Genomic DNA, 53721 nt, shown 5'->3' with positions numbered 1-53721 from the left:
CACGACTTGCGGAAGCGCTTGACCTCCTGATTGCCCAAGATTTCCTTGGCCATTTCGGCGTTCTTGGCGTTTGCCGCCGCCAGGATGACGTAGTTACGGAAGCACGACAGCAGCGTGTCCGCGTCGTCCCGGCCATAACTTGCGTTGAGCTGGGACCAGTCTTGCAGACTGCCGACCATGCGCAGGCCATGTTTCCGACCCTTGGTCGCAGCGGGAACGAAACTCTCCAATTTACCGAGCGATTGCAGCTCATCGAGAAACAGCCACAGACGTTTACCGGTCATTGGCTCGGAGCTGAGGATGGTTGCGCAGATGGTATCGATCCAGGTGGCCACCAGCGGGCGCATGGTGTCGCGCATATCCTCACGCCAGGTAATGAACAGGTTGCCGGCGTCGGGATCATTCACCCAGCGATAGATCGAAAAGTCACCTTTACCCATGTAGCGAAGAGGGCGGATGTACTTGTTCATCATGAACTGGATGCTTGCGATGGCTTTCTCCGCGTTGTCACGGAAATAGCCTTCGGAGTCGGTGTTCGCCAAGAACGCCCGGATGGTGTCGCCATCTTCGCGAACCAGAAGGTTGACCAGCGTATCTTGGTTGGCGTTGTTCGTTTCCATCAGCTTGCGCATGGTGTCGGACAGTACGTCCCGAGCGTAGGCACACCATTGCTCGTCGCTGGGGTCTACCTGCGGCGGGATGATCGACTTGGCCATGCGGTTGAAATCGTGAACGCCACGGATCTCGTTGAAGATGGTCCAGCCTGCAGATCGCGCATCAAAAGGATTGAGGATGTAGTCGCCCTTGAAACTGAACTTGGAGTAGAAGGTCCCGTTGGGATCGACCACGGCCATGCGGTCGTTGCGCCGTAATGCCGAAGCGATCATGCCTTCCATGGTCACGGACTTACCCGCACCGATGGACGCGCAGATCATGGTGTTGCGGTCTTCCAGGTGCAGGGGCATCGGCAGCTTGCCGACCATGATTGGCTTGGCATTCTCCAGCCCCTTTTTGCGGCGCTCCCGGTTGGTCTTGGCATTGCGAGCGTTGACCTTGCGCTCCACGAAATGCCAGTTACGAATCCGTGAACCACGCAGCCATTGCTGGAACCGTTCGCCTCTGAACCCGTCGTCGCAGTATTCGTACAGGTAGTAACACAAGCCTGCAGCAACAACCGAGGTGGCAATGGTGGCACCCAGCACTAGAGGTTCGTGCCAGCCGTTGTGCAGTGTTTCTTTGAACGCTGCAGGGAACGGCGCCAGTGGCAGCTGAGCCAGCTGGGTGCCGGCCAACCAGCCAGCGATCGGCAAACCAAAGCCCGCTGTCATAGCGGCGGAATCAACCTCTTGTTTGTGCATCAGTCCTCTCCTGATAGACGTTCAATATCCTCGGCCAGGTCAGGCAAAAGTGCTGCGAGTGCATCTTCGCTGTTGACCAGGTGCTTGAGTTGCGCACGCAACTCATTGACCTTGCCCTGTGCCGTTCCTTGACGCAGCAGATAGACCACGATGGCCTGAATGGTTCTGCTCCGGGCCTGTTCCTGGGTGATGGTTTCGAGCAACCCTAAGATCTGTTGCTGCTCGGCCCAGCTGTCCATATCCATCTGCCGGCCACCTTTGTCTGTGGCCAGCACCCGGTCGCGGATGTAGCTCGAAAGGTGCTTATAGCCAGCGAGTGCTGCCGCTTCTTCAACTCTGGACAGCTGCTCGTCGTTGAATCGAATGGGTACTGTTTTGCCCACGTTGCTCCCTCAAATGCACCTTGAAATTGGGGTTCTACACGCCCAAAGGTAACGCACATTTGCTGTAATGCAAACGTATCACATAAAATCCTTGATTTATGTGAGTCCTAAGCATACTTTGTAATACAAACGTATCACAGCGACAATTTCTGAAAAGCGGCTCAGGCCCAAGGCTGACGCGGCTTCCACCTCCCGCCAGGGAGGTGCGTGTTGTGTATTGAGATTTTGACCCTGTTAAGGGTCGAAATTGATGCTCTTGTTAAGGGCGTTTTTAGTGCCTAGGCCGAAGGCCGTAGCGAGCGGAGGACAAGGGGTAGGCAGAAAGGGTGCTGTATGGCTGTAGATTGAGTGCAGAAGGGGTAAAGCTTGACTACAGGTAGGGGGTGAGTAGGATACAGAGTAAATGCAATATGGGTGCAGGTAGGGTGCAAAATGGCAGGCAAGGATATTGAGAAGGCACTAATGGCGGTAGAGCCAGTGACCAAGGCAGCGAAAATACGCCAGGTCATGCCAGTGATCGAGAAGCAGCTGAGGGCAGGTGTACGACGCCAGGCGATTTTGGATGTGCTCAAGGAGCAAGGTATCGAGGTCAGCATGGATACGCTCAAGAGCTACCTGTACCGATACCGCAAGGCCCAACGTGGAAACCAGGCGAACACTGCAAGCCCTGCACCAGCTCCACAACATTTCGAGGAACCAGCGCGGCAGGTCGAGCCGGAACAAGAAGGAGGTGTATCGTACGATACAGAACCGAGCCATGACGCGGACGAACGGCCCCATTTGGGGCCGGCTGAGTTGAGCAGGCTCATGAATCCCGGGGACGATCAAAACGCCTCGGACTTGGATCGATATGAAAGCGCAGCGCGCAGCAGAAGGAAACGCACATGAGAACCGTCACCGTGAATTTCACCGGCAACTCCGGTAAAACCACACTCTCCGATAACCTGCTTTGGCCCCGTATCGGCGGTCTGCGGTTTGCAATTGAAACCATCAACGCCGGTGCGTCGGACACCGCAGCCGAAATTGAACGCCTCAAGGGCAAGCAGTTTGGCGAACTGTCCGAGGTACTGCTGACCGAGGACAAGGTTGTGGTCGACGTTGGCGCATCCAACGTTGAAGACTTCTTCAAGTTCATGGGCCAGTACGACGGCTCCCACGAAGATATCGATTACTTCCTGGTACCGGCAGTACCGGAGAAAAAGCAGCAGGTCGATACCATCAACACCATCAAGACCCTGGCCGCGCTCGGCGTGCCGGCGAAAAAGATCCTGGTCGTCTTCAACAAGGTCCAGATCGATGATGCCGACGATATCCCGCAGACGTTCGCAGCGCTGTTCGGCTTCCACGAAGTCGAGAAGAAATTCACCCTCAAGCGCGATGCTGTGGTGTACGCGAACGAGATTTTCGAGCGCCTGCGCCCGCTGAAAATGAATGTCACGCAGGTACTGGAGGACTCCACGGACTATCGCGCCCAGTTGCGCGATGCCAAGGACGAAACCGAGAAGGATCACGCGCTTCGCATGATCTCCGCGCAGCGCCTGGCCAAGTCGGCATCGCGCAACCTTGACCAGGTGTATGCCTCGCTGTTCGGCAAGGGGAAGTGACCGATGGCCAAGGACCCGACCACGGCCCGCGAAGCGATGGTCGCGCAAATGATGGAGGATTTTGACGCCATCGTGCGGCGCCTGGAACAGGTCGACGCCGACCTGGCGGCTAAAACGTCCGAGGCCGTACGCGATGCAGCAGGCAAAGTCCTGCTGCAAACGCAGCTGAACTTTGAGTCGATGATGGAGGAACAGCGCAACGCCCTGGTGCAGGCAGGCCGTGAAGCGGCGGCACGGATCGGTAACGAGATCAACCGCAGTACCGCGAACCTGATTAGCGCACAGGCGGAACGCCGGGCCATCCGGTATACGGCGCTGTTGCTGCTGGTCGGCGCGGCGCTCGGCGCCGCTGCTGTGCTTGCCGCTGTTGGAGCCGGCTTTTTGATTGGACGGTGAGGGGGCGTGCCCCCTTTTTTTGATGTGTAACCTGTATCGTACGATACAGGTTACAATGCCTGTAACGTTCACCCCCCTGACGTTGAGCGATCAGCATGGGGGATTCTCGCGTGCGAGAAATGGAGGCCGCATGTCCGCAACCCCAAGCCAGCTGCTCTATGACGAAATCGAAGGCGCGTACGACTGGTTCAATGATCGGTTGTACGGTGGCCAGCTTCCTGGCTGCATCTTCACCCTACAGCGCAAGGCCAACACTTTCGGCTACTACTCGCCATCGCGCTTCCTGCGCCGGAATGGCTCGGGTAAGAGCGATGAAATCGCGCTGAACTGCGCCTACTTCGCGCATCGCAGCATCAAGCAAACGCTGTCCACGCTGGTGCATGAACAGGCGCACCAGTGGCAGGACTGCTTCGGGAAGAAGTCTCGCGGCGGGTATCACAACCGTGAGTGGGCCGACAAAATGGAGGCCATCGGGCTGATGCCTTCGCACACGGGTGAGCCTGGCGGGCGCCGGTGCGGGCAGCAGATGACGCACTACATCATCGAGGGCGGTCCCTTCGATGTGGCATGCGAAGAATTGCTCGCAACCGGCGCCATGATTTCCTGGATCGATATCGTCACCCAGCGGGTACCTATGTCCGCAACGCAGTTATACGGGCCAGGTGGGGAGCCTTTACCCCAGCCCGAGGATCCGACCATCGATATACCGGCGCTGACTGTCGCGGGTCTGATTCAGCCGGCAACGCCGGCTGAGGATCCGAAGAACAAGCGCAAGTACACCTGCCCCAGCTGCAAGTTGAACGTGTGGGGCAAGCCAGGCCTGAGCGGGCGGTTGCTCTGTGTGGACTGCGACGTACGTTTCCTTGAGGCCGGCGAGCTGGTGGAAGTGCCGCACGACCCTGATGCCCAGCCGGGCGGGGACGACTGAGAACCGAAGGGCGTCAGTTGCCCCCGCCTGGCCGCTGCCGGCGAGGCGACTTGCTGCCGGTGAGGCCCTAACGTATATATGCGTTAGGACTACGATCCAGCAGGAGATCACCTCCCATGTACATACCGTCACGCGACGACTTGCTGCAGCTGTACGAGAGCGACGTTAAATCGGCGTACGCCGACCGCCTCGATGGTTACCGTCGATACCTGGAAAATCGGGAAGGCAGCCTGCGCCAGATGGCCAGCCACTGCGGCGCGGAACTCGGTGCAGCGCACAAGCGCTGCAAGCGCGACCTGGTGTTTTCTTTCCTGCAGGTGGAGCGGCTGAACGGGCTGGATATAACCCCAACCCTGGCTGAAAATCTCTGCGCTAAGCTGCTCGGGAGAGGGGTGGACGTACGGATTGCACTGGAGAAGTTCGCAACGCAGGGGCGCACAGCAGCCAACAAATCAAAGGTCGGTCCTGAGATCCTGGATCAGCTGGAGGCGACTCTGGAGCCGATGGTGCAAGCCCTGGTCATGGCCATGACAGAGATCCGTGTCCGTTACCGGGATGACTTCGATGACTGCGTAGCACATCGCCGGTTTAAGCCTTAACACATATATGCGGTAGGCCTTGATTCGGAGGCCGGCACTTCGGGCTTGCGGATCCAAGGGCGCAGCCCTTGGTCGCCGAAGGCCGCTCTCTGCGCTGTTGCCCAGCCCACACACAAAATCGTCCAGTGAGCGGGGCCCCAACAAGGGCCAGAGCGAACGGTGCAGTTGTCCACGGACCAGGTGCGCAACATCGCCTGGGCGGTGGGCAACTGCAGGGCGATTTCCCGAGCCGTGCCCGGTTCTGACTGGGCTGGGCGGCAGCGCCCGGCCTCCAGGCCGGCCCCCCAGCGCTCTGCCGTAGCCGATCCAGGCGTAACGCCCGCCTGCCTGGGCAGATCAGGAGTCTAGTTCAATACCCTAACACATATATGTCTTAGGGCCTCTCCGCGCTTTTGGTTTGCGGATCCAAGGGCGCAGCTCTTGGTCACCGAAGGTGCTTCTGCGCTGCAGGGGGCGAATAGAGAAAACGGAAAAAATCGTACGCTAAGGTTTTCCGGGCATCCGTAAGGGCCGAAACTTCCCGTCTTCCAGTCTGCGGCTCTGCCGCCAGACGTAATCGCCGGTTAGGTTGATGTGCTCCCAGCCCAGCGGCGACAGGAATTGCAGCAGCTCGCCGTCCACCGGCTTGCCGGCCTCGACCAACCCCTGGGTGGCGCGTTCCAGGTACACCGTGTTCCACAGCACGATAGCCGCCGTCACCAGGTTGAGGCCGCTGGCCCGGTAGCGCTGCTGCTCGAAGCTCCGATCCCTGATTTCCCCAAGGCGGTTGAAGAACACCGCCCTGGCCAGCGAGTTGCGCGCCTCACCTTTGTTCAGGCCGGCATGCACGCGGCGGCGCAGTTCAACACTTTGCAGCCAGTCCAGGATGAACAGCGTGCGCTCGATCCGGCCCAGCTCGCGCAGGGCCACGGCCAGTCCGTTCTGGCGCGGGTAGCTGCCGAGCTTGCGCAGCATCAGCGAGGCGGTGACGGTGCCCTGCTTGATCGAGCTGGCCAGGCGCAGGATGTCGTCCCAGTGGGCACGCACGTGCTTGATGTTCAGGGTGCCGCCGATCAGCGGGCGCAACGTCGGGTAGGCTTGCACGCCCTGCGGCACGTACAGCTTGGTTTCGCCGAGGTCGCGGATGCGCGGCGCGAAGCGGAAGCCTAGCAGGTGCATCAGGGCAAAGACGTGATCGGTGAAGCCGGCCGTGTCGGTGTAGTGCTCCTCGATCCGCAGGTCGGACTCGTGGTACAGCAGGCCGTCGAGCACATAGGTGGAATCGCGGACGCCGACATTCACCACGCGGGTGCTGAACGGCGCGTACTGGTCGGAGATATGGGTATAGAACAGCCGTCCCGGCTCGCTACCGTACTTCGGGTTGACGTGCCCGGTGCTCTCGCCCCGGCCACCCGCGCGGAAGCGCTGGCCATCGGAGGATGAGGTCGTGCCGTCGCCCCAGTGGGCGGCAAAGGCGTGGCGATACTGGTGGTTGACCAGCTCGGCCAAGGCCGCCGAATAGGTTTCGTCGCGGATGTGCCAGGCTTGCAGCCAGGACAGCTTGGCGTAGGTCAGGCCGGGGCTCGACTCGGCCATCTTGGTCAGCCCGAGGTTGATCGCATCACCGAGGATTGCGGACAGCAGCAACGTCCTGTCTTTGGCCTCGGCCCCGTCCTTCAAGTGGGTGAAGTGGCGGCTGAAGCCCGTCCAGTCGTCCACGTCCATCAGCAGTTCGGTGATCTTGATGCGCGGCAGTAACTGGCTGGTTTGGTCGATCAGCGCCTGCGCCCGATCCGGCACCGCCGCATCCAGCGGGGTGATTTTCAGCCCTGACTCGGTGAGGATGGCATCGGGCAGCTCGTTGTCCTTGGCCAGGCGGGTGACGGTGGCCAACTGCTCGTCCAGCAGCTGCAAACGCTCTTCCAGGTACTGGTCGCTGTTCGGGTTGATCGCCAGGGGCAGGGCCTGCTCGCGCTTGAGTGCGGCGAACTTCTCGGCCGGCAGCAGGTAGTCGTCGAAGTCGCGGAACTGCCGCGAGCCCTTGACCCAGATGTCGCCGGAGCGCAGGGCGTTCTTCAGCTCGGACAGGGCGCAGATTTCGTAGAATTTCCGGTCGAGGCCTTCCGGGGTGATCACCAGCGGCTTCCAGCGCGGCTTGATGAAGGCCGTGGGTGCATCGGCCGGCACCTTGCGCAGGTTGTCGGCGTTCATCTCACGCAGGGTCTGCACGGCTGCCAGCACGCCTTGCGCGGCCGGCCCGTGCTGTTCCCCAACTTTTCGCTCGGCGAAGAGTATGAACATGCGCCGCCGGCGACGAATCGCCAAATCTCACCGTATCTCCCGAGCGGACGATTTCGCACCGGTCTGCCCGTCGAAGGGCTTGCGATCGAACGGGGCGACCTTTTCTATGCATGTCCGCGAGCCAGCGTCTTTTATGGCACGGCGCTCGACGCCGACCTTCGGACGCGCGGCGTAAGCACGCTTGTCATGGCCGGGATAAGCACCACCGGCGTTGTTCTTTCAAGCGTCGCCTGGGCTAGTGATGCGGACTACGACGTGCGTTTGGTCCAGGACTGCTGCTACGACCCGGATCGGGATGCCCACGAAGCTCTGTTGCGTTCCGGGTTCGGCGGACGTGTACAGGTCGTGTAATTTTCGGGCCTCGCATGATCGCGGCCATAGCCGCAGGTGGATTGGTGCGAGGCAGGGCCAGTCCAAGTCAGGGTGCGGTCATCGCGGCGCCTGCAACTCTCAAAAACCCATCGCCGTAGCGGAGGTCTTGTAATCGCATGTCATTACGCACGCCCGATTTATTGTTCACAGCGATAGCACCTGCCATTTGGGGCAGCACCTACATTGTCACCACCCAATACCTGCCGAACTTCTCACCGATGACGGTCGCGATGCTGCGGGCGTTGCCGGCGGGTTTATTGCTCGTGATGATCGTCCGACAGATTCCAACGGGAATCTGGTGGATGCGCATCTTCATCCTCGGCGCACTTAATATTTCGCTATTCTGGAGCTTGTTGTTTATTTCGGTCTACCGCCTGCCGGGCGGGGTCGCGGCGACGGTAGGCGCTGTGCAGCCGCTGATGGTCGTGTTCATCTCTGCCGCTCTGCTAGGTAGCCCGATACGATTGATGGCGGTCCTGGGGGCTATTTGCGGAACTGCGGGCGTGGCGCTGTTGGTGTTGACACCAAACGCAGCGCTAGATCCTGTCGGCGTCGCAGCGGGCCTGGCGGGGGCGGTTTCCATGGCGTTCGGAACCGTGCTGACCCGCAAGTGGCAACCTCCCGTGCCTCTGCTCACCTTTACCGCCTGGCAACTGGCGGCCGGAGGACTTCTGCTCGTTCCAGTAGCTTTAGTGTTTGATCCGCCAATCCCGATGCCTACAGGAACCAATGTTCTCGGCCTGGCGTGGCTCGGCCTGATCGGAGCGGGTTTAACCTACTTCCTTTGGTTCCGGGGGATCTCGCGACTCGAACCTACAGTTGTTTCCTTACTGGGCTTTCTCAGCCCGGGGACCGCCGTGTTGCTAGGATGGTTGTTCTTGGATCAGACGCTGAGTGCGCTTCAAATCATCGGCGTCCTGCTCGTGATCGGGAGTATCTGGCTGGGCCAACGTTCCAACCGCACTCCTAGGGCGCGTATAGCTTGCCGGAAGTCGCCTTGACCCGCATGGCATAGGCCTATCGTTTCCACGATCAGCGATCGGCTCGTTGCCCTGCGCCGCTCCAAAGCCCGCGACGCAGCGCCGGCAGGCAGAGCAAGTAGAGGGCAGCGCCTGCAATCCATGCCCACCCGTTCCACGTTGTTATAGAAGCCGCATAGATCGCCGTGAAGAGGAGGGGTCCGACGATCGAGGTCAGGCTGGTGAGCGCCGCCAGTGAGCCTTGCAGCTGCCCCTGACGTTCCTCATCCACCTGCCTGGACAACATTGCTTGCAGCGCCGGCATTCCGATGCCACCCGAAGCAAGCAGGACCATGATCGGGAACGCCATCCATCCCCGTGTCGCGAAGGCAAGCAGGATGTAGCCTGTGCCGTCGGCAATCATTCCGAGCATGAGTGCCCGCCTTTCGCCGAGCCGGGCGGCTACAGGGCCGGTGATCATTGCCTGGGCGAGTGAATGCAGAATGCCAAATGCGGCAAGCGAAATGCCGATCGTGGTCGCGTCCCAGTGAAAGCGATCCTCGCCGAAAATGACCCAAAGCGCGGCCGGCACCTGTCCGACAAGTTGCATGATGAAGAAGACCGCCATCAGGGCGGCGACGACGGTCATGCCCCGGGCCCACCGGAACGAAGCGAGCGGGTTGAGAGCCTCCCGGCGTAACGGCCGGCGTTCGCCTTTGTGCGACTCCGGCAAAAGGAAACAGCCCGTCAGGAAATTGAGGCCGTTCAAGGCTGCCGCGGCGAAGAACGGAGCGTGGGGGGAGAAACCGCCCATCAGCCCACCGAGCACAGGTCCCGCGACCATCCCGAACCCGAAACAGGCGCTCATGAAGCCGAAGTGCCGCGCGCGCTCATCGCCATCAGTGATATCGGCAATATAAGCGCCGGCTACCGCCCCAGTCGCCCCGGTGATGCCGGCCACGATCCGCCCGATATAGAGAACCCAAAGGAAAGGCGCCGTCGCCATGATGGCGTAGTCGACAGCAGCGCCGGCCAGCGAGACGAGCAAGACCGGCCGCCGCCCGAAACGATCCGACAGCGCGCCCAGCACAGGTGCGCAGGCAAATTGCATCAACGCATACAGCGCCAGCAGAATGCCATAGTGGGCGGTGACGTCGTTCGAGTGAACCAGATCGCGCAGGAGGCCCGGCAGCACCGGCATAATCAGGCCGATGCCGACAGCGTCGAGCGCGACAGTGCTCAGAATTACGATCAGGGGTCTGTTGGGTTTCACGTCTGGCCTCCGGACCAGCCTCCGCTGGTCCGATTGAACGCGCGGATTCTTTATCACTGATAAGTTGGTGGACATATTATGTTTATCAGTGATAAAGTGTCAAGCATGACAAAGTTGCAGCCGAATACAGTGATCCGTGCCGCCCTGGACCTGTTGAACGAGGTCGGCGTAGACGGTCTGACGACACGCAAACTGGCGGAACGGTTGGGGGTTCAGCAGCCGGCGCTTTACTGGCACTTCAGGAACAAGCGGGCGCTGCTCGACGCACTGGCCGAAGCCATGCTGGCGGAGAATCATACGCATTCGGTGCCGAGAGCCGACGACGACTGGCGCTCATTTCTGATCGGGAATGCCCGCAGCTTCAGGCAGGCGCTGCTCGCCTACCGCGATGGCGCGCGCATCCATGCCGGCACGCGACCGGGCGCACCGCAGATGGAAACGGCCGACGCGCAGCTTCGCTTCCTCTGCGAGGCGGGTTTTTCGGCCGGGGACGCCGTCAATGCGCTGATGACAATCAGCTACTTCACTGTTGGGGCCGTGCTTGAGGAGCAGGCCGGCGACAGCGATGCCGGCGAGCGCGGCGGCACCGTTGAACAGGCTCCGCTCTCGCCGCTGTTGCGGGCCGCGATAGACGCCTTCGACGAAGCCGGTCCGGACGCAGCGTTCGAGCAGGGACTCGCGGTGATTGTCGATGGATTGGCGAAAAGGAGGCTCGTTGTCAGGAACGTTGAAGGACCGAGAAAGGGTGACGATTGATCAGGACCGCTGCCGGAGCGCAACCCACTCACTACAGCAGAGCCATGTAGACAACATCCCCTCCCCCTTTCCACCGCGTCAGACGCCCGTAGCAGCCCGCTACGGGCTTTTTCATGCCCTGCCCTAGCGTCCAAGCCTCACGGCCGCGCTCGGCCTCTCTGGCGGCCTTCTGGCGCTCCTGCTGCGGCGTCCGCTCGTGGGCCGTGGCGCGGGTCCGCGCGCCGGCCTCGTGCGCCTGGCGCTCGCGGGCGAGGTCCAGGGCGGCCGTCTTCACGTTCTGCCTTGCGCAGATGAGATAGGGGAGCCCGCAGAATTCGGAAAAAATCGTACGCTAAGGTTTTCCGGGCATCCGTAAGGGCCGAAACTTCCCGTCTTCCAGTCTGCGGCTCTGCCGCCAGACGTAATCGCCGGTTAGGTTGATGTGCTCCCACCCCAGCGGCGACAGGTATTGCAGCAGCTCACCATCCACCGACTTCCCCGCATCGCCCATCGCCTGGGTGGCGCGCTCCAAGTACACCGTGTTCCACAACACGATGGCGGCCGTCACCAGGTTGAGGCCACTGGCCCGGTAGCGCTGCTGCTCGAAGCTCCGATCCCTGATCTCGCCGAGGCGGTTGAAGAACACCGCCCTGGCCAGGGAGTTGCGGGCTTCGCCCTTGTTCAGTCCAGCATGCACGCGCCGGCGCAGCTCGACGCTTTGCAACCAATCGAGGATGAAAAGCGTGCGCTCGATCCGGCCCAGCTCGCGCAGGGCCACGGCCAGGCCGTTCTGGCGCGGATAGCTGCCGAGCTTGCGCAGCATCAGCGAGGCGGTGACCGTGCCCTGCTTGATCGAGCTGGCCAGGCGCAGGATGTCGTCCCAATGGGCGCGGACGTGCTTGATGTTCAGGGTGCCGCCAACCATTGGGCGCAATGTCGGGTAGTCCTGGACGCTATTCGGAACATACAGCTTGGTTTCTCCGAGGTCGCGGATGCGCGGTGCGAAGCGGAAGCCCAGCAGGTGCATCAGGGCGAAGACATGATCGGTGAAGCCAGCCGTGTCAGTGTAGTGCTCCTCGATCCGCAAGTCGGACTCGTGGTACAGCAGACCGTCGAGCACATAGGTAGAGTCGCGCACGCCGACATTCACCACGCGGGTGCTGAACGGTGCGTACTGGTCGGAGATGTGGGTGTAGAACAGCCGCCCCGGCTCGCTGCCGTACTTCGGGTTGACGTGGCCGGTGCTTTCGCCTCGACCACCCGCCCGGAAGCGCTGGCCATCGGAAGAAGAGGTCGTGCCGTCGCCCCAGTGAGCGGCGAAGGTATGACGGTACTGGTGGTTGACCAGCTCGGCCAGGGCCGCCGAGTAGGTTTCGTCTCGGATGTGCCAGGCTTGCAGCCAGGACAGCTTGGCGTAGGTCAGGCCGGGGCTCGACTCGGCCATCTTGGTCAGCCCGAGGTTGATTGCATCGCCCAGGATCGCTGACAGCAGCAATGTCCGGTCTTTGGCCTCGGCACCGTCCTTCAGGTGTGTGAAGTGGCGGCTGAAGCCCGTCCAGTCGTCCACGTCCATCAGCAGTTCGGTGATCTTGATGCGCGGCAGCAAATGGCTGGTCTGGTCGATCAGCGCCTGCGCGGTATTGGGCACCGCGGAATCCAGCGGGGTGATCTTCAGCCCGGACTCGGTGAGGATGGCATCGGGCAGCTCGTTGTCCTTGGCCAGGCGGGTGACGGTGGCCAGCTGCTCGTCCAGCAGCTGCAAGCGCTCTTCCAGGTACTGGTTGCTGTTCGGGTTGATCGCCAGGGGCAGAGCCTGCGCATGCTTGAGCGCGGCGAACCTCTCTGCCGGCAGCAGGTAGTCGTCGAAGTCGCGGAACTGCCGCGAGCCCTTGACCCAGATGTCACCGGAGCGCAGCGCGTTCTTCAGCTCGGACAGGGCGCAGATTTCGTAGAAGCGCCGGTCGAGGCCTTCCGGGGTTATCACTAGCGGCTTCCAGCGCGGCTTGATGAAGGCGGTGGGCGCATCGGCCGGCACCTTGCGCAGGTTGTAGGCGTTCATCTCGCTCAGGGTCTGCACGGCTGCCAGCACGCCTTGCGCAGCCGGGGCAGCGCGCAGTTCCAGCACCTCCAGCAAGGCCGGCGTGTAACGGCGCAGAGTGGCGAAGTTCTCGCCGACCAGGTGCAGATGGTCGAAGCCTTCCGGCCGGGCCAGCAGCTCGGCCTCGCTGACGCTCTCGGTGAACTCGTCCCAGGGAATCACCGCCTCAATGGCGGCATAGGGATCGCTACCGCTTTCCTTGGCTTCCAGCAGAGCCTGGCCGATCTTCGAGTACAGGCGCACCTTGTCGTTGATCGCCTTGCCCTGCTTCTGGAACTGCTGCTGATGCTTGTGCTTCGCGCTGCTGAACAGCTTGACCAGGATACGGTCGTGCAGATCGACCAACTCATCAATCACCGTCGCGGTGCTCTCCAGCACCACGGCGGCCAGGGTCGCGTAGCGTCGCTGCGGCTCGAACTTGCCGAGGTCTTTGGGCGTCATCTGCCCACCCTCGCGGGCCAGCTTGAGCAGGCGGTTCTGGTGGATGTGTCGGCCCAGGCCTTCGGGCAAGTCCACCAGCTGAAATGTCTTCAGCCGCTCGATGTGGGGTCGTCTCAGAAAACGGAAAATAAAGCACGCTAAGGCATAGCCGAACCTGCCAAGCTTGCTCCACCCTGTAGTGACGCGATCAGCGGGCAGGAAACGTTCCCCCTTCGCGCATGGCAGGCGCACACCAACTCAGACAGCACGGCCTCCATGCGCGCCAGGTCAGCCATTTTCTCGCGCACGTCCTTGAGCTTGTGCTCGGCCAGACTGCTGGCTTCCTCGCAATGGGTGCCATCCTCCAGCCGCAGCAGCTCGGCGATCTCATCCAGGCTGAAGCCCAGCCGCTGGGCTGATTTCACGAAGCGCACCCGCGTTACATCCGCCTCGCCATAGCGGCGGATGCTGCCATAGGGCTTGTCAGGCTCCAGCAACAAGCCCTTGCGCTGATAGAAACGGATGGTCTCCACATTGACCCCGGCCGCCTTGGCGAAAACGCCAATGGTCAGGTTCTCCAAATTGTTTTCCATATCGCTTGACTCCGTACATGAGTACGGAAGTAAGGTTACGCTATCCAATTTCAATTCGAAAGGACAAGCGCATGTCTGAACCAAAAACCGGGCGCGGCGCGCTCTTCACTGGAGGGCTTGCCGCCATCCTCGCCTCGGCTTGCTGCCTCGGGCCGTTGGTTCTGATCGCCTTGGGGTTCAGCGGCGCTTGGATCGGCAACTTGGCGGTGTTGGAACCCTATCGCCCCATCTTTATCGGCGTGGCGCTGGTGGCGTTGTTCTTCGCCTGGCGGCGCATCTACCGGCAGGCAGCGGCCTGCAAACCGGGTGAGGTCTGCGCGATTCCCCAAGTGCGAGCTACTTACAAGCTCATTTTCTGGATCGTGGCCGCGCTGGTTCTGGTCGCGCTCGGATTTCCCTACGTCATGCCATTTTTCTACTGATCGGAGTTCACCATGAAGAAACTGTTTGCCTCCCTCGCCCTCGCCGCCGTTGTTGCCCCCGTCTGGGCCGCCACCCAGACCGTCACGCTGTCCGTACCGGGCATGACCTGCTCCGCCTGCCCGATCACTGTCAAGAAGGCGATTTCCAAGGTCGAAGGCGTCAGCAAAGTTGACGTGACTTTCGAGACACGCCAAGCGGTCGTCACCTTCGACGATGCCAAGACCAGCGTGCAGAAGCTGACCAAGGCAACCGCAGACGCGGGCTATCCGTCCAGCGTCAAGCAGTGAGTCACTGAAAACGGCACCGCAGCACAACGGACGTCATTGTCTGGCGCCACAAACGATAAAGGATCTGTTGCATGACCCATCTAAAAATCACCGGCATGACTTGCGACTCGTGCGCGGCGCACGTCAAGGAAGCGCTGGAAAAAGTGCCAGGCGTGCAGTCGGCGCTGGTGTCCTATCCGAAGGGCACAGCGCAACTCGCCATCGTGCCGGGCACATCGCCGGACGCGCTGACTGCCGCTGTGGCCGGACTGGGCTACAAGGCAACGCTAGCCGATGCGCCACTGGCGGACAACCGCGTCGGACTGCTCGACAAGGTGCGGGGATGGATGGCCGCCGCCGAAAAGCACAGTGGCAACGAGCCCCCGGTGCAGGTAGCGGTCATTGGCAGCGGTGGAGCCGCGATGGCGGCGGCGCTGAAGGCCGTCGAGCAAGGCGCGCAGGTCACGCTGATCGAGCGCGGCACCATCGGCGGCACCTGCGTCAATGTCGGCTGTGTGCCGTCCAAGATCATGATCCGCGCCGCCCACATCGCCCATCTGCGCCGGGAAAGCCCGTTCGATGGCGGTATTGCGGCAACTGTGCCTACGATTGACCGCAGTAAGCTGCTGGCCCAGCAGCAGGCCCGCGTCGACGAACTGCGGCACGCCAAGTACGAAGGCATCCTGGGCGGTAATCCGGCCATCACCGTTGTGCACGGTGAGGCGCGCTTCAAGGACGACCAGAGCCTTACCGTCCGTTTGAACGAGGGTGGCGAGCGCGTCGTGATGTTCGACCGCTGCCTGGTCGCCACGGGTGCCAGCCCGGCGGTCCCGCCGATTCCGGGCTTGAAAGAGTCACCCTACTGGACTTCCACCGAGGCCCTGGCGAGCGACACCATTCCCGAACGCCTTGCCGTAATCGGCTCGTCGGTGGTGGCGCTGGAGCTGGCGCAAGCCTTTGCCCGGCTGGGCAGCAAGGTCACGGTCCTGGCGCGCAATACCTTGTTCTTCCGTGAAGACCCGGCCATCGGCGAGGCGGTGACAGCCGCTTTCCGTGCCGAGGGCATCGAGGTGCTGGAGCACACGCAAGCCAGCCAGGTCGCCCATATGGACGGTGAATTCGTGCTGACCACCACGCACGGTGAATTGCGCGCCGACAAACTGCTGGTTGCCACCGGTCGGACACCGAACACGCGCAGCCTCGCGCTGGACGCAGCGGGGGTCACTGTCAATGCGCAAGGTGCCATCGTCATCGACCAAGGCATGCGCACGAGCAACCCGAACATCTACGCGGCCGGCGACTGCACCGACCAGCCGCAGTTCGTCTATGTGGCGGCAGCGGCCGGCACCCGTGCCGCGATCAACATGACCGGCGGCGATGCGGCGCTCGACCTGACCGCAATGCCGGCCGTGGTGTTCACCGATCCGCAAGTGGCGACCGTGGGCTACAGCGAGGCGGAAGCCCACCACGACGGGATCGAGACCGACAGCCGCACCTTGACCTTGGACAACGTGCCGCGTGCGCTCGCCAACTTCGACACACGCGGCTTCATCAAGTTGGTTATCGAGGAAGGCAGCCATCGGCTGATCGGCGTACAGGCGGTCGCGCCGGAAGCGGGTGAACTGATCCAGACGGCGGCTCTGGCCATTCGCAACCGCATGACGGTGCAGGAACTGGCCGACCAGTTGTTCCCCTACCTGACGATGGTCGAGGGGTTGAAGCTCGCGGCGCAGACCTTCAACAAGGATGTGAAGCAGCTTTCCTGCTGCGCCGGGTGAGAAAAAGGAGGTGTTCAATGAACGCCTACACGGTGTCCCGGCTGGCTCTTGATGCCGGGGTGAGCGTGCATATCGTGCGCGACTACCTGCTGCGCGGATTGCTGCGCCCGGTGGCGTGCACACCAGGCGGCTACGGCTTGTTCGATGACGCCGCCTTGCAACGGCTGTGCTTCGTGCGGGCGGCCTTCGAGGCGGGCATCGGCCTCGACGCGCTGGCGCGGCTGTGCCGGGCGCTGGATGCGGCGGACGGCGACGAAGCGGCCGCGCAGCTTGCCCTGCTGCGTCAGTTCGTCGAGCGTCGGCGCGAAGCGTTGGCCGATCTGGAAGTGCAGTTGGCCACCCTGCCGACCGAGCCGGCACAGCACGCGGAGAGTCTGCCATGAACAACCCCGAGCGCTTGCCGTCCGAGACGCACAAACCGATCACCGGCTACCTGTGGGGCGGACTGGCTGTGCTGACTTGCCCCTGCCACCTGCCCATCCTCGCTGTCGTGCTGGCCGGCACAACCGCCGGTGCTTTCCTCGGCGAGCATTGGGTCATCGCGGCGCTCGGTTTGACCGGCCTGTTCCTTCTGTCCCTGTCGCGGGCGTTGCGGGCATTCAGGGAAAGAGAATGAGCGCTTTCCGGCCGGATGGATGGACGACGCCGGAACTGGCCCAAGCGGTCGAGCGCGGGCAGCTTGGGGTCGTTTGCGGGAGGGGGCGGAATCCTACGCTAAGGCTTTGGCCAGCGATATTCTCCGGTGAGATTGATGTGTTCCCATCCGAGCGGCGAAACATGGGCCAAGAGATCGGGCGATAGCAGCTTTCCATCGCGTTTCTGGTTTGCAACGACCTCGCCGAGCTTCATGGTGTTCCAGAAGATGATGATGGCGGCGAGCAGATTCATGCCGGCGATGCGGTAATGCTGGCCTTCGGCGGAACGGTCGCGGATTTCACCGCGGCGGTGGAAGCTGATTGCCCGCTTCAGCGCATGATGAGCTTCGCCTTTGTTGAGCCCGATCTAGGCACGCCGTTGGAGTTCGGCATCCAGAATCCAGTCGATCATGAACAGGGTGCGCTCGACGCGACCGACTTCCCGCAGGGCTGTCGCGAGCTCGTTCTGCCGCGGATAGGAGGCGAGTTTCCGCAGAATCTGGCTTGGCGCGACGGTCCCGGCAGCAATGGTGGCGGCGATGCGCAGGGTGTCGGGCCAATTGCGCTCGATCATGGCTTGGTTGACCTTTCCGCCGATCAACGCTCGCAGGTGCGCCGGGGCGGCCGACGGATTGAACGCGTAGAGCCGTTTGGATGGCAGGTCGCGGATGCGCGGAGCGAACCGGTAGCCGAGAATGGCACATGCGGCAAAGACGTGATCGGTGAAGCCGCCCGTGTCGGTGAACTGCTCGCGGATATGGCGTCCAGCATCGTTCATCAGCAGGCCATCGAGGATGTAAGGCGCTTCGCTTGCCGTTGCAGGAATCACCTGGGTTGCGAACGGCGCATATTGGTCGGAGACGTGGCTATAGGCTTTCAGGCCCGGGGTATTGCCATATTTCGCGTTGACCAGGTTCATGGCCTCACCTTGCTCTGTAGCGACGAAGAACTGTCCGTCGCTCGAAGCCGACGTGCCCATGCCCCAGAACCGGGCCATGGGTAACGCTGCCTGTGCCTCGACCACCATGGCCAGCGCCCGGTCATAGGCTTCGCCCTCGACATGCCACCGTCCAATGCGGATCAATTCCCAGAAGGTGTGGGTGTTTGTCGCATCCGCCATTTTGCGCAAGCCGAGGTTGATCCCTTCCGCCAAGATAACGTTCATTAGCCCGATCCGGTCAGCGCAGGGTGCTCCTGTGCGCAGATGGGTGAACGCTTCGGTGAAGCCGGTCGCCGCATCCACCTCCAGCAGGAGATCGGTGATGCGCGTGGGCGGGATCTGCTTGTAGAGATCGAGCACCAGATCTTCGGCGCCTGTCGGCGCGGCGGCTTCGAGTTTCTCGATATGCAGAACGCCGTTTTCAATCGACCCGCCCGGGATCGTGCCTGCGCGAGCGGCACGGCCAAGCTCGCGCAACCGCATGTCGAGGCGAGCTTGCCGGTCTGCCAGCCATTCCTCCGGCCGCAATGGCACAGCGAGACGACCGCCTTCCGCGATGGCTTGTGCCGGAACGAGTGCGTGTTTCAGATCGCCATAGCGCCGGGACCTAGTAAGCCAGACATCTCCGGAGCGGAACGCATCGCGCAGATGGAACAGCACCGCGATCTCCCATAGGCGAGCGTCGCCAGCCCTCTGGGCCCGAAGGTGGCGATGCCATTTCGAGCTGGGCCGCAAGAAGCTGGTCATCGCGGCATCGTTCAAACCGGTACGAAGGGCCGTCACCGCTTCCAGAAGCGGCAGTGCAACGGGCGCAGCTCGCAGATCGAGCAGGCGCAACATGCGTGGAGCGTATCGGCGGAAGCGGTGATAACCGTCGAGCACATGGTTGAGCGGATCGTCGGCCATGGTGGCGGTGAGCCTGGTTGCCATTGCAACAAGGGTTTTGAAGCCGTCCCACCCTGATCCGCTCGCGATGACGTCGCCCAGCGGCTGGCCATCATCCTGTGCATCGACCAGGGCGCCCCCGATCTCGGCGAAGGATTTCAGGGTGTCACGCACCACCCCCGCTTCGTCTGCGACCTTTGCATGGCAAATACGCTCCGAAGCACGGTAGAGACGGCCGACGATCCGGTCGTGGGTTTCGACCACTGCGTCGGCCAACATCGCCTGCCATTCCGAGACGCAAACAGCCAAGATCGCAAGCCGCCTGTCCTCCGGGAGATCGCGCATGCCGTCGGCATAATACCGTTCACCCTGCCTGCGCAGACGAGTCACCCGATGGGCAGGAACGCCGGCAAGCAGATCCTCGGGGAGATCGACGCGTTGCAGATATTCGAGCCGGTCGAGCAGCCGGTTGGCCGACGAAGAGTTCGAGCCAGGCTCGAACTGGCGCAGCCACACAAAACGGGTCACCCGATCATCAGCCGTCTCCTCGAGCAATGCCAGCAACTGTTCTCGGATCGACATAGGCAGACGAATGGCGATCCTCGTCTCGATGCGTCGCTCGGCATCGACGAGAGCCGCGGCACAAAGCCGCTCGATCGTGGATGTCGCGGGAAGGACAGTGCGGGTGCGTCGGCACTCGGCTACGAAGCGACGGGCGATATCCTCGTTCGACACCGCCATCTCGGCTTCTCGGAACAACCATTCCTTCAGCTCGCTCGCACCACGTCCGGAGAAGGTGCGGAAGCCGTAGAGCCCCCGTAACTCGGCAAGATGCTCGTGCCGTGTTTCCTCGCGGGCAGCATAGTCTACGAGATCGTCGGCACCCAGGCCAAGCTGCGCTCCGATAAATTCGATGACCTCTGCAGGGATCAGTTCGCCTGGAGCCAGCACCCGGCCGGGATAGCGCAGGACACACAATTGCAGGGCGAAGCCGAACCTGTTGTGAGCGCGCCGACGCAGCCTGATATGCCCAAGGTCTTCATCACTCAGCGTATAGTGCTTGAGCAAATCCGTCTGTGAAGTCGGCAAGCGCAACAGCGCGTCTTTCTGCCGATCGGTTAGAGTGACGCGACGCGGCATACATGTTCCTTTTTCAAAATCTGATAGCGTTCAAGACGCTTTGTTTATGAAGCTGGTTGAGATACATTTCCAGAGGTCAATGCAATCGTGGCCGAAGCGCCGCCTCAAACCAACGTTTGTGATACATGCTGATCGGATATGCCCGCGTCTCCAAAGCCGATGGCTCGCAGTCTCTCGACCTGCAGCACGACACCTTGCGCGCCGCAGGTGTCGAACGGGACAATATCTATGATGATCTTGCTTCCGGCGGTCGTGATGATCGCCCTGGCTTGACTGCCTGCCTCAAGTCATTGCGTGACGGCGATGTGCTGGTGGTCTGGAAGCTCGATCGCCTCGGACGATCGCTTGCCCATCTGGTCAACACGGTGAAGGAGCTGTCAGACCGCAAGATCGGCCTGCGGGTTCTGACTGGAAAGGGCGCTCAGATCGACACCACGACTGCGTCCGGTCGCATGGTGTTCGGAATCTTCGCCACCTTGGCCGAGTTCGAGCGGGATCTGATCCGAGAGCGCACCATGGCGGGTCTCGCCTCCGCGAGAGCGCGCGGTCGCAAGGGCGGACGAAAATTCGCGCTCACCAAAGCTCAGGTGCGTCTCGCGCAAGCCGCCATGGCCCAGCGCGATACTTCAGTTTCCGATCTCTGCAAGGAACTCGGCATCGAGCGCGTCACTCTCTACCGATATGTCGGTCCCAAAGGCGAGCTCAGAGACCATGGAAAGCATGTTCTCGGACTTACGTCGCAACTCGTTTCTTTTCGCAAGTTGAGCCACCTCCGCGCTTCATCAGAAAACTGAAGGAACCTCCATTGAATCGAACTAATATTTTTTTTGGTGAATCGCATTCTGACTGGTTGCCTGTCAGAGGCGGAGAATCTGGTGATTTTGTTTTTCGACGTGGTGACGGGCATGCCTTCGCGAAAATCGCACCTGCTTCCCGCCGCGGTGAGCTCGCTGGAGAGCGTGACCGCCTCATTTGGCTCAAAGGTCGAGGTGTGGCTTGCCCCGAGGTCATCAACTGGCAGGAGGAACAGGAGGGTGCATGCTTGGTGATAACGGCAATTCCGGGAGTACCGGCGGCTGATCTGTCTGGAGCGGATTTGCTCAAAGCGTGGCCGTCAATGGGGCAGCAACTTGGCGCTGTTCACAGCCTATCGGTTGATCAATGTCCGTTTGAGCGCAGGCTGTCGCGAATGTTCGGACGCGCCGTTGATGTGGTGTCCCGCAATGCCGTCAATCCCGACTTCTTACCGGACGAGGACAAGAGTACGCCGCAGCTCGATCTTTTGGCTCGTGTCGAACGAGAGCTACCGGTGCGGCTCGACCAAGAGCGCACCGATATGGTTGTTTGCCATGGTGATCCCTGCATGCCGAACTTCATGGTGGACCCTAAAACTCTTCAATGCACGGGTCTGATCGACCTTGGGCGGCTCGGAACAGCAGATCGCTATGCCGATTTGGCACTCATGATTGCTAACGCCGAAGAGAACTGGGCAGCGCCAGATGAAGCAGAGCGCGCCTTCGCTGTCCTATTCAATGTATTGGGGATCGAAGCCCCCGACCGCGAACGCCTTGCCTTCTATCTGCGATTGGACCCTCTGACTTGGGGTTGATGTTCATGCCGCCTGTTTTTCCTGCTCATTGGCACGTTTCGCAACCTGTTCTCATTGCGGACACCTTTTCCAGCCTCGTTTGGAAAGTTTCATTGCCAGACGGGACTCCTGCAATCGTCAAGGGATTGAAACCTATAGAAGACATTGCTGATGAACTGCGCGGGGCCGACTATCTGGTATGGCGCAATGGGAGGGGAGCAGTCCGGTTGCTCGGTCGTGAGAACAATCTGATGTTGCTCGAATATGCCGGGGAGCGAATGCTCTCTCACATCGTTGCCGAGCACGGCGACTACCAGGCGACCGAAATTGCAGCGGAACTAATGGCGAAGCTGTATGCCGCATCTGAGGAACCCCTGCCTTCTGCCCTTCTCCCGATCCGGGATCGCTTTGCAGCTTTGTTTCAGCGGGCGCGCGATGATCAAAACGCAGGTTGTCAAACTGACTACGTCCACGCGGCGATTATAGCCGATCAAATGATGAGCAATGCCTCGGAACTGCGTGGGCTACATGGCGATCTGCATCATGAAAACATCATGTTCTCCAGTCGCGGCTGGCTGGTGATAGATCCCGTCGGTCTGGTCGGTGAAGTGGGCTTTGGCGCCGCCAATATGTTCTACGATCCGGCTGACAGAGACGACCTTTGTCTCGATCCTAGACGCATTGCACAGATGGCGGACGCATTCTCTCGTGCGCTGGACGTCGATCCGCGTCGCCTGCTCGACCAGGCGTACGCTTATGGGTGCCTTTCCGCAGCTTGGAACGCGGATGGAGAAGAGGAGCAACGCGATCTAGCTATCGCGGCCGCGATCAAGCAGGTGCGACAGACGTCATACTAGATATCAAGCGACTTCTCCTATCCCCTGGGAACACATCAATCTCACCGGAGAATATCGCTGGCCAAAGCCTTAGCGTAGGATTCCGCCCCTTCCCGCAAACGACCCCAGGGTGGCGAAGTTCTCGCCGACCAGGTGCAGATGATCGAAGCCCTCCGGCCGGGCCAGCAGCTCGGCCTCGCTGACGCTCTCGGTGAACTCATCCCAGGGAATCACCGCCTCGATGGCCGCGTAGGGATCGCTGCCGCTTTCCTTGGCTTCCAGCAGAGCCTGGCCGATTTTTGAGTACAGGCGCACCTTGTCGTTGATCGCCTTGCCCTGCTTCTGGAACTGCTGCTGATGCTTGTGCTTCGCGCTGCTGAACAGCTTGACCAGGATACGGTCATGCAAATCGACCAGTTCATCAATCACGGTCGCGGTGCTCTCCAGCACCACGGCGGCCAGGGTCGCGTAACGTCGCTGCGGCTCGAACTTGCCGAGGTCTTTGGGCGTCATCTGCCCACCCTCGCGGGCCAGCTTGAGCAGGCGGTTCTGGTGGATGTGCCGGCCCAGGCCTTCGGGCAAGTCCACCAGCTGAAATGTCTTCAGCCGCTCGATGTGTTCAAGCATGTGCCGGGAGTTGGGTTTCAGCGGTGCCTGTCGCAGCCAGGTCAACCAGGTGATGCTGCTGCCGGCCTTGAGCTTCAACAGCTCGTCCAGCTTGGCCCGATGCGAGTCCGTGAGTGGTTCGACCAGGGCGCGGTAGACCCGCCGATTGGCCCGCGCAATGGCCTCCGAGCAGGCCCGGTCGATCACGCTCAGCGCCGGCAGGATGCGCCGCTTCTGCCGCAGGCTCTCCAGCGCCTGACCGGCCAGCAGCAAGCTCTTGTCGGTTTGCTGGGCCAGCTCGGTCAATTCGCGCACCAGGACGCGGAAGTCCGACAGGCCGAATGGAGCCAGTTGCAGGTAGGTGCGCAGTTCCTGGGCGTGCTCGCGGCGAGTCACGTCCCGCTCGCCGTACTTCGCCCAGCTCGCCGGCTCGGCCTGAACCTGCTTGGCCACCCACAGGATGACCGGCTCGGGCAGCTCGCTGTCGGTGCCCAGCGCATAGCCGGGGTAGCGCAGCAGGCAGAGCTGCACCGCGAAGCCCAGGCGGTTGGCGTCGCCGCGCCGCTGACGGATCAGCGACAGGTCGGAATCGTTGAAGGTGTAGTAGCGGATCAGGTCATCCTGGCTTTCCGGCAACGCAAGCAGGGTGTCCCGCTCCGTGGCCGAGAGGATCAAGCGACGCGGCATGTATCAGTCGTCCGTGCGGAGGTACTGGTAGAGGGTTTCCCGGCTGATGTTGAACTCGCGGGCAAGCTGCGCCTTGGGCTCGCCGGCAGCCGCCCGCTGCCGCAGGGTAGCAGCCTGCTCGTCGGACAGGGCCTTCTTGCGGCCCCGGTACGCGCCGCGCTGCTTGGCCAGGGCGATGCCTTCGCGCTGCCGCTCACGGATCAGGGCGCGCTCGAACTCGGCGAAGGCCCCCATGACCGACAACATGAGGTTGGCCATCGGCGAGTCCTCGCCGGTGAACACCAGGCCTTCCTTCAAGAACTCGATGCGCACACCGCGCTTGGTCAGCTTCTGCACCAGGCGGCGCAAATCATCGAGGTTTCGTGCCAGGCGATCCATGCTGTGCACCACCACGGTATCGCCTTCGCGGACGAAACCGAGCATGGCCTCCAGCTGTGGACGCTGGGTGTCCTTGCCCGAGGCTTTGTCGGTGAACAGCTTGCCGATCTCGACCTGCTCAAGTTGGCGTTCCGGGTTCTGGTCGTAACTGCTGACCCGGACGTAACCGATGCGTTGTCCCTGCAAGATGCCTCCATGGGCTGGATGGGCGGCAGGGCTTACGTTGGTTTTTGGTTCCATTGCGCCCTAAGCCTTGAATTTGTCAGGCTGAAATCTGTGACCTTGGCAAGCAGGTGTCAAAGAATATGAAAGTAGACTCTATTCTGACGGTGCGGCGCGGCCTTTCCTGACATCCAGTTAGGGTATACCCTATCCGTACACCCTGAAAACCGGCTCCCGTGCGTCTGGATAGGGCCGTTGTCGTTTTCAGAAGACGGCTGCACTGAACGTCAGAAGCCGACTGCACTATAGCAGCGGAGGGGTTGGATCCATCAGGCAACGACGGGCTGCTGCCGGCCATCAGCGGACGCAGGGAGGACTTTCCGCAACCGGCCGTTCGATGCGGCACCGATGGCCTTCGCGCAGGGGTAGTGAATCCGCCAGGATTGACTTGCGCTGCCCTACCTCTCACTAGTGAGGGGCGGCAGCGCATCAAGCGGTGAGCGCACTCCGGCACCGCCAACTTTCAGCACATGCGTGTAAATCATCGTCGTAGAGACGTCGGAATGGCCGAGCAGATCCTGCACGGTTCGAATGTCGTAACCGCTGCGGAGCAAGGCCGTCGCGAACGAGTGGCGGAGGGTGTGCGGTGTGGCGGGCTTCGTGATGCCTGCTTGTTCTACGGCACGTTTGAAGGCGCGCTGAAAGGTCTGGTCATACATGTGATGGCGACGCACGACACCGCTCCGTGGATCGGTCGAATGCGTGTGCTGCGCAAAAACCCAGAACCACGGCCAGGAATGCCCGGCGCGCGGATACTTCCGCTCAAGGGCGTCGGGAAGCGCAACGCCGCTGCGGCCCTCGGCCTGGTCCTTCAGCCACCATGCCCGTGCACGCGACAGCTGCTCGCGCAGGCTGGGTGCCAAGCTCTCGGGTAACATCAAGGCCCGATCCTTGGAGCCCTTGCCCTCCCGCACGATGATCGTGCCGTGATCGAAATCCAGATCCTTGACCCGCAGTTGCAAACCCTCACTGATCCGCATGCCCGTTCCATACAGAAGCTGGGCGAACAAACGATGCTCGCCTTCCAGAAAACCGAGGATGCGAACCACTTCATCCGGGGTCAGCACCACCGGCAAGCGCCGCGACGGCCGAGGTCTTCCGATCTCCTGAAGCCAGGGCAGATCCGTGCACAGCACCTTGCCGTAGAAGAACAGCAAGGCCGCCAATGCCTGACGATGCGTGGAGACCGAAACCTTGCGCTCGTTCGCCAGCCAGGACAGAAATGCCTCGACTTCGCTGCTGCCCAAGGTTGCCGGGTGACGCACACCGTGGAAACGGATGAAGGCACGAACCCAGTGGACATAAGCCTGTTCGGTTCGTAAGCTGTAATGCAAGTAGCGTATGCGCTCACGCAACTGGTCCAGAACCTTGACCGAACGCAGCGGTGGTAACGGCGCAGTGGCGGTTTTCATGGCTTGTTATGACTGTTTTTTTGTACAGTCTATGCCTCGGGCATCCAAGCAGCAAGCGCGTTACGCCGTGGGTCGATGTTTGATGTTATGGAGCAGCAACGATGTTACGCAGCAGGGCAGTCGCCCTAAAACAAAGTTATGTGCTTTCTCTAAAACAAGCCAGATTCACTGAAACTTTCTTCTGGCTGGCCGCATCGGTCGTTTCGAATTAGCCACCTTTAAAATGCCGTTTTGATGCCTTATTTTGGCTAAAACGGGGTGTTTTAAGTTTCTGTTTTTATTGGTTTTGTTTTTGTTGAGAACTTTCAGGTAAATGATAGTCTTCAAATCAAATGTTTTTTGGAGCCACAGCATGGAAAAATCAAAGCAATTATATAATCAAGTGAACTTCTCACATCAGGACTTGCAAGAACATATCTTTAGCAATTGTACTTTTATACATTGTAATTTTAAGCGCTCAAACCTCCGAGATACACAGTTCATTAACTGTACTTTCATAGAGCAGGGGGCATTGGAAGGGTGCGATTTTTCTTATGCTGATCTTCGAGATGCTTCATTTAAAAACTGTCAGCTTTCAATGTCCCATTTTAAGGGGGCAAATTGCTTTGGTATTGAACTGAGAGATTGTGATCTTAAAGGAGCAAATTTTAGTCAAGTTAGTTTTGTAAATCAGGTTTCGAATAAAATGTACTTTTGTTCTGCATACATAACAGGTTGTAACTTATCCTATGCCAATTTTGAGCAGCAGCTTATTGAAAAATGTGACCTGTTCGAAAATAGATGGATTGGTGCAAATCTTCGAGGCGCTTCATTTAAAGAATCAGATTTAAGCCGTGGTGTTTTTTCGGAAGACTGCTGGGAACAGTTTAGAGTACAAGGCTGTGATTTAAGCCATTCAGAGCTTTATGGTTTAGATCCTCGAAAGATTGATCTTACGGGTGTAAAAATATGCTCGTGGCAACAGGAACAGTTACTGGAGCAATTAGGGGTAATCATTGTTCCTGACTAAGCGCAAGATTCGGCTACGCACATAACAAACGCTTTAAGACGGATTCGCAACGTTTGGCGGTTTTAGTTTGAATTGGCTTTTGTATTTACGGTGTAATAATTGAGTGTTGTGGTAGCGTTGCTCACCACTTAAGCGGGCGTTAGGCCTCGCCGAAGCGAAAGATCGCTACTTGAAGTGTTGACGCCTTTGTTTTAAAGTTTCGCGTCTATCTTTCTGATTTTGTTAAAAAATCAGACTTTGATTAATCATGTTAGACGTCAGAGGTATTTTGACTTAAACGCCTCTGAGGTCGAATTAACGTTAGCCACCAAGAAGGTGCCATGAAAACATTTGCCGCATATGTAATTATCGCGTGTCTTTCGAGTACGGCATTAGCTGGTTCAATTACAGAAAATACGTCTTGGAACAAAGAGTTCTCTGCCGAAGCCGTCAATGGTGTCTTCGTGCTTTGTAAAAGTAGCAGTAAATCCTGCGCTACCAATGACTTAGCTCGTGCATCAAAGGAATATCTTCCAGCATCAACATTTAAGATCCCCAACGCAATTATCGGCCTAGAAACTGGTGTCATAAAGAATGAGCATCAGGTTTTCAAATGGGACGGAAAGCCAAGAGCCATGAAGCAATGGGAAAGAGACTTGACCTTAAGAGGGGCAATACAAGTTTCAGCTGTTCCCGTATTTCAACAAATCGCCAGAGAAGTTGGCGAAGTAAGAATGCAGAAATACCTTAAAAAATTTTCCTATGGCAACCAGAATATCAGTGGTGGCATTGACAAATTCTGGTTGGAAGGCCAGCTTAGAATTTCCGCAGTTAATCAAGTGGAGTTTCTAGAGTCTCTATATTTAAATAAATTGTCAGCATCTAAAGAAAACCAGCTAATAGTAAAAGAGGCTTTGGTAACGGAGGCGGCACCTGAATATCTAGTGCATTCAAAAACTGGTTTTTCTGGTGTGGGAACTGAGTCAAATCCTGGTGTCGCATGGTGGGTTGGGTGGGTTGAGAAGGAGACAGAGGTTTACTTTTTCGCCTTTAACATGGATATAGACAACGAAAGTAAGTTGCCGCTAAGAAAATCCATTCCCACCAAAATCATGGAAAGTGAGGGCATCATTGGTGGCTAAAACAAAGTTAAACATCATGAGGGAAGTGGTGATCGCCGAAGTATCGACTCAACTATCAGAGGTAGTTGGCGTCATCGAGCGCCATCTCGAACCGACGTTGCTGGCCGTACATTTGTACGGCTCCGCAGTGGATGGCGGCCTGAAGCCACACAGTGATATTGATTTGCTGGTTACGGTGACCGTAAGGCTTGATGAAACAACGCGGCGAGCTTTGATCAACGACCTTTTGGAAACTTCGGCTTCCCCTGGAGAGAGCGAGATTCTCCGCGCTGTAGAAGTCACCATTGTTGTGCACGACGACATCATTCCGTGGCGTTATCCAGCTAAGCGCGAACTGCAATTTGGAGAATGGCAGCGCAATGACATTCTTGCAGGTATCTTCGAGCCAGCCACGATCGACATTGATCTGGCTATCTTGCTGACAAAAGCAAGAGAACATAGCGTTGCCTTGGTAGGTCCAGCGGCGGAGGAACTCTTTGATCCGGTTCCTGAACAGGATCTATTTGAGGCGCTAAATGAAACCTTAACGCTATGGAACTCGCCGCCCGACTGGGCTGGCGATGAGCGAAATGTAGTGCTTACGTTGTCCCGCATTTGGTACAGCGCAGTAACCGGCAAAATCGCGCCGAAGGATGTCGCTGCCGACTGGGCAATGGAGCGCCTGCCGGCCCAGTATCAGCCCGTCATACTTGAAGCTAGACAGGCTTATCTTGGACAAGAAGAAGATCGCTTGGCCTCGCGCGCAGATCAGTTGGAAGAATTTGTTCACTACGTGAAAGGCGAGATCACCAAGGTAGTCGGCAAATAATGTCTAACTCAAGCGTTAACCCAGGATGAGAACCTTGAAAGTATCATTGATGGCTGCGAAAGCGAAAAACGGCGTGATTGGTTGCGGTCCAGACATACCCTGGTCCGCGAAAGGGGAGCAGCTACTTTTTAAAGCATTGACCTACAATCAGTGGCTTCTGGTGGGTCGCAAGACGTTTGAATCTATGGGCGCACTCCCCAATAGGAAATACGCGGTCGTTACCCGCTCAGGTTGGACATCAAATGATGACAATGTAGTTGTATTTCAGTCAATCGAAGAGGCCATGGACAGGCTAGCTGAATTCACCGGTCACGTTATAGTGTCTGGTGGCGGAGAAATTTACCGAGAAACATTACCCATGGCCTCTACGCTCCACTTATCGACGATCGACATCGAGCCAGAGGGGGATGTTTTCTTCCCGAGTATTCCAAATACCTTCGAAGTTGTTTTTGAGCAACACTTTACTTCAAACATTAACTATTGCTATCAAATTTGGAAAAAGGGTTAACAAAGCTATGCAATCGACGGCAAAAAGCTTCGTTCGCTTCGCGCACTACGCCTTTTCCGCGATTGATAGCGACGTTATGTGAATATTGAAATGAGCATTCCAAAGAAAGGAAGTAGAAAAATTATCGTGGGCGAAAATGAGTTTTTGTGGCTCATTAGGTCAAAACTCACATATTCGCAGGACTGTTTAGGTACAGAAATGACTGCGGTCGTTGAACCGGATGCCGGTCCTCACTGATGAAGAAGTGAACACCGTACGGGAATCGTGCCGGCAGCTTGGAGCTATCGGCCGGAACCTCAACCAGGTGGCCAGGGCCTTGAACATCGAGTTCAGGGAAAGTGACAAGCTCAAGCAAGAGGCCATCGAAAAACTGGCCGAACGGATCGACCAGCATTTGGACCATGTGTCTGAGCTGTTCGATAAGACCTGGAGCCGGTGGCACGATTGTCATTTTCAGAAGACGACTGCACCAGTTGATTGGGCGTAATGGCTGTTGTGCAGCCAGCTCCTGACAGTTCAATATCAGAAGTGATCTGCACCAATCTCGACTATGCTCAATACTCGTGTGGGCTCTGTTGCAAAAATCGTGAAGCTTGAGCATGCTTGGCGGAGATTGGACGGACGGAACGATGACGGATTTCAAGTGGCGCCATTTCCAGGGTGATGTGATCCTGTGGGCGGTGCGCTGGTATTGTCGCTATCCGATCAGCTATCGCGACCTTGAGGAAATGCTGGCGGAACGCGGCATTTCGGTCGACCATACGACGATCTATCGCTGGGTCCAGTGCTACGCCCCGGAGATGGAGAAGCGGCTGCGCTGGTTCTGGCGGCGTGGCTTTGATCCGAGCTGGCGCCTGGATGAAACCTACGTCAAGGTGCGGGGCAAGTGGACCTACCTGTACCGGGCAGTCGACAAGCGGGGCGACACGATCGATTTCTACCTGTCGCCGACCCGCAGCGCCAAGGCAGCGAAGCGGTTCCTGGGCAAGGCCCTGCGAGGCCTGAAGCACTGGGAAAAGCCTGCCACGCTCAATACCGACAAAGCGCCGAGCTATGGTGCAGCGATCACCGAATTGAAGCGCGAAGGAAAGCTGGACCGGGAGACGGCCCACCGGCAGGTGAAGTATCTCAATAACGTGATCGAGGCCGATCACGGAAAGCTCAAGATACTGATCAAGCCGGTGCGCGGTTTCAAATCGATCCCCACGGCCTATGCCACGATCAAGGGATTCGAAGTCATGCGAGCCCTGCGCAAAGGACAGGCTCGCCCCTGGTGCCTGCAGCCCGGCATCAGGGGCGAGGTGCGCCTTGTGGAGAGAGCTTTTGGCATTGGGCCCTCGGCGCTGACGGAGGCCATGGGCATGCTCAACCACCATTTCGCAGCAGCCGCCTGATCGGCGCAGAGCGACAGCCTACCTCTGACTGCCGCCAATCTTTGCAACAGAGCCTCCGTCGCCATGCTCACCTCGCTTTGGTGCACACGAGTATTGAGCATAGTCGAGATTGGTGCAGATCACTTCTGATATTGAACTGTCAGGAGCTGGCTGCACAACAGCCATTACGCCCAATCAACTGGTGCAGTCGTCTTCTGAAAATGACATCGTCTGTACTTTTGGATCAAGACCCACTGGCACACAGACGATTGGCAGGAGCGCTCTGTGTGGCTGCCTGGCTATCGGGTTGAGCTGGATGCTAAGGCGGTTCCCGGTGTGGACAACAACCTTTCGGGCCTGACCTTCGATCCTGACCTAAATCTGCTGTGGGCGGTTACCAATGGCCCGAACGAGCTGCTGGCCCTCAGTCGTGACGGTGACGTGGAGCGACGTTACAGCCTGGATGGCTTCCACGACGTGGAAGCGGTGTCCTATGCCGGCAACGGTCAACTGGTCATTGCCGAAGAGCGGCGGCAGAGCCTGGTTATCGTGGATATCCCCATCGACGAATACGGTAAGCTTTCTCCTGATCGACCATTGAGCCTAGACCAGTATTCAGCGCTAACCTTGGCGCTTGGCAAGGAGGACAACAAAGGCCTTGAAGGGCTCGCCTACGACCTAAAAGGTGATCGTTTGTTTGTGACCAAGGAGCGTGACCCCCGGCAATTACTGGAAGTGAGCGGCCTTCGTGCCAGCCTGGAAGGAGGCGTTTCCCTGCACGTCCGCGACATGTCCAACCTAGTAAAAGACAAGGTGTTTGCCACTGACTTGTCTTCGGTTGTATTCGATCAACAGAGCGGCCATCTGATCCTGCTCAGCGACGAGTCGAAACTGCTGATTGAAATGACCGACGAGGGCAAGGTGGTGAGTTTCCGCTCCTTGGCGAGGGGGTTTGCTGGTTTGCTGAAAGGTATACCCCAAGCCGAAGGCGTAACCATCGACGATGAAGGGTATTTGTACGTGGTCAGCGAGCCGAACTTGTTCTATCGCTTTACCCGCGAGACAGATTGACCAGTCAACAAGCTACAGTCAGGCGTGGCCGGGACGCTTGAACTGTTAGCGTACGATTTTTTCCGAATTCTGCGGGCTCCCCTGCAGCAGCTCGCGCACGCAAAATCGTCCAGCGAGCGAGGCCCCAACAAGGGCCAGAGCGAGCGGTGCAGTTGTCCACGGACCAGGTGTGCATCATCGCCTGGGCGGTGGGCAACTGCAGGGCGATTTCCCGAGCCGTGCACTTGCTCCCACGCGAGCTGCTGCAGCGCCCGGCCTGCTGGCCGGCTCGCCCTCGATCTTGATTACCAGGTGGGATGGGCCATCCCGGCCGCGAGGCCGGGTTAGGAATTGCCCCCTCGGCCGTACGATACAAACGGCAAGCGGAGCGCGCAGGCCGAAGGCCGGAGGCGTGAGGATGGAAGCCCGAAGGGCCAAGACCCGGCGTGCTTTTGGCCGGGGCTTGGTTCACGACAGCCGCCCCCCGAAGGGGGCACGCACAAGAGGGGAAGTCAAACGTCTTTCGGAGCCTGGCCAAGTCGGGCGTCATGCCAACCAGGCCATTTCAGGAGGTTGTTCGGGCCGTTGCTGGCCAGCCACTTTTCAAGGTACGCCAGCTGCGAGGGATTCAACTCGGTGAGTTTGGGTAGGGTTTGAGTCGCTTCAACCTCGGCCTGCAGATCCAGCACAAAATCAGGCCCCAACTCGTCCAGCTTGGTCAGCACACCGTCAACGGCTTCCAGCAACTGGCGAGGATCACCGCCTCGATCAGCGTATTCCCCCAGCAGCTCCGACCATTCGTCCTGCTGCGCGTCCCATTCCTCGGCTTCTTCGATCTGCTGGCTCAACTGGTCCAGGTCGATGGCCTTCATACCATGCGCACGCTCCAGCCAGTTTTCGGCCAGCATGCGTTCATCGCTGCCGTTGCTACCGAAGCGATCAGCCCGAGGTTTGTTTGCATAGTTCTGGATGCCAGCCAGGTCACCGATAAAGCTTTCGAGCAGATCGGCAGCTTTCATCTGATGCCGGCGTGCTTCCCATTCAAATTCGGGGGGGATGCGCACAGATACGACTTCCGTTTCGTCCGGTACGAACTCACCATTGGCCCCGGGCACAAGCCCTGCCGGTGCGAGAAAGCCAGTAGGCCGACTGTCGCAACGCCAACCGCATTGCAGGTGAGCACGATGATGGGGCCACTTTCCATGATTAAGCGGCACCATGTGATATTCGTCGTTCGTGGTGTCCAGTTCGTATACGCGGCGCAGGCTCTGATCCTGGTATGCCCGGAAAATCGTGGAGCCGTATTCGGCTGCAGACGGAAATTGTGATGGCAGCACGTATCCCACTTTGCCTATGTCCTTCTCGTACACTGGGCGAGTGGCGCGCAAAACATGCTGTTTCCCCTGGTACTCAACGATCATTTGGGGCGTTACCCCGTCCTCGCTAAGCTGGCCACCGACAAGGGTCACGTTATGAATGGAAACCGAATGAACCCGGTCGCCTGGAAAAATGAGTGCATCAAACGACATTACGTTTCTCCTTCCGAGTTTTGCCGTGGCCCTGCCGATATTGACGGACCGCAAAAAACAGGGCGATTGGGGCTACCCAGGCAATCGAACCGATCAACAGATGGTTGTGGGTTCTCTCCGGGTAAGATTCCGCGAACTCATTACGGCGCGTGAAAATCCACTGACGCTGCGTGACGGCTTTGGCGAAGCAATTCTCGAATTTATCGAACCCGCATTGCTCAACTCCAGGTAGTGCTGGGATCTCTTCGACCGGTAGCGTGGCCGCTGGCCAGGTGAAATGTAGGGCGGCAACCACAAGCGCACTCCATAGCATTAGTGCAGCAGCAGATTTAGTAGCTCTCTCCATGAACCTCTCTCCTATCGACCTACTTTTTCGGGGCAGCAGGCTGCGGGAATGGCTTGGCCATTTCCCGTACCTGCTCGGCCAGCTCGGGGGGCAGCCACACAAGAACGGGTACCAGTTCGCCGGCGCCCTGTTCTTCAAGGATTTTCCGCACGCGCTTAACCGCTGCGTGGGCGGTCTGCTTGGTCATCCCTCTGGCCTCGGCTACGTCGGTGATGCGCTGGCCATCGACCAGAACGGCCTTGGCCACCTCGACAGTCGAGATGGCCAGGCGCTTGGAAGCAAACAGGGGCGCAACCTTCTTCCATTCTTCTTTGGTGTACATCGGCTGCATTCATCAGCTCCTAGTGTCAGTAGTCAATCAGCCGCGGCCCCCTGCTCGCGGATCCGCTGCCAGATCTCGCAATGCGTGATCGTTGGCAGCGCCAGGAACGTCCAGTAACGCCCGTTTGAACGGGCGTACACGCGCACCAGGTCGCCAACCTCGGGGGCCTGCAGTATGAACGAATCGCCGGCCTCGCCGGCGTTATAGTCGAGCACCTGAGCGCGGCTAAGCGCGAAGTCATACCGGGTTTCGGTGATGCGCGCCGGCTGGGTGCCGTGGGCGGCTTCCTGCGCTTGCAGAAAGCCTACTTCATCGCCCAGCACAGCGCCGGGGTGCATTACCTGGATCTCTGGCAGCATCAGCCAGGTTGCGCGAGCGGCCCAAGCATTGGGGCCGATCTGGCGGGCATAGTCGATGATTGCGGTTTGGCCGGGTACATAGAAAACTTTTTGCATGGCTGCGATCTCCTTGCATGGTGCAGGCCGGGCGCGGTGGGCGCCCGGCCTGGGGCTGTTAGGCGGCTTGGCGCAGGTGCTGGGCCAGTACCCACAGGGCGCGATTCAATTTCACGTCCTGGTCAATGCCGGAAACGGCACGGGTGCTGGTACGGCGCCCTTGTTTGTTGCGGCCTCGCAGCCCTCCCTTGATGGTGTTTTCCTGTACGCGGTTGAAGGTCGACCAGAGGTCGTTGGTGGCGTCTTCGCGGCGCCGTGGTGCCAGAAGCTGGCTAGCGGTCACCGGAGCCGGGCCGTCTGCCGGGTCGTAGCGGTAGGCAAGTGCAGCCTCGGCAAAGGCGTGCTGCAGGTCGCCGCCCAGCTGGATACCCTTCATGGTTTCGCGCTGTTCCTCGATCAGCTGGAACTGATTCAGGACTTCATATGCGCCCTCGATCACATCCCCGATAACATCCTGACGCCCGCTGTGGCGGACTTTCTGATCCATCGCGGCGTCACCCAGTACCAGGCCATTGGCGCACACGAAACGGAAGCAACCGCCCATCATCTGGTAGCTGCTCGTGCCATCGTGGCTGTTCAGCAGGATGATTTCGTTGGCCTCTTTGGCAACGATGGTGTTGGCGTGACGCAGGCGGATCATGTGCTTGGTGTGTTCGCGCTTGTCGGTGTTACGCACGCGGGTTTGGCACGCCATGAACGGCATAAACCCTTCACTGCGCAGCGCTTCCAGTACGTCAACGGTGGGAATGTAGCGGTAGCGATCGGAGCGGCTTTCATGTGCTTCCTCGGCAAAGATCGAGGGGGCAACACGTGCGATCTCGTCATTACTCAGCGGGCTGTCGCTGCGGACCATGCAAGGGTTACGGAAGTTGCTGGATAGACGCATTTTTGAATCTCCTTCGCGATTTGCCTGGAGCGGTTGCCGCCGCTGGTTCCAGGCTGTCGAGGCGGGATTGCTTCGACGGGGTTAGTATCGCAAAGGCACAAACTGAAGTCAACTATTGGTCAAATCTAATTTGACCGTCTGTCGTTTTAAAACCCGGCTAGTGCCGGGGCTTCTTCGTTGACAGTGGGGGGAACGGAACTAGGCCATTAGGTGAAATTGCCAACCTGTCGTTGCCGCGACACCTGTGACGATTAGCCATAGCGCAATCGCTTTGCCCAATTGGGTTTGGCTACGGCCTGATATCACCATTCCGATGATTGCCCCGACTACCCCTATATAACCGGAATGTTGCGCAAAATCGGAGCGACCGACCATAAACATAACTGCCAGTAAAACCAGCGCGTGAACAAAGGCGATCAGGCGCACAATTTCTCTCCTCTAAGTTCCTACAGCTTCCATCGGGCGGAGCCTAAGCCCAGCGCATGCCAGGCTTAGGCGCCCGCCCTCTTCATGATTATTGGAGGTGCCAATTGAAGCGGTACGGATCCATGAACGGTATGTCGTCATCGAAGCTGTCAAAGTCTGCCGCTGGCTGCGGCGCCGGCTGTGCCGGGCGCTGCGGTGGCTGCTGACGCGGGGCTTGCTGGCGGGGGGCCTGGTTACTGCCGCCCTGGTTGTAGGGGTCACTGCCCGGCTGCTGGTTCTGCGGGCGACCGCCGAGCAGCTGCATCGTTCCTTGCATATCGACGATGATTTCAGTGGTGTAACGCTTGATTCCGTCCTTCTCCCATTCGCGGGTTTGCAGCTTGCCTTCGATGTAGCACTGCGAACCTTTGCGCAGGTATTCGCCGGCGATCTCGGCCACCTTGCCGAACAGCGACACACGGTGCCACTCGGTGCGCTCGACCTTCTGGCCACTCTGCTTATCGGTCCATTGCTCGCTGGTGGCCAAGCTGAGGTTGGTCACGGCGTTGCCATTGGGAAGGTAGCGGACTTCGGGATCCTGCCCGCAAGTACCGACCAGGATTACTTTGTTTACGCCACGGGCCATGATGAATCTCCTTCTCCGTCTGAATTAGTCGTTCTCGAAGCAACCGCAAGGGCAGGTCATAACGTCCAGGCCGTGCCAGCAGAAGCCGTTATCGGCGTCTTCCTGGCGCTGTGCTTCGTTCTCACTGGCAGACATATAGCCATAAGCCTCGCGGGCGTACGCGAACACTTCCGCCACTCCCTCGGCTTGTTCATCGGTGCCGAACTCCTCATCCATGCTCGCACAGAAAGCGTTGTGCACCATGGTGTCATAGGTGGGGAAGCGCTTACATGCCGCGCCGTAGAGATCGTCAACTTTGCGCTCCATCGCCTCGATGCTCGAATCAACGGCAGGCGCCCAGATCTTTTGGGCAAAGCTCAAAAAGTCGGCTGGGGTGAGCCAGTTGTTGAAGCTGAGGGCGGGGGCTTGAGCGGTGATAGTCATGCGTAAACTCCTTCGCGATTTGCCTGGAGCGGTTGCCGCCGCTGGTTCCAGACCGTCGAAGCGGAATTGCTTCGACATGAGTAGTATCGCCCAACGCCTAACTAAAGTCAACTATTGGTCAAATCCATATTGACCGCTTGTCGCGTTTCTCGCACGCGAGAAATCTGCTTTTTCTTGATCCGAACGCTTGACCGCTTTACCGAGCTGCTTTAATGCCGAGCGTGGGGCGCGGGAAACAAACGCTTTTCAAAGCTGCAGCCGCGAAGCGGATGCCGCCTTGCTCTTTGGGAATGGAAGCGCGCCACTGCTGGGTGGATCTGCTCGGCAGCCTTCGGTAGGACGCGGTAAGCCCGGACTATCCAGAGCCAGGCCGCGTGCAAGGGGACCGTGGAATACCGCAGGGAGCGTAGCGAGCGAGGATATGCCGCGAAAGCCCCTTGCAGGCAAGGCCTGGTGGCGGATAGGCCATTGGGGCGTCCGCTTCCTACCGATGGTTGCTGAGCTAGCCGCAGTGGTTGCCCTGGAACGACTGGCAAGCGGAGCGCGCAGGCCGTAGGCCGGAGGCGTGAGGATGGAAGCCCGAAGGGCCAAGACCCGGCGTGCTTTTGGCCGGGGCTTGGTTCACGACAGCCGCCCCCGCAGGGGCACGCCCATGATGACTCAAGGCGAAACCGCTTCCTTGATGGTGTGTGAGGTATTGTGCGAAGCCCCTGGCGGCATGAATACCTCTACGTGCGTATTGGCTGGTTTTGGCGGCGAATGCTCCTGCAGATACCGAGCCTTCTCCTGGTTCTTTCGCGCTACGCGCCGTTCGGTCATGTGCCAGGACGAAAACATTTCAACCACGAAAATGAGAATGCCCCCAGCTACGCAGAGGATCACGGGTAACCGACTCCGGCGTTTAGCCATGCGATTCATGACGCCTCCTTAATTGTCCAGACGCAAGCCGCCAGCTTTGAGGCTAGCCAGTTCGCTGAGCAGCAACTCCCGCTGCGACGGTGTGATTTTGTTCAGGTATTGCAACTTGGCCAACGTACCGAGAACCGCGCCATAACCCATTAACGGATAGGTAGGATCCGTTTGTCGCCGGCGCATCGAGTCCTCAAGCTGATCCATAGCCAGTGCGACAGCTGAGAATTTTTGGCGGATGACTGACAGCGAAGTGGGCCGACTGACCAGGTTGGGAAAGTAGTTGGCCAAGCCGGGACGGTCTGAGTCCATCATGCACTGAATGCCCAGCTCCAGGTCCTCACGTACAGTGGCGGAGGCCGTGGATAAGGCTCCTTCAATCTCGGCCACGGAGGCGGTCTCCAGCCACAACAGGGTATCGAGATAATCGGTCAGTTGCTGTTCCGTTCGTTCGTCCATGGCTCAATCCTCAAATTCCATTTCATCGCTGGCATCGACAACCAGGGAGCGGCACTGTTCGGCGCGGCGCATCAAACTGAGGCCTTTGCCAGGCCAAAGGGATGCGGCTGCTTCGTAAAGCTCGGCGGCTGAATACCACTTCTTCCGATGCTCTGCCAACCGCGCAGCGGTATGCAGGGCCTGGCTGGAACGTTGGGCTTTGCTCATCGTGAGATCGCGGAACATGGTGTTACTCCTTCGCGTGGGTTCCCGGGACGGTTGCCGCCGTCATTTCCGGGCTGAGTTAGGCGCCCCGGGCTGAGGCGCCTTTAGGTTGGTTATGCTGCCTTGTCGAGTTCGCTGGCCAGCGACAGGCCGACCGCGACGGGGCGAACCCATACCGGCATATGACTGAGCAGGAAGGTTTCACCCTGCTTGGCCAGCAGGAGGGTTTGGGCCATTACACCGGCAATTGCCTCAGCGGCTTTCGGTGGTACCGCATTACCGATCCGCTCGCGCCACGCCTGGTCGCTCAAACCGTCCAGCTCAAGCATTTCTTCCGGGTCAACCAGGCTTTGCAGCGCCGCCATTTCCAGCGTGGTGAATGGGCGGTGCCAGGTGCCGTCGAGGCTTCGAATCACGCAGGTCAATCGATCATTGGCGGCTGGCATGCGCGGATCGGCAACGCTCCAGCGGCCATTGTCCAGGCGCGCACTGGCGGATACTGCCCCGGCCAGGCCTTCCCACGGCACGACGCCATAGTGGCCCCCGGTGAGGTAGGCATCGCCTTTCACGCGGCGCAAGCCTGGGCGCGGATCCTGTACGGCAAACGCGCCCTGCCCTGTCGTGCTGCCGGCAATGACGGTGCGTGCCGAGCCATCCCAGCGGGTGACGCTGTATTTCCCGTGTCCACCAGCTGCGCCACGCGGATCGGCCACGCTGAACGTGCCCTGCCCTGGCGACTTGATGCCGATGATTGCGCCGCTCGAGTCCTCCCAGCGCCGTACGCCATATTGCTGGTACTGCGCGGCGTGTGCCGGGCTGCGCGGATCTGCAACCGAAAATGCGCCATTGGTTGGCCCTGTCTGGCCGGCAACGGTGCCCATTGAATCACCCCAGCTACGCACGCCTAGATATCCCGAGAACGCCTCGGGCACTATCACGAAGTCGCGCAGATAACCGTCCTCGATGGCCAACTGATCCAGGCTGCGCCAGTCCTTGCCGGCCTCGACCAGGGCAAGGCGAACCCACGTTTTCCATTGCAGCGCTGGAACCCGATGCATTGGGCCTGCGCGCTCGATATCGCCAGGCAGCGGCATGCGGCCAAGGACAGCACCGACCGATTGCAGGGATTTCTTTTCCGGCTCGTACAAGAACGGTGGCACTTTCTCCACGTGCCGAGCCACCAGCAGAAAGCGCTTGCGGCTTTGGGCCAGGCCGCCCAGCTCCCCGCAGTCGTGGGTTGTCTCGCTCACGGCATAGCCAAAGAAGTTCAACACCTGAACGATCTGATCGAGCAGGTGGCGACCACGGGTTGCCAGGCGCGGCACGTTCTCGAACACGATCAGGCCGGGCGGGTTGTGCTGCCAGGCCTCGCACATGAGCCACACGCAGCGCAGCGTCAGTTCATTGAGGGCCTGGTACTTGGGGGTTAGGCTCAACGCCTCGGACAACAGGCCAGAAGCGCCTTTGCAGGGGCTGCTGATGAACACCACATCAGGATCCTGAAAGCCCGCAGCGCGGCGAATATCAGCCGGGGTTGCCTCCCGCCAGTCTGCTGGCGGTTCCTTGCCATGGAAGGCGGTGTATTGCTCGCGGGTGAACAGGTCCATTTGCGTACCTGGTACACCGGCCAGGCGTTGGAAATCACGCAGCGCGCCGGCGTCCACATCGACACCGCCAATGCAGCGCCATTCCGCCTGCAGGTGGCCGACCACTTCCTTGTTTTGATTGAAGCCTTTGGCGCCGCCGCCAAGCCCGCAGCAGAAATGAAAGTGCTTGAGCACATACTTTGTAAGCATGTTCGTCATCCGTCACGATGGCCCGGACCCAAGGTCCGGGCGGGGCTGTGGTCAGAGGGCGCGGGCTGTCGCCTCGGCCATGTCGCGGAAAATCTCGGCATGCAGTTCCAGCGGGAACTCTGCGATGACTTCGCGCTGGCCGATGCCGGAGCGCTGAGCGACGACCGTGTACATGGTGACGGTGGAGGGTTCTTGCCCTGGGCGGGCTTGATGGGACGGCTCGACGGTGAAGCCGGAGAAATCGCGCAGCTGCGTGGCTGAGCTGAAATAGAACAGGTGGGTTTCGATAGCCATGTTTGTAACTCCTTCGCAAGTGCCCGGAGCGGTTGCCGCCGCTGGTTCCAGGCTGTCGAAGCAGGATTGCTTCGACGGTTCCCAGTATCGCAAAGGCTATTATCAATGTCAACTTATAGTCAAATCTATTTTTACTAATAATTTACCACAGCTCTAACTGCTCAGAGTTAGTGATATCGACAACGGGAATGCCCGGCGTACGCGAGTCCAGGGCATTATCTGGATCCCGCAAGCTGTCGGACAACGCCGCAAAACGCGCTCGATCGGCAGCGGCTCGCCTGACATTAAAATGCTCGTCTACAACGTCATTGACCCTGGCCCACTGGTTCCAAGCGAAGCTACGCCCAAGCCCTACGGTTGTCGTTGTACTGGGGAAACCATCGGCATTTCGCACCAGGTGTTCCCACGATGCGCCGAACTGTACTGCGTCAAATCGGCTGTGCTTGCCAGTGAGGGCGTTGCGCTCAAGCATCAGCGCCCGCTCCAGCAGCTCGGGGTGATTCGCGGCAAGCCAATACAGTTCCCAGTGCTTGGAAGCTGGGCAGAAAAAGCAGGCGGATTTGATCGGTACCAGGTCCGCGCCGAGCGCCTGAGTGATCGCACGCACACAATCGCGGCGAGTCCAGCGAACCAGCTGCAACGGGTAGACATAATCGAAGTTTGCGTCCGCAGGCTTGAGCGCTTTGGAGCGGCGCAGATCTGCTTTGCCGCAGTCGTAACCGATCAGCTTGACGATGCGTTGTCCCGTCACCTTGGCGCGTTCCCACACAGGATGCGCTGGCCTGGCGTTCGGGCCAGACCGGGCGCCCATGAGAAACTGATCCTGGGGAACCTGCTTCCACTTCACCGAACAAGATTTCATGCCAAAGGCCAGGCTAGGCAATGTCTCGTTGGCCATGCAGTTGCCGTACAGATCCTGGTATCCGGTGGTGGGCTTCGGTTTCTTCCGGCACACGCTAACGGACGGCCAGCCCCACGCACGCAGCACGGAATCCATCGCCTCAATGTGGGCCAACGTCTCGGGTTTCTCCGCGCCGGTGTCGGCAAAGGTGATGATATCCGGGCGCAGCCCTGCCGCGTGCAGGGCTACGAGCATGGCCGTGGAATCCACGCCCGATCCGAAACACACAGCCAGCAGCCGACCGGCCAGCGCAGCGCGCAGGGCCTCGGCCTGGGCGAGGGATAAAACGGGGTGAGCGCCGCCCGAGGGGCAGCCGCGGCTGATCGCGTTCATGCGTACTCCTTCGCAAGTGCCCGGAGCGGTTGCCGCCGCTGGATCCGGGCACTGTTGGGTTGCGTTTACTCGGTGTCGTCACCAATGAGATCGCACAAGCTCGGCACCAGGTCTACCTCGGCGGTCCTGTTGTCTGGTCCTGTCACCTCGAACACGCATGCGCAGTCGGGATCGCCGTTTGCAATTCGCGGCTGGAAGTAGTGGCGTGCGCACGCCTCTGCGGCTGCTCGATGATCGCCGTCAACGTTGATATCAACAGCCCATACAACACGGTATGTAGTCATTGCGGGATTCTCCTTCGCTGTGCCGGAGCGGTTGCCGCCGCATGTACCGGCTTTTTAGATTACTTGCCTTCGAAATAGGCGGGACGCTGGGCCAGTTCGCGGGCTATCAGCTCATCCGCAAACAGCGGAGCCTGCTTTTCTACCCGGCGCTCCAGGTTCTTGCGCCTGACCTTGCCCTTTGCCTCGGCGCTCCAGCGCTTGACCGCCTGAGAGGCGGGAAAGTCGAGACAGACCCCGTAACCCTCGGGCCGGGCCTCCCACGCTTTGCGCATTTCCTCGGGGAGCTTCTGCCCTGCCGGCGCCTCGATCACCAGCAGCTCGAAGTCACCGGGGCATGGCAAGTGAGGCAGACACCAGCGCAGGGAGTAGCGCCACATGGGCGGCGCTACCTGCTGGGCATTCGCGGCCATCAGACCAGATCCCAACTCGCCTGATCCCAGCCCGGCAGCTTTGACTGCGCTACGCGGCGAATTTCATGCAGGGTGCGAAATGCCTGGGTCGCGTAATAGTCGGGGTTTTGATTGGACTGATATTCCAGGCACTGGATGAGCTTGAGGGCTTCGAGCGGGGTGGGCTTGGGGACAGTTTCATCCAGGCCGAACAGCTCGCCCTTGAACGTTTCGCGTGGGTAGCGCGTGCGTACGGATCGGATGTTTTCGTCAAGCAGCTGCTGCCCTTTGTCGGCAAGGAGCTGGTAGGTGGTTGCATCCGGCTTGCCGTTGCAGGTGAACATGAGGATGGCGGAGATGTGAAAACGATTCAGGATATAGGCGCTCATGGAAACTCCTTCGCAGTGTGCCCGGAGCGGTTGCCGCCGCTGGTTCCGGGCTGTCGAAGCGGAATTGCTTCGACGTGGTAAGTATCGCAAAGGAACCCCAACAAGTCAACTATCAGTCAAATCTAATTTGACTGATAGTGACATTTTTTTACTACGCAGCGCGGGCGTCTGGCAGCACGTTGCCGGCGTAATATTCGGCAATCTGCTCATTCACTTTGTCCAGCAGATCCAGGCGCAGAAACTCCAGGTGGAGGGTGCCCTTCTTGAACGCCTTGGCCCGGTAGTTCTCGTTCTCGAACACTTCCCCAGCCTGAAAAGCTGCATCCATAGCTGAGGTCAATGCGTGCGCCTGGAAGGGCTTGCCATCGAGCGTCTGAAATACCCGGTCAAGGTCATTGAGCTTGTCCTTGGCCCATGAACCGTACCGGATGCAAAGGCCACTTTTGAACGAAGGTTCGACCATCCCTTCCATGATCACTTTCTGGCCGATGCGAAACGGCTCTTTTGCGTTGGTGCGGTAGTCGTCGGAGAGATACCGGAACACATTGAAAACCCCACGCTGGAACATGGATTCGGCGTTTATGCGCAAGTCGATGAACGTAGCGGTGATCGTCGACGCGGTGAATTCAGGCGGGGATGGGCAAAGGCTCTTCTCAAACTCCGCGACGGCCTCGGCGTCCATCAGTTGCTTAAAGCCTGTCATATCGAACGCCCGGCGCCATAGGGAGGTGTCCAGTTCGCGGCGCACCCTGTCCTGGTCTTCCCTGAGTTGCGCAGCGTGAGGCATCAGATGCCGACCATGGGGCGCTAGAACTTCCTGGGCCAGCTCCAGCATGCGGCGTGCATCAGTGATCAGCCGTAGCGCTTCCTCGCGGGCAGTTAGCAGATCGTCAAGCGTAGAAGGTAACGCCAACTCTTTGAAAATAGACATGCTTCGAACTCCTTCGCAGTGTTGCCCGGAGCGGTTGCCGCCGCTGGTTCCAGGCTGTCGAGACGGGATTGCTTCGACGGATTCAGTATCCTAAAAAATCCCCCTTGCGTCAACTTATGGTCAATACTATATTTACTATTAATTGACTTTCTCGCGTGCGAGAATCTTGCCTAGCCGTGATTTATAAGCTACAATTGAGCCCATGAAGACAATTAAACAAACCGCCACGTACAGGAACTGGGAACGCAAGCTGCGAGACAAGCAGGCCAAAGCCATCATCGCTGCGCGAGTCTTCCGCGTTGCAAATGGTCTGCTTGGGGACGTTCAACCAGTGGGCCAGGGGATCAGCGAACTGCGCATCCATCACGGCCCCGGCTACCGGGTGTATTTTCAGCAGCGCGGTAACCAACTGGTCCTGTTGCTGTGTGGTGGGGACAAGAGCAGCCAAGCGCGGGATATCGAAACCGCTAAAGCGTTGGCCAGCCAGTGGAGTGACGATGAATGAAAGAACAATTTTACGACTACGACCCCGCTGATGCGTTGACTGATGCGGAGTCCATCGCGGTATTCATGGAGGACGCATTCGAAACGGGCGATGCGGCCTATATCGCAAAATGCCTGGGTGTCGTAGCCCGCGCCAAAGGGATGACCGCCCTTGCCAATGAATCTGGCCTTTCCCGCGAACACCTCTACCGGTCGTTCTCGGACAAGGGCAACCCGACTTTGAAAACCCTGCTGGCCGTAATGCGTGCCGTTGGCCTGGATCTTACGACCCGCAAGCACGTTGAGCCGGTACACTAATCGTTGTGAACAAGGAGGTTACATGATCGCTTTAACGTCGAAAAAGAAGGGGGTCATACGCGCATGCGCATGGGCTGCTTGGCTCGGCCTAGCTGCTTGGATCGCCACCAAGTCGCCCTACGCTGGGCCTGCTGGTTTCGATTGGGCCTGGTTCGCGTTGATGGGCCTTTTCCCCAAATTCCTCCAGGGTGATATCCCGCCGATATGGCCGGAGAGCGGAGCCGAAGTCACCCCCGATCAACAACGTCGGTGGATTTACGGGCTGCTGACCTTGGCGGTTTTCGCGTGGGTGATGGCGCGTGATTCGAAAGTGATAGATCTCATCGCCACACTAATCGGATAAAAGGGGGTACTTATGAACACGGACCTGATCGTCAAACGCATTTTGCTCACCCCCGTTGCAGCCGGGTTTGGGTGGATCGTTGCAACCATGATTGTGATCGGCCTGAAACTGGCCCTCCCTACCCTTCTTCCGATTACCTGGGCTGAGCGCATTGGCCCATTCGGCGCCGTTGTCGGCATCGTCATTTTTTACTGGATGACCTGGAATGAAGGTCGCCCGGACAAGCGAGGCTGACATGGAAAAGACTATTTCCCCGAACCAAACCAAGGCGCTTTTCGCCTGGGGCTGGCTCCTGTGGATTGGCTGCGCATTTTGGCTGGCCCGATTCCCCTGGACAGATAACGCTGAACTGAGCCTAAAGGGTCTTGCATTCCTGATCCTCCTGCCCAAGGCCATTCAAGGGTTCTTCTATACCATCACCCCGAAGCAGAACAGATTCAGCGATGGCTACACGGACAAACACAAGCGGTTGCCTTTGTATACGGCGCTTGCTGCGGGTATCGGCCTTTGGTTCGCTGTAACCGGCGTGTACGACCTGGCCAACTCCCTCTGATCGATTTGCATGGCATTGAGCGCTTGACCGCAGGCGCTCTTGCCGATCTGCTTTAATGCCGAGCGTGGGGCGCGGGAAACAAACGCTTTTCAAAGCAGCAGCCGCGAAGCGGATGCCGCCTTGCTCTTTGGGAATGGAAGCACACCACCGCTGGGTGGATCTGCTCGGCAGCCTTCGGTAGGACGCGGTAAGCCCGGACTATCCAGAGCCAGGCCGCGTGCAAGGGGACCGTGGAATACCGCAGGGAGCGTAGCGAGCGAGGATATGCCGCGAAAGCCCCTTGCAGGCAAGGCCTGGTGGCGGATAGGCCATTGGGGCGTCCGCTTCCTACCGATGGTTGCTGAGCTAGCCGCAGTGGTTGCCCTGGAACGACCGGCAAGCGGAGCGCGCAGGCCGTAGGCCGGAGGCGTGAGGATGGAAGCCCGAAGGGCCAAGACCCGGCGTGCTTTTGGCCGGGGCTTGGTTCACGACAGCCGCCCCCCGAATGGGGGCACGCCCATAGCGCGCTGCCTCGTTTCCCCTAGCGTTTACTGGGGAATTACTCAAAAAAGAGTTGCCATACGTGTCAACTTTTGCAACCATGAACCCAGTCAGATGATCTTTGCGAGACCTGGCAAAGCGGCTCCTAACCGCGATGCCGAAAAAAACCGCCCTCCTACGGCGGTTTTTTTTTGCCCATAGAAATGCTCGCCAACCCGTTTTGTGATGGCACAGCGACAGCGGAGCCGGTAAGATCGCCAGCAGTCAGTTGTGACGTGCGAGCCGGGTGGGGTGCTTCCCGTCTAAAGATTCACTGCCAGGGACGCGGGCGTAGGAACCCGCGCGGATTTGATCCCCGGTTAACACCAGCCCCGCCCGCGTCTCGCAAAGATCATCTGACCATGCTCTTGTCAGTGCCATGTGTTCCGGAAAAGCATTGATAGGGACAGAGGCCCCAATCGAGGTCTTTGGAGATGAAAAATTTCCTAAAGAATCTCTCTATTCAGGTGCTTGCAAAGCTCCTGGTAGAGGCGATTCGCGATAGTTGGAACGGCTAATACCTGACTGACGGAGAAAGCCCGCTGAGGCCTCGGCCAACGCGGGTTTTCTTTTGCCCGCTATTCGCATCGCTCGTTGTCCAGCTGGTGCCACAAATCGTCCTCGATGAACTCCGCGTATCGGTCGGCCACCTCGGCGCAGCCGTTGCGGCCTAGATCGCTAGGGTGACCATCTGCGTCGTACGCCACACCAGAAAGCACCCTGAATTCCAGCTCGCGATACCCCTGTAAATCCCAGTCGCTGGACCATAAGCCTGGGTTTGGATCGGCCTCGATCACATCCGTGATTTCACACTGGATTACACAGGCCTCGGCGTCGATATGAACCTCATACACAATCGCCTCCCGGCGCATCTTCGCCTGGTTACACAGGGTCGGTGTCGCTCTCCAGACTGATGGCCGATGCCGGCTTATCGTCCCTCAGAGCGATGTACACGGCGTGGCGAACTTTGCCGGCTGGGGTCAACTCGGCAAACTTCACCTCGCACACAAGCTGAGGCTCTACCCATACCACGGCGCCGCCCTGCAGCTTGGGCGGCGTACGTAAAGCCGATGTTCTCCGTACCAATGGGCCGAGCCGTTTTTTGAGCCTGTCCAACTCGCGCCCGGTGAATCCCGACCTGACACGACCAGCGTACTGCAGCTGGCCGGCGTCATCATGCAGACCGATCAGCAGCGAGCCGATGCCGGCAGAGCTCCGGGTGTAGCCCAAGATCACGAACTCTTGCCGCTGCACACATTTGAGCTTGATCCATGAGCCATCCCGCTCGCCGGCGTAGGTACTGCCCAACCGCTTGCCTACTATGCCCTCGATACCGAGCGCGCAAGCGCTGGCCAGCAAATGCGCCGGATCCGCTTCGAGGGTTTCTGAGAACCGCACCTGGTCAAGGTCGACCTGTTCCAGCAATACCCGTAGCAGGTTCCGGCGCTGCTCGACAGGCCGGGGTCTTAGGTCTACGCCGTCGATGAACAAGAGGTCGAAGGCGAAGTAGATCAAGCGGTCGGTGTCGCCGGTGGCAAAGGCTTCCTGCAGGGACTGGAACGCTGGGCGGTCGTCGTCGTCTTGCACGACCACTTCACCATCTAACCAGGCGCCACGGATGGGAAGTGACTGCAGGTCCCGGGCAAGACGCGGCATCCGCTTCGTCCAGTCGTAACCGTTTTTAGTGAACAGAGACACGCCGGAATCGATGCGGGCAAACATGCGGTAGCCATCGAACTTGATTTCGTAAGCCCAGTCGCCAGCTGGTGGCCGGGTCACCAAGGCCACCAGCTGCGGCTGGATGCGAGCAGGGACCGCAGTTTTCTTGGAAGCCATGACACCTGCGCCTCAATGGCACTCGATATGGTGTGGATTCTCCTGCAGACGGAAAGATCCGCCTTTTGTCCAGGCGGCTCTAGCCGCGCCGTACGGCCTGCATTACTGTATATGCAAACAGTATCAACTCGGTGCCCCATGAACGTTGTATCTATTCAGCCCCTTCGAGACTCAAGCCAGCTCATTTCGGTACTCGCCGGAACAGCTGCAGGCGGCTTTCCTAGCCCTGCAGCTGATTACTACGAGCCGCCGATTTCCCTGGATGAATTGCTGAATATTCGGGCGCCGCATGTTTGGATTGTGCGCGTCCAGGGCGAAAGCATGCGTGACGCGGGAATCTACGACGGCGGGGTGCTGATCGTTGACCGATCGATCACAGCGACAAAGGGTCAGATCGTTCTCGCCTACGTGGACAACCAACCGCTGGTGAAACGGCTGGCCAAGGACAACGCTGATCGTTGGCTCCTGGAATCGGCCCACCCCGACTATAAGACCATCACCCCTGATCAGTACGGCTCGATTGATGTGTTTGGGGTTGTTACCTGGGACCTGACCAAGCATGTGTGCTGACAGCTCCCGACCTATCTTCGCCCTGGTAGACGTCAACGCGTTTTACTGCAGCTGCGAGCGCATTTTTAGACCGGAGCTGCGACAGCGCCCGGTCGTCGTTTTAAGCAACTCGGACGGCTGCATCGTGGCCCGTACGAACGAGGCTAAAGCCCTCGGCTTGAAGATGGGCGATCCCTATTTCAAGGTGCGCGGGTTCCTCGAACAGAATGGTGTCGCGGTTTTCAGCTCCAATTACACGCTCTATGGCGAATTGAGCCACCGCGTTGGCGTAGCCATCGCCTCCCTGGTACCCGAATGGGAGCGTTATTCCATTGACGAACTGTTCTGCAGGCTCGATGGCCTTCCCGAGCCGATCATTGATGTAGGCCGGGCCATTCAAGCCCGCGTCCTGCAATGGACAGCGCTGCCAGTGGGTGTGGGCATTGGGCATACGAAAACTTTGGCCAAGGCCGCGCAGCACGCCTCAAAAGTGTGGCGTGAGAAGACTGGCGGGGTAGTGGATCTGCGCAAACAAGAGGCGGTCGAATGGCTGCTCCGGCGAATGCCGGTTGATGAGGTTTGGGGTATCGGGCGCCGTATGCGCGACAACCTGGCCAGCGACGGGATCAGCACCGCTTGGGAACTATCGCAAGCGGATGCGCGGGCCATGGGTCGCAAATACAGTGTCGTACTGGAGCGGACCATTCGTGAGCTGGCAGGCGAGTCGTGCATGGACCTGGAACAGACCGCGCCGGCCAAGCAATCGATCTGTTCCAGCAAGATGTTTGGCAAGCGGGTTCACACGCTCAGAGAGCTGCAGGAAGCACTGGCGACCTACATTCACCGTGCCGCTGAAAAGCTGCGCATGCAGCGTTCGCTATGCGGCGCGCTACGCATTGGCATCCAGACTTCGTTTCATGGCGACGGCCCCAAGTACGCGAATGCAGCGACGTGCATACCGGCATTCCCAACCGATGATGTGCGGCAGCTGACGAAATATGCACTGCAGGCGGCAGCAGAGATCTACCGGCCTGGCTTTGCGTATAGCAAGGCCGAGGTACTGCTGATGGACCTGCGCAAGCGGGGAGAGTACACGCAGGATCTTTTCAGCCCGAGCCAGCCGGAGCGCTCGGATGCGCTCATGGCAACGATGGACAAGATCAACCGCCGATGGGGGCATGACTGCTTGCGTACTGCGGCGGTCCCACTGACGCCTGACTGGGGCATGCGTCGTGCCCTGCTTAGCCCCAGTTACATGACCAGCTGGGATCAGTTGTGGACGGTGCAGTGTCGGTAATTCTCGCGTGCGAGAATTAGCTAAAGCTCGGCTTTAGCCTGGGCCGACAACCGCTTGCGCCGGGCGCCGATGCTGGCTCGCGAAACGCCTGCCAGCTTCGCCACCAGCGCATCAGGCACCTTTCCCAGCAAGTGATCGTAGCGGGACGCTACCGAAACACGCTTGTAGGGCTGAATGCCCAAGAAGGCGCAGCGCTGCACTATCACAGGGTACGGTACGCCGGTTCTTCGGCTGATCTCTGTCGGCGTCAGGGTCGCGAACAATGATTCGTAACCCAACAACGGGCCGTGAAAGTCTGGTACTGGATCTGGTGTTGTACTGCCTGGCAACGGCAGGACGGGTTCAAAGCCAAGCCCCTCGCGTACGTCCTGCACCAGGTCCAAATCAACGCCGGCGAGCTGGGCGATCTCCTGGTCACTGACGTAGCCAAACAGCGGCTTATAGGGCCTCAGATCGTGCCCGATGGGCAGCACCTGCTTGCGTGGCGCGGGCCGGAAAAAGGGCAAGATGCCCAACGACTCGCGGTAGGCCTTGACGCTTTTGGCGTCCACGCCGCAGCGGGCAGCTATCGAGTTGTCTGCGGCAAAGCCTAAGAGATCCTTGAAGGGTTCGATTTTTTTGCCGACAGACCATGGCGGAATCCCCAGTTGCTCACGGCGGCGGCGTACCCGGTGCGGGGTCGAGCCGATCAACCGGGCCAGTTCAACGTCCTTGATCTGGCCCAACTTGCAGTCGTACAGCGCCCAGTCAATGGTGGCCATGTTAGGGGTGCCGAGCCGGGGGGAATGCGGGAATGCTCAAGCCTCGAGGGTCCGCACTGGCGTCCCACGACCACCATCCGGTCGGCCCGTAGTGCCGCGTGTAGTAGGCGCACTTCACTTCCTTGCGGGCCAGGTACTTCGGATCCTGACGCCCGTAAACTTCCATCGGTAGCTCCCTGCCGGCGCCTACGTCCATCAGCCAGAAATCGGGAAACACCTGTTCCTGCTCCGCATCAAAGCGCATCGGCTTGATGAACCTGCGCCCCTGATCGCGGAGCAACGCCTCGATCACCGCCTCATAGCCCGACTCAACGGGTATCCACTCGTCACTGACAACCATCAGGGCCACATTGAGCGCTTGGGCTTTGCTGGGCACTGTGGGTTGATCCGTCTGGACAATGGCAATCACTCGGCGTCCTTCCCGCCATCCACGCAGCGCGGCGGCGTAGCTCCTGGCGGTCCTCTGCCATAGTTCTTCGTCCATGAGCAGCCGCGGTACTCCATGGAAGCCAGCGATGGCGAGATAGCCGCTCATTGCCTGTTCGCGTTCTTCGGAGTGCGCCGCCAAGGGGGCGACGACGATTAGGCGGCGTTTGTTTCTGATCGCGCTGGCCACCTTCTGACTATTGGCGTCGGCCTGCTGGCCAGCCGAACTTGTAGCAATGAGCAGAGCGTCACCAATGCGCATGCGCGAAGCGAGCATGCGGTCGGCAGCGTGCTGCAGCCGGCTGTGAATCAGGCCGAGTCCACGCTTGCCCGCCATACCTGGTACCCACTGGTTGAGGCCTGCTTCGCTCCAGAGCAAGTGGAGCAAGCCACACAAGGTCATCGCCGGTTTGGAAGGCTTGCTGCTCGATGGGGCAGGGGAAGTACCCTCCATCGGCTGGTTTTCTGCCGGATCCTTCTTGCGAAGCGAAAGGGTGAGCTTGATCTTGAGGTCACCGTCCTTGGTTTCTTCGACCACGCCCTTGCTGTAGGCACCTAAACCCGATTTGTCGGGATCGGGCGAGTAGTACAGACAATCAAGCGCATGCTCGGCGCCGGTGTGCGGATAGCGGGACAGGTGAAACGAATCCTGTTCGGATCTGTGCCGTACGGCCAAGCGTCGAGTGCCTTTGCCTGGGCACAAGCAACGCACCAGGGCCTGACCGTGTGCTTTCTGCAGTATGCCTTTCCACTGCACCGCATAGCCTGGCTGGGTCTGGTAGGCCTCGGAATACTGCTTGGCATTCTCGCCTTGTCCGATGCTTACCGGGTAACGTTGATCGGCCATCGCTGATTCCTCCGTGTCGCTGTGAAATCTCCTGCGCTCGATGTACAATGAGCGCGTGGCTTTTTGCTCCTTCGCAAAAACCTAGAAACCCGCAAGCATTGCCGTGCTGCGGGTTTCGTCTTTCTGGCGTCCAGTCAAGCTTTGAAACCGCCCAGCTCGATGACAGGCGAAGCCTGGGTAATGTCGATCTGTATGGTGCTGCCATCCGCTTTGCGGAATTCCATGTTCATCGGCGGCGCCTCCGCTACGTCCTGCAGCTGCTCCACGCAGCGTTTATTCAGCAACTCAAAAAGCCATTCCGCATCATTGACCGCATCCACTGGATCACGCGGCAGCGCTTGCTGCAGGCTGTGTTTGAGCCAGTGAGAAGTGGTTGGATCAGCCAATACGGCCGCAATATCGGCGTCTGCTTCGGTGGCCATCAATGCCTTGTCTGCCGGTTTGGTTGTGGCTTGGATGGCCAGCTGGTCGATGGCCACCAGCTCCTGCTTGGTCGCCTCATCCAATCCACTGTCAAAGTGAACCAGCTGGGTCAGTCCGGTCAGTTGCCACCAGGCCGAAGAAATCCCCTCATTGCGGTCTGCCCCACTGGGCAATGCCAAAGCCCCGGTCAATTCCACCAGGTGTTGCTTGGCCGATTCGATAAGCGCCTGCTGCAGGCGCGCAAAGCGTTCATCAGACATTTTCGGTTTCCTCGGTTGATGACTTCTTCTCCGCATCGAGAGCGGCGACAACGGTGCAATGGTCAAGCGACACAGCGCCTGACAAACCATCCACGAAAATGACGGCCTGGCCACACATCACCCACGCATTGCCCCTTGTTTCGGCGCGATGTGTTTCACCCTGCCCGTAAATTTCGGCGTAGCTGACCAGGGCACCATGCTTGTAGGTGGTGTTCCAGTCGTGGCACTGGGCCTTGGCGTGCAGCTCTTGCTGTTCAAAGCTCATGGTGGTTGGCTTCGGCATCGGGCTTTCCTTGCGTGTTAGGTGAATTGAATGAAGAAATAACCCGCCTCAGCGCCTTGCGGTGCCTTACGGGCCTGCATATCAAGAATGAGGTGGCCAATGCCATCCTCAAAGATGCCTTCGTACCGAGGCCCAATGGCCTCCAGCTCCGAGGCGTTTAGCTGTAGCAGCCACATGTAGCGAGAGCTAGGTTCATAAATCGGGTCCTGCAGAAAAGCAGGTCGGCCTGTCACCTTGCTGATTTCCAGGCCGAAATCATCGTCCTCCAGCTCGGCATCTTCCTCTGCCTCGGTGAATTCCTCCTTGCGGATGAATGCGCGGTCGAGAATGAAGGCCGAGTCCGGTGGCGACAGCTCATGATCGGTGAGGGTGTGGAGGATCACCCTCGCATACCCGCTATCCCGTGCAGCTTGCAGCTCTGATTGCTGATGCACGGTGTATCGCCGCATGGTCGACAAGTTGAAGCCGTTGGCCTTACGGTTCGGCGCAATGAACACCGTCATGGCCATGCCAGGCGGCAGGAAACGAACGGGCAATAAGGCCTCAGTGATAGTACAGAGCGGGGTAAGTGGAACCTTAGTGTCCGGCAGTACCGGCCACAACGCTGGATCGTTCATCCGTACGCTGCCGCCGAATTGACCTATTCCAACGTCCTCTTTGCTGATTGTGATTTTCCACATAGACCCTCCTTGGCGTTTCTGGCGTCAGTTACCGTGGGGGATAGAAGGCATATCCGGCAACATTCCTTCCAGTGATTCCTGCGCGGGTGGATCCATACCTGGCCCTGCAGGCAGCTGAATGTCGCCGTCCTCCATCGTCGGCAGCTGCTTGAGCTGGCTATTGCCCAAATCGGCCTGGTCCTCAGTCGAAACCAAGACCCGAGCGTTAAACAGGGCGTATTGCAGATTGTCGCGTTTATCTGCCCATGCGATACGGCTATTCACCACATAGGCGAGCGTGCCACCACGCTGGCCACCGACGCTGATGGTCTGTATCCAGTTATGCTTGGTCAGAATGGCGATGGCGCGTTTAGTGGTGGCGACCGAGGTGTCCATCAACTTGGCCAGCGTGGCCTGGCTGATGATGAGTGCCCCTTGTTTGTCCATGTGTTGCACCAGGATGTGCATCAGTTGGGCAGCTCGCGGCGCCTGTGCGGTCAACGCGGCCCACTGTTCATGCCCAGCGCGTTCCGTCTGTACCCAAGTACCACGCTGGGCAGGCTGCGCGTAGGCGCGGATCTCGTTATTGTCACTGGCCAT

At 59.2% G+C, this 53721-nt stretch carries 61 protein-coding genes and 8 pseudogenes (1 of these 69 only partly in view); 32 read left to right on the top strand and 37 right to left on the bottom strand.

Annotated features, from left to right (window positions below; translation table 11 throughout):
* Positions 1 to 1358 carry the 5' portion of a type IV secretion system DNA-binding domain-containing protein gene (locus tag ACP6KB_RS28290; protein ID WP_028691947.1) on the bottom strand. Its footprint begins 193 nt before the window's first position, so the window shows 1358 of its 1551 coding nt (coding positions 1-1358); the start codon lies at positions 1356 to 1358; the stop codon falls past the left edge of the window.
* Positions 1358 to 1741 carry a hypothetical protein gene (locus tag ACP6KB_RS28285; protein WP_070085832.1) on the bottom strand — a complete coding sequence of 128 codons (384 nt, stop codon included), beginning with the start codon at positions 1739 to 1741 and terminating at the stop codon, positions 1358 to 1360. Before ACP6KB_RS28285 ends, ACP6KB_RS28290 begins: the two co-directional genes overlap by 1 nt.
* Positions 1742 to 2173: 432 nt before the next feature.
* On the opposite strand from ACP6KB_RS28285, the gene ACP6KB_RS28280 reads away from it, so the two are divergent.
* The 5 genes from ACP6KB_RS28280 (at position 2174) to ACP6KB_RS28260 (ending at position 5268) form a co-directional block, all read left to right on the top strand.
* Positions 2174 to 2629: a TraD protein gene (locus ACP6KB_RS28280; RefSeq protein WP_070085833.1), complete on the top strand. Its 456-nt coding sequence runs from the start codon at positions 2174 to 2176 to the stop codon at positions 2627 to 2629.
* Positions 2626 to 3345 (top strand): StbB family protein, encoded by a 720-nt coding sequence (stbB, locus tag ACP6KB_RS28275; protein WP_028691950.1) that lies wholly within the window; start codon positions 2626 to 2628, stop codon positions 3343 to 3345. The genes ACP6KB_RS28280 and stbB overlap by 4 nt, the downstream gene beginning before the upstream one ends.
* A gap of 3 nt (positions 3346 to 3348) precedes the next feature.
* Positions 3349 to 3741 (top strand): hypothetical protein, encoded by a 393-nt coding sequence (locus ACP6KB_RS28270; RefSeq protein ID WP_070085834.1) that lies wholly within the window; start codon positions 3349 to 3351, stop codon positions 3739 to 3741.
* A gap of 130 nt (positions 3742 to 3871) precedes the next feature.
* On the top strand, positions 3872 to 4669 hold the full coding sequence (locus tag ACP6KB_RS28265) for a SprT-like domain-containing protein (protein ID WP_032495640.1): 798 nt from the start codon (positions 3872 to 3874) through the stop codon (positions 4667 to 4669).
* 116 nt (positions 4670 to 4785) lie between these two features.
* Positions 4786 to 5268 (top strand): hypothetical protein, encoded by a 483-nt coding sequence (locus ACP6KB_RS28260; RefSeq protein WP_232866811.1) that lies wholly within the window; start codon positions 4786 to 4788, stop codon positions 5266 to 5268.
* A gap of 483 nt (positions 5269 to 5751) precedes the next feature.
* On the opposite strand, the pseudogene ACP6KB_RS28255 reads toward ACP6KB_RS28260, so the two are convergent.
* Positions 5752 to 7503: pseudogene (locus ACP6KB_RS28255) on the bottom strand (Tn3-like element TnAs1 family transposase); the annotation flags it as partial.
* A gap of 3 nt (positions 7504 to 7506) precedes the next feature.
* Between ACP6KB_RS28255 and ACP6KB_RS28250 the strand changes: the two are divergent.
* Both ACP6KB_RS28250 and ACP6KB_RS28245 read left to right on the top strand, forming a co-directional pair.
* Positions 7507 to 7899: a cysteine hydrolase family protein gene (locus ACP6KB_RS28250; RefSeq protein WP_001351729.1), complete on the top strand. Its 393-nt coding sequence runs from the start codon at positions 7507 to 7509 to the stop codon at positions 7897 to 7899.
* 137 nt (positions 7900 to 8036) lie between these two features.
* Positions 8037 to 8921, top strand: a complete 885-nt coding sequence (locus ACP6KB_RS28245) for a DMT family transporter (protein WP_000058717.1) — start codon at positions 8037 to 8039, stop codon at positions 8919 to 8921.
* A 31-nt stretch (positions 8922 to 8952) separates the two neighbouring features.
* On the opposite strand, the gene tet(A) is transcribed toward ACP6KB_RS28245, so the two are convergent.
* Positions 8953 to 10152 carry a tetracycline efflux MFS transporter Tet(A) gene (tet(A), locus tag ACP6KB_RS28240; protein ID WP_000804064.1) on the bottom strand — a complete coding sequence of 400 codons (1200 nt, stop codon included), beginning with the start codon at positions 10150 to 10152 and terminating at the stop codon, positions 8953 to 8955.
* 105 nt (positions 10153 to 10257) lie between these two features.
* On the opposite strand from tet(A), the gene tetR(A) reads away from it, so the two are divergent.
* The gene (gene tetR(A) / locus ACP6KB_RS28235) at positions 10258 to 10908 is read left to right on the top strand and encodes a tetracycline resistance transcriptional repressor TetR(A) (RefSeq protein ID WP_000164043.1); all 651 of its coding nucleotides are present in this window, start codon (positions 10258 to 10260) and stop codon (positions 10906 to 10908) included.
* Between the two features lie 31 nt (positions 10909 to 10939).
* On the opposite strand, the gene ACP6KB_RS28230 is transcribed toward tetR(A), so the two are convergent.
* From ACP6KB_RS28230 to ACP6KB_RS28220, 3 genes and pseudogenes are all read right to left on the bottom strand, one after another.
* Positions 10940 to 11182 carry a transposase gene (locus tag ACP6KB_RS28230; RefSeq protein ID WP_000844627.1) on the bottom strand — a complete coding sequence of 81 codons (243 nt, stop codon included), beginning with the start codon at positions 11180 to 11182 and terminating at the stop codon, positions 10940 to 10942.
* 57 nt (positions 11183 to 11239) lie between these two features.
* Positions 11240 to 13531 (bottom strand): annotated as a pseudogene (locus tag ACP6KB_RS28225) (Tn3 family transposase); the annotation flags it as partial.
* A 32-nt stretch (positions 13532 to 13563) separates the two neighbouring features.
* Positions 13564 to 13998, bottom strand: coding sequence for a mercury resistance transcriptional regulator MerR (locus ACP6KB_RS28220; RefSeq protein WP_003131969.1), 435 nt, complete (start codon positions 13996 to 13998; stop codon positions 13564 to 13566).
* A 71-nt stretch (positions 13999 to 14069) separates the two neighbouring features.
* On the opposite strand from ACP6KB_RS28220, the gene merT reads away from it, so the two are divergent.
* From merT to ACP6KB_RS28190, 6 genes and pseudogenes are all read left to right on the top strand, one after another.
* Positions 14070 to 14420 carry a mercuric ion transporter MerT gene (merT, locus tag ACP6KB_RS28215; protein ID WP_003131974.1) on the top strand — a complete coding sequence of 117 codons (351 nt, stop codon included), beginning with the start codon at positions 14070 to 14072 and terminating at the stop codon, positions 14418 to 14420.
* A 12-nt stretch (positions 14421 to 14432) separates the two neighbouring features.
* Complete coding sequence (merP, locus tag ACP6KB_RS28210; RefSeq protein ID WP_003131987.1) at positions 14433 to 14708, top strand: mercury resistance system periplasmic binding protein MerP; 276 nt, start codon at positions 14433 to 14435, stop codon at positions 14706 to 14708.
* Between the two features lie 71 nt (positions 14709 to 14779).
* Entirely contained in the window at positions 14780 to 16465 is a 1686-nt protein-coding gene (gene merA / locus ACP6KB_RS28205; RefSeq protein ID WP_003156770.1) for a mercury(II) reductase, read from the top strand.
* A 17-nt stretch (positions 16466 to 16482) separates the two neighbouring features.
* Positions 16483 to 16848 (top strand): mercury resistance co-regulator MerD, encoded by a 366-nt coding sequence (gene merD, locus ACP6KB_RS28200; protein ID WP_000995360.1) that lies wholly within the window; start codon positions 16483 to 16485, stop codon positions 16846 to 16848.
* Entirely contained in the window at positions 16845 to 17081 is a 237-nt protein-coding gene (gene merE / locus ACP6KB_RS28195; protein WP_003132004.1) for a broad-spectrum mercury transporter MerE, read from the top strand. Before merD ends, merE begins: the two co-directional genes overlap by 4 nt.
* Positions 17078 to 17194 (top strand): annotated as a pseudogene (locus tag ACP6KB_RS28190) (Diguanylate phosphodiesterase); the annotation flags it as partial. The gene merE and the pseudogene ACP6KB_RS28190, both read left to right, overlap by 4 nt.
* Here ACP6KB_RS28190 and ACP6KB_RS28185 read toward each other — a convergent pair.
* Positions 17180 to 20065, bottom strand: a pseudogene (locus ACP6KB_RS28185) (Tn3 family transposase). The pseudogenes ACP6KB_RS28190 and ACP6KB_RS28185 overlap by 15 nt on opposite strands.
* A 125-nt stretch (positions 20066 to 20190) precedes the next feature.
* On the opposite strand from ACP6KB_RS28185, the gene ACP6KB_RS28180 reads away from it, so the two are divergent.
* The 3 genes from ACP6KB_RS28180 to ACP6KB_RS28170 are packed head-to-tail and all read left to right on the top strand — an operon-like array spanning position 20191 to position 22510.
* Entirely contained in the window at positions 20191 to 20859 is a 669-nt protein-coding gene (locus tag ACP6KB_RS28180; protein ID WP_023434504.1) for a recombinase family protein, read from the top strand.
* 11 nt (positions 20860 to 20870) lie between these two features.
* Complete coding sequence (gene aph(3'')-Ib / locus ACP6KB_RS28175; RefSeq protein WP_001082319.1) at positions 20871 to 21674, top strand: aminoglycoside O-phosphotransferase APH(3'')-Ib; 804 nt, start codon at positions 20871 to 20873, stop codon at positions 21672 to 21674.
* Complete coding sequence (locus ACP6KB_RS28170; protein WP_000480968.1) at positions 21674 to 22510, top strand: aminoglycoside O-phosphotransferase APH(6)-Id; 837 nt, start codon at positions 21674 to 21676, stop codon at positions 22508 to 22510. Before aph(3'')-Ib ends, ACP6KB_RS28170 begins: the two co-directional genes overlap by 1 nt.
* 105 nt (positions 22511 to 22615) lie before the next feature.
* Here the strand turns inward: ACP6KB_RS28170 and ACP6KB_RS28165 are convergent.
* From ACP6KB_RS28165 to intI1, 3 genes and pseudogenes are all read right to left on the bottom strand, one after another.
* Positions 22616 to 23782, bottom strand: a pseudogene (locus tag ACP6KB_RS28165) (DUF4158 domain-containing protein); the annotation flags it as partial.
* A 3-nt stretch (positions 23783 to 23785) separates the two neighbouring features.
* Positions 23786 to 24346 (bottom strand): recombinase family protein, encoded by a 561-nt coding sequence (locus ACP6KB_RS28160; RefSeq protein WP_015648284.1) that lies wholly within the window; start codon positions 24344 to 24346, stop codon positions 23786 to 23788.
* Between the two features lie 434 nt (positions 24347 to 24780).
* Positions 24781 to 25794, bottom strand: a complete 1014-nt coding sequence (gene intI1, locus ACP6KB_RS28155; RefSeq protein ID WP_000845048.1) for a class 1 integron integrase IntI1 — start codon at positions 25792 to 25794, stop codon at positions 24781 to 24783.
* Positions 25795 to 26146: 352 nt separating this feature from the next.
* Between intI1 and ACP6KB_RS28150 the strand changes: the two genes are divergently transcribed.
* The 7 genes and pseudogenes from ACP6KB_RS28150 to ACP6KB_RS28120 all read left to right on the top strand — a co-directional run bounded on the left by ACP6KB_RS28150 (position 26147) and on the right by ACP6KB_RS28120 (position 30634).
* A complete protein-coding gene (locus ACP6KB_RS28150) occupies positions 26147 to 26803 on the top strand; it encodes a quinolone resistance pentapeptide repeat protein QnrVC1 (RefSeq protein ID WP_000415714.1) in 657 nt (218 codons plus the stop codon).
* Between the two features lie 320 nt (positions 26804 to 27123).
* Positions 27124 to 27924: an oxacillin-hydrolyzing class D beta-lactamase OXA-10 gene (locus ACP6KB_RS28145; RefSeq protein WP_000846390.1), complete on the top strand. Its 801-nt coding sequence runs from the start codon at positions 27124 to 27126 to the stop codon at positions 27922 to 27924.
* A 16-nt stretch (positions 27925 to 27940) separates the two neighbouring features.
* The gene (aadA1, locus tag ACP6KB_RS28140) at positions 27941 to 28732 is read left to right on the top strand and encodes an ANT(3'')-Ia family aminoglycoside nucleotidyltransferase AadA1 (protein ID WP_001209508.1); all 792 of its coding nucleotides are present in this window, start codon (positions 27941 to 27943) and stop codon (positions 28730 to 28732) included.
* Between the two features lie 34 nt (positions 28733 to 28766).
* Positions 28767 to 29240: a trimethoprim-resistant dihydrofolate reductase DfrA14 gene (gene dfrA14 / locus ACP6KB_RS28135; protein WP_004201280.1), complete on the top strand. Its 474-nt coding sequence runs from the start codon at positions 28767 to 28769 to the stop codon at positions 29238 to 29240.
* 220 nt (positions 29241 to 29460) lie between these two features.
* Positions 29461 to 29619, top strand: a pseudogene (mobC, locus tag ACP6KB_RS28130) (plasmid mobilization relaxosome protein MobC); the annotation flags it as partial.
* 58 nt (positions 29620 to 29677) lie between these two features.
* A pseudogene (locus ACP6KB_RS28125) lies at positions 29678 to 29752 on the top strand (hypothetical protein); the annotation flags it as partial.
* 117 nt (positions 29753 to 29869) lie between these two features.
* Positions 29870 to 30634 (top strand): IS6-like element IS6100 family transposase, encoded by a 765-nt coding sequence (locus ACP6KB_RS28120; protein WP_001389365.1) that lies wholly within the window; start codon positions 29870 to 29872, stop codon positions 30632 to 30634.
* 139 nt (positions 30635 to 30773) lie between these two features.
* Here the strand turns inward: ACP6KB_RS28120 and ACP6KB_RS28115 are convergent.
* A pseudogene (locus tag ACP6KB_RS28115) lies at positions 30774 to 30842 on the bottom strand (hypothetical protein); the annotation flags it as partial.
* A 2-nt stretch (positions 30843 to 30844) separates the two neighbouring features.
* Between ACP6KB_RS28115 and ACP6KB_RS28110 the strand changes: the two are divergent.
* On the top strand, positions 30845 to 31684 hold the full coding sequence (locus tag ACP6KB_RS28110; RefSeq protein WP_228480256.1) for an SdiA-regulated domain-containing protein: 840 nt from the start codon (positions 30845 to 30847) through the stop codon (positions 31682 to 31684).
* A gap of 491 nt (positions 31685 to 32175) precedes the next feature.
* On the opposite strand, the gene ACP6KB_RS28105 is transcribed toward ACP6KB_RS28110, so the two are convergent.
* The 17 genes from ACP6KB_RS28105 to ACP6KB_RS28025 form a co-directional block, all read right to left on the bottom strand.
* Positions 32176 to 33192 (bottom strand): hypothetical protein, encoded by a 1017-nt coding sequence (locus tag ACP6KB_RS28105; RefSeq protein WP_232866956.1) that lies wholly within the window; start codon positions 33190 to 33192, stop codon positions 32176 to 32178.
* Positions 33182 to 33538, bottom strand: a complete 357-nt coding sequence (locus ACP6KB_RS28100) for a hypothetical protein (protein ID WP_232866952.1) — start codon at positions 33536 to 33538, stop codon at positions 33182 to 33184. Before ACP6KB_RS28100 ends, ACP6KB_RS28105 begins: the two co-directional genes overlap by 11 nt.
* A gap of 19 nt (positions 33539 to 33557) precedes the next feature.
* On the bottom strand, positions 33558 to 33869 hold the full coding sequence (locus tag ACP6KB_RS28095) for a TrfB-related DNA-binding protein (RefSeq protein ID WP_042857733.1): 312 nt from the start codon (positions 33867 to 33869) through the stop codon (positions 33558 to 33560).
* Between the two features lie 23 nt (positions 33870 to 33892).
* Positions 33893 to 34315: a hypothetical protein gene (locus ACP6KB_RS28090; RefSeq protein WP_205477436.1), complete on the bottom strand. Its 423-nt coding sequence runs from the start codon at positions 34313 to 34315 to the stop codon at positions 33893 to 33895.
* A gap of 58 nt (positions 34316 to 34373) precedes the next feature.
* A complete protein-coding gene (locus tag ACP6KB_RS28085) occupies positions 34374 to 35201 on the bottom strand; it encodes a DUF932 domain-containing protein (protein WP_205477437.1) in 828 nt (275 codons plus the stop codon).
* Between the two features lie 198 nt (positions 35202 to 35399).
* On the bottom strand, positions 35400 to 35627 hold the full coding sequence (locus tag ACP6KB_RS28080) for a hypothetical protein (protein ID WP_205477438.1): 228 nt from the start codon (positions 35625 to 35627) through the stop codon (positions 35400 to 35402).
* An 88-nt stretch (positions 35628 to 35715) separates the two neighbouring features.
* A complete protein-coding gene (locus ACP6KB_RS28075) occupies positions 35716 to 36252 on the bottom strand; it encodes a single-stranded DNA-binding protein (RefSeq protein WP_205477439.1) in 537 nt (178 codons plus the stop codon).
* Positions 36253 to 36276: 24 nt separating this feature from the next.
* Entirely contained in the window at positions 36277 to 36675 is a 399-nt protein-coding gene (locus ACP6KB_RS28070; RefSeq protein WP_205477440.1) for a hypothetical protein, read from the bottom strand.
* Between the two features lie 927 nt (positions 36676 to 37602).
* Complete coding sequence (locus tag ACP6KB_RS28065; protein WP_205480571.1) at positions 37603 to 38043, bottom strand: hypothetical protein; 441 nt, start codon at positions 38041 to 38043, stop codon at positions 37603 to 37605.
* Between the two features lie 3 nt (positions 38044 to 38046).
* On the bottom strand, positions 38047 to 38268 hold the full coding sequence (locus tag ACP6KB_RS28060) for a hypothetical protein (protein ID WP_205480569.1): 222 nt from the start codon (positions 38266 to 38268) through the stop codon (positions 38047 to 38049).
* A gap of 92 nt (positions 38269 to 38360) precedes the next feature.
* The gene (locus tag ACP6KB_RS28055; RefSeq protein WP_205480566.1) at positions 38361 to 40043 is read right to left on the bottom strand and encodes a DNA cytosine methyltransferase; all 1683 of its coding nucleotides are present in this window, start codon (positions 40041 to 40043) and stop codon (positions 38361 to 38363) included.
* 51 nt (positions 40044 to 40094) lie between these two features.
* Positions 40095 to 40337: a hypothetical protein gene (locus ACP6KB_RS28050; RefSeq protein ID WP_042857726.1), complete on the bottom strand. Its 243-nt coding sequence runs from the start codon at positions 40335 to 40337 to the stop codon at positions 40095 to 40097.
* 142 nt (positions 40338 to 40479) lie between these two features.
* Complete coding sequence (locus tag ACP6KB_RS28045) at positions 40480 to 41571, bottom strand: hypothetical protein (protein ID WP_205480557.1); 1092 nt, start codon at positions 41569 to 41571, stop codon at positions 40480 to 40482.
* Positions 41572 to 41636: 65 nt separating this feature from the next.
* Entirely contained in the window at positions 41637 to 41855 is a 219-nt protein-coding gene (locus tag ACP6KB_RS28040) for a hypothetical protein (RefSeq protein WP_182367944.1), read from the bottom strand.
* Positions 41856 to 41914: 59 nt separating this feature from the next.
* Positions 41915 to 42265, bottom strand: a complete 351-nt coding sequence (locus tag ACP6KB_RS28035) for a theronine dehydrogenase (protein WP_199520587.1) — start codon at positions 42263 to 42265, stop codon at positions 41915 to 41917.
* A complete protein-coding gene (locus ACP6KB_RS28030; protein WP_042857724.1) occupies positions 42265 to 42633 on the bottom strand; it encodes a hypothetical protein in 369 nt (122 codons plus the stop codon). The genes ACP6KB_RS28035 and ACP6KB_RS28030 overlap by 1 nt, the downstream gene beginning before the upstream one ends.
* A 151-nt stretch (positions 42634 to 42784) precedes the next feature.
* A complete protein-coding gene (locus ACP6KB_RS28025) occupies positions 42785 to 43564 on the bottom strand; it encodes a DUF4942 domain-containing protein (RefSeq protein WP_042857723.1) in 780 nt (259 codons plus the stop codon).
* 202 nt (positions 43565 to 43766) lie between these two features.
* Here ACP6KB_RS28025 and ACP6KB_RS28020 point away from each other — a divergent pair, with 202 nt between their 5' ends.
* The 5 genes from ACP6KB_RS28020 to ACP6KB_RS28000 are packed head-to-tail and all read left to right on the top strand — an operon-like array spanning position 43767 to position 45261.
* Positions 43767 to 44069, top strand: coding sequence for a type II toxin-antitoxin system RelE/ParE family toxin (locus tag ACP6KB_RS28020; RefSeq protein ID WP_042857722.1), 303 nt, complete (start codon positions 43767 to 43769; stop codon positions 44067 to 44069).
* Entirely contained in the window at positions 44066 to 44365 is a 300-nt protein-coding gene (locus ACP6KB_RS28015) for an addiction module antidote protein (protein ID WP_042857721.1), read from the top strand. The genes ACP6KB_RS28020 and ACP6KB_RS28015 overlap by 4 nt, the downstream gene beginning before the upstream one ends.
* Positions 44366 to 44387: 22 nt before the next feature.
* A complete protein-coding gene (locus ACP6KB_RS28010; protein ID WP_047710214.1) occupies positions 44388 to 44708 on the top strand; it encodes a hypothetical protein in 321 nt (106 codons plus the stop codon).
* A gap of 12 nt (positions 44709 to 44720) precedes the next feature.
* On the top strand, positions 44721 to 44942 hold the full coding sequence (locus tag ACP6KB_RS28005; protein ID WP_205480554.1) for a hypothetical protein: 222 nt from the start codon (positions 44721 to 44723) through the stop codon (positions 44940 to 44942).
* A 1-nt stretch (position 44943) separates the two neighbouring features.
* The gene (locus ACP6KB_RS28000; RefSeq protein WP_042857718.1) at positions 44944 to 45261 is read left to right on the top strand and encodes a hypothetical protein; all 318 of its coding nucleotides are present in this window, start codon (positions 44944 to 44946) and stop codon (positions 45259 to 45261) included.
* A 1097-nt stretch (positions 45262 to 46358) separates the two neighbouring features.
* Here ACP6KB_RS28000 and ACP6KB_RS27995 read toward each other — a convergent pair.
* Positions 46359 to 46634 carry a hypothetical protein gene (locus tag ACP6KB_RS27995; protein ID WP_205478556.1) on the bottom strand — a complete coding sequence of 92 codons (276 nt, stop codon included), beginning with the start codon at positions 46632 to 46634 and terminating at the stop codon, positions 46359 to 46361.
* Between the two features lie 28 nt (positions 46635 to 46662).
* The gene (gene ligD, locus ACP6KB_RS27990; RefSeq protein WP_205478554.1) at positions 46663 to 47616 is read right to left on the bottom strand and encodes a non-homologous end-joining DNA ligase; all 954 of its coding nucleotides are present in this window, start codon (positions 47614 to 47616) and stop codon (positions 46663 to 46665) included.
* A gap of 138 nt (positions 47617 to 47754) precedes the next feature.
* Between ligD and ACP6KB_RS27985 the strand changes: the two genes are divergently transcribed.
* Positions 47755 to 48186 (top strand): LexA family protein, encoded by a 432-nt coding sequence (locus ACP6KB_RS27985; protein ID WP_047306860.1) that lies wholly within the window; start codon positions 47755 to 47757, stop codon positions 48184 to 48186.
* Entirely contained in the window at positions 48176 to 49462 is a 1287-nt protein-coding gene (locus ACP6KB_RS27980; RefSeq protein WP_205478552.1) for a Y-family DNA polymerase, read from the top strand. The genes ACP6KB_RS27985 and ACP6KB_RS27980 overlap by 11 nt, the downstream gene beginning before the upstream one ends.
* Positions 49463 to 49482: 20 nt before the next feature.
* Here the strand turns inward: ACP6KB_RS27980 and ACP6KB_RS27975 are convergent, their stop codons facing one another.
* The 6 genes from ACP6KB_RS27975 to ACP6KB_RS27950 all read right to left on the bottom strand — a co-directional run bounded on the left by ACP6KB_RS27975 (position 49483) and on the right by ACP6KB_RS27950 (position 53721).
* Positions 49483 to 50223 carry a hypothetical protein gene (locus ACP6KB_RS27975; protein ID WP_289806018.1) on the bottom strand — a complete coding sequence of 247 codons (741 nt, stop codon included), beginning with the start codon at positions 50221 to 50223 and terminating at the stop codon, positions 49483 to 49485.
* A gap of 1 nt (position 50224) precedes the next feature.
* On the bottom strand, positions 50225 to 51496 hold the full coding sequence (locus ACP6KB_RS27970) for a DUF1173 family protein (RefSeq protein ID WP_205478550.1): 1272 nt from the start codon (positions 51494 to 51496) through the stop codon (positions 50225 to 50227).
* A 134-nt stretch (positions 51497 to 51630) separates the two neighbouring features.
* Positions 51631 to 52179, bottom strand: coding sequence for a hypothetical protein (locus ACP6KB_RS27965; RefSeq protein WP_205478548.1), 549 nt, complete (start codon positions 52177 to 52179; stop codon positions 51631 to 51633).
* A complete protein-coding gene (locus ACP6KB_RS27960) occupies positions 52172 to 52462 on the bottom strand; it encodes a hypothetical protein (RefSeq protein WP_232866809.1) in 291 nt (96 codons plus the stop codon). The genes ACP6KB_RS27965 and ACP6KB_RS27960 overlap by 8 nt, the downstream gene beginning before the upstream one ends.
* A gap of 17 nt (positions 52463 to 52479) precedes the next feature.
* Entirely contained in the window at positions 52480 to 53142 is a 663-nt protein-coding gene (locus ACP6KB_RS27955; RefSeq protein ID WP_205478547.1) for a hypothetical protein, read from the bottom strand.
* A 24-nt stretch (positions 53143 to 53166) separates the two neighbouring features.
* Positions 53167 to 53721 carry a helix-turn-helix domain-containing protein gene (locus tag ACP6KB_RS27950; protein WP_205478546.1) on the bottom strand — a complete coding sequence of 185 codons (555 nt, stop codon included), beginning with the start codon at positions 53719 to 53721 and terminating at the stop codon, positions 53167 to 53169.

The organism is Pseudomonas sp. NUPR-001 (assembly GCF_052147955.1).
In the GTDB taxonomy this organism is placed as follows: Bacteria; Pseudomonadota; Gammaproteobacteria; order Pseudomonadales; family Pseudomonadaceae; genus Aquipseudomonas.
Note: the sequence above shows the minus strand (reverse complement) of the source record. Positions and strands in the feature narration are given on the sequence as shown.

What these genes read in the sequence shown, in the direction of transcription:
- ACP6KB_RS27975 (WP_289806018.1), bottom strand. Translation starts at nt 50,223, where the DNA reads ATGGCCACCATTGACTGGGCGCTGTACGACTGCAAGTTGGGCCAGATC.
- ACP6KB_RS28055 (WP_205480566.1), bottom strand. Translation starts at nt 40,043, where the DNA reads ATGCTTACAAAGTATGTGCTCAAGCACTTTCATTTCTGCTGCGGGCTT.
- ACP6KB_RS28015 (WP_042857721.1), top strand. Translation starts at nt 44,066, where the DNA reads ATGAAAGAACAATTTTACGACTACGACCCCGCTGATGCGTTGACTGAT.
- merD (WP_000995360.1), top strand. Translation starts at nt 16,483, where the DNA reads ATGAACGCCTACACGGTGTCCCGGCTGGCTCTTGATGCCGGGGTGAGC.
- ACP6KB_RS27970 (WP_205478550.1), bottom strand. Translation starts at nt 51,496, where the DNA reads ATGGCCGATCAACGTTACCCGGTAAGCATCGGACAAGGCGAGAATGCC.
- merP (WP_003131987.1), top strand. Translation starts at nt 14,433, where the DNA reads ATGAAGAAACTGTTTGCCTCCCTCGCCCTCGCCGCCGTTGTTGCCCCC.
- ACP6KB_RS28150 (WP_000415714.1), top strand. Translation starts at nt 26,147, where the DNA reads ATGGAAAAATCAAAGCAATTATATAATCAAGTGAACTTCTCACATCAG.
- ACP6KB_RS27960 (WP_232866809.1), bottom strand. Translation starts at nt 52,462, where the DNA reads ATGCCGAAGCCAACCACCATGAGCTTTGAACAGCAAGAGCTGCACGCC.
- ACP6KB_RS28010 (WP_047710214.1), top strand. Translation starts at nt 44,388, where the DNA reads ATGATCGCTTTAACGTCGAAAAAGAAGGGGGTCATACGCGCATGCGCA.
- ACP6KB_RS28260 (WP_232866811.1), top strand. Translation starts at nt 4,786, where the DNA reads ATGTACATACCGTCACGCGACGACTTGCTGCAGCTGTACGAGAGCGAC.
- ACP6KB_RS28270 (WP_070085834.1), top strand. Translation starts at nt 3,349, where the DNA reads ATGGCCAAGGACCCGACCACGGCCCGCGAAGCGATGGTCGCGCAAATG.
- ACP6KB_RS28170 (WP_000480968.1), top strand. Translation starts at nt 21,674, where the DNA reads ATGTTCATGCCGCCTGTTTTTCCTGCTCATTGGCACGTTTCGCAACCT.
- ACP6KB_RS28090 (WP_205477436.1), bottom strand. Translation starts at nt 34,315, where the DNA reads ATGCAAAAAGTTTTCTATGTACCCGGCCAAACCGCAATCATCGACTAT.
- aadA1 (WP_001209508.1), top strand. Translation starts at nt 27,941, where the DNA reads ATGAGGGAAGTGGTGATCGCCGAAGTATCGACTCAACTATCAGAGGTA.
- ACP6KB_RS28050 (WP_042857726.1), bottom strand. Translation starts at nt 40,337, where the DNA reads ATGGCTATCGAAACCCACCTGTTCTATTTCAGCTCAGCCACGCAGCTG.
- merT (WP_003131974.1), top strand. Translation starts at nt 14,070, where the DNA reads ATGTCTGAACCAAAAACCGGGCGCGGCGCGCTCTTCACTGGAGGGCTT.
- ACP6KB_RS28180 (WP_023434504.1), top strand. Translation starts at nt 20,191, where the DNA reads ATGCTGATCGGATATGCCCGCGTCTCCAAAGCCGATGGCTCGCAGTCT.
- ACP6KB_RS28005 (WP_205480554.1), top strand. Translation starts at nt 44,721, where the DNA reads ATGAACACGGACCTGATCGTCAAACGCATTTTGCTCACCCCCGTTGCA.
- merE (WP_003132004.1), top strand. Translation starts at nt 16,845, where the DNA reads ATGAACAACCCCGAGCGCTTGCCGTCCGAGACGCACAAACCGATCACC.
- ACP6KB_RS27955 (WP_205478547.1), bottom strand. Translation starts at nt 53,142, where the DNA reads ATGTGGAAAATCACAATCAGCAAAGAGGACGTTGGAATAGGTCAATTC.
- ACP6KB_RS28145 (WP_000846390.1), top strand. Translation starts at nt 27,124, where the DNA reads ATGAAAACATTTGCCGCATATGTAATTATCGCGTGTCTTTCGAGTACG.
- ACP6KB_RS28045 (WP_205480557.1), bottom strand. Translation starts at nt 41,571, where the DNA reads ATGAACGCGATCAGCCGCGGCTGCCCCTCGGGCGGCGCTCACCCCGTT.
- ACP6KB_RS28000 (WP_042857718.1), top strand. Translation starts at nt 44,944, where the DNA reads ATGGAAAAGACTATTTCCCCGAACCAAACCAAGGCGCTTTTCGCCTGG.
- ACP6KB_RS28245 (WP_000058717.1), top strand. Translation starts at nt 8,037, where the DNA reads ATGTCATTACGCACGCCCGATTTATTGTTCACAGCGATAGCACCTGCC.
- ACP6KB_RS28085 (WP_205477437.1), bottom strand. Translation starts at nt 35,201, where the DNA reads ATGCGTCTATCCAGCAACTTCCGTAACCCTTGCATGGTCCGCAGCGAC.
- ACP6KB_RS27985 (WP_047306860.1), top strand. Translation starts at nt 47,755, where the DNA reads ATGAACGTTGTATCTATTCAGCCCCTTCGAGACTCAAGCCAGCTCATT.
- ACP6KB_RS27965 (WP_205478548.1), bottom strand. Translation starts at nt 52,179, where the DNA reads ATGTCTGATGAACGCTTTGCGCGCCTGCAGCAGGCGCTTATCGAATCG.
- ACP6KB_RS27980 (WP_205478552.1), top strand. Translation starts at nt 48,176, where the DNA reads ATGTGTGCTGACAGCTCCCGACCTATCTTCGCCCTGGTAGACGTCAAC.
- ACP6KB_RS28060 (WP_205480569.1), bottom strand. Translation starts at nt 38,268, where the DNA reads ATGTTCCGCGATCTCACGATGAGCAAAGCCCAACGTTCCAGCCAGGCC.
- ACP6KB_RS28095 (WP_042857733.1), bottom strand. Translation starts at nt 33,869, where the DNA reads ATGCAGCCGATGTACACCAAAGAAGAATGGAAGAAGGTTGCGCCCCTG.
- ACP6KB_RS28025 (WP_042857723.1), bottom strand. Translation starts at nt 43,564, where the DNA reads ATGTCTATTTTCAAAGAGTTGGCGTTACCTTCTACGCTTGACGATCTG.
- ACP6KB_RS28100 (WP_232866952.1), bottom strand. Translation starts at nt 33,538, where the DNA reads ATGGAGAGAGCTACTAAATCTGCTGCTGCACTAATGCTATGGAGTGCG.
- ACP6KB_RS28075 (WP_205477439.1), bottom strand. Translation starts at nt 36,252, where the DNA reads ATGGCCCGTGGCGTAAACAAAGTAATCCTGGTCGGTACTTGCGGGCAG.
- ACP6KB_RS28105 (WP_232866956.1), bottom strand. Translation starts at nt 33,192, where the DNA reads ATGTCGTTTGATGCACTCATTTTTCCAGGCGACCGGGTTCATTCGGTT.
- ACP6KB_RS28035 (WP_199520587.1), bottom strand. Translation starts at nt 42,265, where the DNA reads ATGGCCGCGAATGCCCAGCAGGTAGCGCCGCCCATGTGGCGCTACTCC.
- ACP6KB_RS28280 (WP_070085833.1), top strand. Translation starts at nt 2,174, where the DNA reads ATGGCAGGCAAGGATATTGAGAAGGCACTAATGGCGGTAGAGCCAGTG.
- ACP6KB_RS28030 (WP_042857724.1), bottom strand. Translation starts at nt 42,633, where the DNA reads ATGAGCGCCTATATCCTGAATCGTTTTCACATCTCCGCCATCCTCATG.
- intI1 (WP_000845048.1), bottom strand. Translation starts at nt 25,794, where the DNA reads ATGAAAACCGCCACTGCGCCGTTACCACCGCTGCGTTCGGTCAAGGTT.
- stbB (WP_028691950.1), top strand. Translation starts at nt 2,626, where the DNA reads ATGAGAACCGTCACCGTGAATTTCACCGGCAACTCCGGTAAAACCACA.
- ACP6KB_RS28220 (WP_003131969.1), bottom strand. Translation starts at nt 13,998, where the DNA reads ATGGAAAACAATTTGGAGAACCTGACCATTGGCGTTTTCGCCAAGGCG.
- ACP6KB_RS28070 (WP_205477440.1), bottom strand. Translation starts at nt 36,675, where the DNA reads ATGACTATCACCGCTCAAGCCCCCGCCCTCAGCTTCAACAACTGGCTC.
- ACP6KB_RS28040 (WP_182367944.1), bottom strand. Translation starts at nt 41,855, where the DNA reads ATGACTACATACCGTGTTGTATGGGCTGTTGATATCAACGTTGACGGC.
- ACP6KB_RS27950 (WP_205478546.1), bottom strand. Translation starts at nt 53,721, where the DNA reads ATGGCCAGTGACAATAACGAGATCCGCGCCTACGCGCAGCCTGCCCAG.
- ACP6KB_RS28020 (WP_042857722.1), top strand. Translation starts at nt 43,767, where the DNA reads ATGAAGACAATTAAACAAACCGCCACGTACAGGAACTGGGAACGCAAG.
- ACP6KB_RS28120 (WP_001389365.1), top strand. Translation starts at nt 29,870, where the DNA reads ATGACGGATTTCAAGTGGCGCCATTTCCAGGGTGATGTGATCCTGTGG.
- merA (WP_003156770.1), top strand. Translation starts at nt 14,780, where the DNA reads ATGACCCATCTAAAAATCACCGGCATGACTTGCGACTCGTGCGCGGCG.
- ACP6KB_RS28265 (WP_032495640.1), top strand. Translation starts at nt 3,872, where the DNA reads ATGTCCGCAACCCCAAGCCAGCTGCTCTATGACGAAATCGAAGGCGCG.
- ACP6KB_RS28065 (WP_205480571.1), bottom strand. Translation starts at nt 38,043, where the DNA reads ATGGACGAACGAACGGAACAGCAACTGACCGATTATCTCGATACCCTG.
- ligD (WP_205478554.1), bottom strand. Translation starts at nt 47,616, where the DNA reads ATGGCTTCCAAGAAAACTGCGGTCCCTGCTCGCATCCAGCCGCAGCTG.